Origin of the sequence: Paenibacillus nanchangensis (assembly GCF_046543445.1) — a bacterium.
Taxonomy (GTDB): Bacteria; Bacillota; Bacilli; order Paenibacillales; family Paenibacillaceae; genus Paenibacillus_AQ; species Paenibacillus_AQ nanchangensis.
The window spans coordinates 1-55168 of record NZ_JBHOFD010000034.1 but is presented as its reverse complement, the minus strand read 5'-3'; the positions used below and the strand labels follow the sequence as shown (position 1 = coordinate 55168).

The window sequence follows — 55168 nt, the reverse complement described above, 5'->3', positions numbered from 1 at the left end:
TTTGCAGCCCGGGACGGGTGCCGGAGCGGCGGAAGGGCGCATGCTGCTGATGGAACACCTAAAGGAGCCCAGCAAGCATTTTTATGCATCGGACGGGTACTCTAACGGGCCAAATTTCGGTGTGTTTTGGAAGGGAGACCATGTGGAATTCGCGGCGGACGCGATGGCGCTGCGGTTGGACACAGAGGGATGCGGGGGCTCAAGCTGCGGGGGCAAATCCTACGCGTCGGGGGAATATGTTTCCGTAGAACGCTACGGATACGGACGGTTTGAAGGACGGATTAAAGCAGCCAAAGGTGCGGGGCTGGTCACTTCCCTGTTCCTCTACTCCGGACCTAACCCGGACGGCAGCAATGATGAAATCGATATAGAGATCCTGGGAAAAGACCCGACAAAGGTGACACTGAATTACTATACCGATGGCGAAACCGGGCACAGTAAAGTAGTGAATCTGGGTTTTGATGCCTCGAAAGGCTATCACACCTATGCTTTTGAATGGACGACCGCCAGAATCACCTGGTTTGTCGACGGGAAGAAGATACACAGCGAAGACGGCCGCCGCGGCCGCCTCCCAAGTCACCCGGGTTATCTAATTGCGAACCTTTGGGCAGGCGCTGGATCTTCTGCCCGCAATTGGACGGGAACGTTCGTCTATCCGGGCAGGCCGGTAAAAGCCTATTATGACTGGATCCGCTATAGTCCGCTTTAATAGGTTCAAATAAAAAAGCTCATGAACGGTTTGACCGTCCATGAGCTTTTGTTTGGGTGCTCCCGGCATGGATGATAATTTAGCGCGGCCGGCCACTCGTATATTTCTGTCCATGGAAATCAGCCGGGAGGGGTTCGTGCTTACTGTTCCAGCAGTTCCTGAAACCACTTCAGGTTTAATTCGTGGTGCGCCCTCACATTGTTCATCATGGATTTGGCGGTATCGTAGATGACATCCCGTTTGGAATTCAGCACAAAATCAATTTCTGCAATTTTTTTCTGTGTTTTCTCAATCTGTGCAGATACGGCCGATTTAAATTGTTCCGGGTCATAATGATGAGCAAATAAAGTTGTCATGTAAAAGGCTAATGTGATGTCATCCGTTTGAAACGAAAATTTTGCCATGAGCGCATTGAAATGTTCGTTTCCTTCCGATGTAATTTCGTAGATATGTTGTTCGGGATTGTTGTTAACGCTGATGATTTCAACCAACCGGACCAATCCTTCATTGGCTAACTTCTGCAAGTTATAATACAGCGAGCCCTTCGTCATATGCACGAGATATTTATAATTCCGCTCTTTGAATACACTTAACAATTCATAAGCGCTGGATTGCCCGCAATCCTTCAATAATCCAAGTATCAATAAAGGTATGATGGCAAATTCCTCTTTCTGTATATTATTGAAATTCACTTATATGCTCGGCAATCCACTCTCTGTACGTTAAAGGTTCCCGGCCAAGAATAGCCAGAATAGTATCCGTAAGGCTGAGATCATGCTTCAAAGTGTATTCCCAGTCCTGGATTCTAAGGGTAATATATTCTTCTGCGATGTAGTTTTTCATATAGGATCGAAATTCATCGATTGTTTGCTCTTTAAATGCAATCAATTGTCCCAACTGTCTGGAGATTTCCGACAGGATGTTCCGTTGGCTAAGAATATTCGCTCCTGTAAGCGTCAGGACTTGGCCGGAAAACCTGTTAAAGTCGGTTACAACCACGCTAATCACTTCAGCAATATCCGTCTCGTGTACACTTGCCAGCTTAGCCTCCAAGGCCGGCAATTTGATCGTCCCCTTATTGTATCTAAAAAGGTCCCTCCAGTAAATGGTATTATGCATAAACGCCTCGGCTCGAATAAAAACGTAATGAAAACCAAAATCCTTGATTTGATCTTCGACCTTTTTATGTTTTTTGGCATTTTCGTTGTAATCGGAATCCGAACGATTGATGGAAGCTGAAGATAAGAACACGATGTTTCGGACACCATGTGCTTGTGCTGCATGCAAAATGTTTTCGGCATCATCTATAAGGATTAAAAATAAGGTCTCAACACCCCGCAGGCTTTCTGACCAGACAGAGCAATCCTTGATATCGCCGGCGACGACACTCATGTTATCTGCTTTGTCTGTCAACAGTTTCTCAGGCGTTCGAGTGAGGGCTTTGAATTCAACATTTTTTTGCTTAAGAAAAGTAACCACACGACGTCCGACGGTACCCGTTGATCCGGTAATGAACAACATAAAGAGGACCCCTTTTCAAGAAGATTAGTCTAATTAGACAACGTGATTTAGCATAGTCTAATTAGACTAATTTAGCAAGGGTTTTAAACACTATCCCTCTCCGTAACAAAAAAAGAGCCCGCACAGGCAGGATAGGATAACTTTCCTGCAAGGTACGAGCACCTGCGTTAATTGCACTTTGTACAGTTGAACCGCCGCCGTATACCGAATGGTAAGACAGAGGCGCGGGAGGTCGGCTACTAGCTTATGGATGGCTTCCTGCTGGATTACAGATCTTCATGTAAGGCTAGGGGGATTTCCTTGACGCCGCGGACGATCATTCCCGGCCGCCATTCCAGCTCTTCCACACCTTCCTGAAGCTGCAGATGAGGAAAACGGCGCAGCAAAGTGTTCACCGCAATCTCTCCCTCAAGCCGGGCGAGGGGCGCACCAAGGCATAAGTGGATGCCTTGGCCAAAGGCCAGGTGGCGGCTCCGCTCACGGGTGATATCGAAGACATCCGGGTTGCTGTACTGCTGTTCATCCCGGTTCGCGGAGTCCAGCGCGACGATGACGAGATCGCCTTTTTGTATCTGACGGCCGCGGAACTCCATATCTTCTCCCGCCCAGCGCGAGGTGCTGAATTCCACCGGTCCGTTGTAGCGCAGCATTTCCTCAATCGCACCGTGAATCCGTTCCGGCTGCTCCTGCAGCAGCCTGCGCTGCTCCGGATGCTCCAGCAGGGCGAGTACGCCGTTTCCGATCAGATTTACGGTCGTTTCATGGCCCGCGATAATCAGCAGGGTAACGACGCCGAACAGCTCTTGTTCGGTCAGGCGGTCGCCCGCTTCCTCGGCAGCAATGAGCTGACTGATCAGGTCATCGCCCGGATGAACCCGTACTTTCTCGAACCAGACTCTCAAATATTCAACGAATTCCTGCATATGCTGGTAGACCTCCGGTCCGGTCTCCTGATTGGAGGCGTCTATAATCGAATTGGACCAGGTCCGGAACTTATCCTGATCCTCCAGCGGGACGCCCAGGATTTCACTGATCACGATAATCGGCAGCGGGAAAGCGTAGTCGTCGATCAGTTTCATTTGCCCCGTTCCGGCTGCCTTGTCCAGCAGCCGGTCGGCAATGGACTGGATGTGATCGCGCATGCCGTTAATCATCTGCGGAGTGAACGCTTTTTGGACAAGTCCGCGCAGCCGTTTATGGTCGGGCGGATCGGAGAACAGCATATTGCTGGTGAAGGGGCTTTGGCTCTCAGGACCGTAAACTTTGGTCATATCTTTGATGAAACGGGGATCCTTTAAGACATCGACGGCATCCTCATATGTCGTAACCAGCCAGCCGTACGTACCGTCGGGAAACATTACCTTAAACAGCGGGTCGCTTTGTCTCAGCTTCTCATATACGGGGTACGGATCGCGTGTAAATGAAGGGCTAAATAATTCTTCTTTAGGACTGCGGGATGTTGTCAACGTTCCATTCTCCTCTCATTTCATCGATTTGGAGTAAAGGTAGACTTCATTCATTTTACCAGTAAATGAAACAAGATGCGATTTTACGTCCAGCCGCCCGGTTTGACGAGCTTTGTTGGGAGTGGTTTTAGCTTCCCGGGTCCCGCAAGGAACCCCTCCGCCCATAAAGAATATGATGGGTATATGCACATGAGGGCAGCTGCTGTAGAGCAGTGGCGGCTGACTATCTTCAAATAGCAAGGGGGCCGCTTCCATAAAAATCAAAATATTTCAGGGGCACACCCCCGATCTGGAGCCGGGCGGCATCGCAATCGTGATTGATGTAATCCGGGCCTTCACCTTTGCCCATTACGCGTTCCTCGGCGGAGCCCGCCGAATCCTGCTGGCGGAGTCGGAAGAGACGGCCTTTGCTTTGAAACAGCGGTATTCCGGGTATATGCTGGCTGGCGAGCGGAACGGCTTGTATATTCCCGGGTTCGACTTGGACAATTCACCGCATCACGCACGGGAGGCCGATCTGAAAGGGCGGACATTGGTGCAAAAGACGACAAACGGCGTTAGAGCCGCGCTCCACGCCGCGGGTGCGGACCGTCTCTATGTGACCGGCTTCGCCAATGCCCGGGTGACGGCTGAACATGTAAGGGCAGCGGTTCAATCCGCGGGATGGGGCGGCAGCACGACGATTCAGCTGGTCGCCTCCCATCCGGCAGGGGATGACGATCTGGCATGTGCTGAGTATATACGGGATTTGCTATCCGGCGGACGGCAGGCGTCCGATTCGGCGCTGACGCGCGAGCGAATCCGATCATGCGAAGCCGCGCGCAAATTTTATGACGCCGCCCGGCCGGAGTTTTTGGAAGAAGACATGGAGCTGTGCCTGAAAGAACGCAGTGACGGCTTTGTTATGGAGGTTAAACCCATGCAGCGGATACCTATGATAGTAAAGGTGGAGACGCGATGTACAGCGGACTGAATCTGCCGGCTCGAAACGGCAAACCCAGGGAAAACGGCATTACGGTGCTGATAGACAACGGCGTGCCGCTGCGTTTTTTCGAGGACACCGTGGACAGCTCGGGCGACTACATCGATTATGTTAAATTTGGCTGGGGAACGTCGCTGGTCACCCGCGGTCTGGAGCGGAAAATCGATTGTCTCCGCAGCCGGGGGATCGGATTTTTCTTTGGAGGGACCTTGTTTGAGAAGTTCGCCGCCCAAGGGAAAATGGACGATTATGAGCGGTTTTTGCAGACATACCATTGTGAATGCCTCGAAATTTCTAACGGTACGCTGGATATTCCGAATGACGAGAAAGCCGGATATATCAGGCGGTTTGCCGGACGGTACAAGGTGTTCAGCGAAGTCGGCGCAAAAGACGGCGTCCGGTCCATGGATCAGACCGCGGCGGAATGGGCTGCCTGGATCCGCGAGGATCTGGAAGCCGGCGCTTACAAAGTCATCACCGAAGCGAGAGAAAGCGGAACAAGCGGCCTCTGCCGTGCGGACGGACAAATGCGGCTGGATATTGTGGACGAAATCGCGGGCAGCGGGATTCCGCTGGAACGGATTTTGTTCGAAGCGCCTTCCAAAGCGCTGCAAACCCTGTTTATCCAGCTGAATGGAGCGAATGTGAATCTCGCAAATATTCCGTTTTCCGACGCGATTTCACTGGAGACACTGCGGCTTGGTTTGCGTTCCGACACGTTTTTTTTGTTTGATAAGTAGTAACCGGCGGGCGGTCTCTGCAACCTATCTTTAAACGCACGTTCTGAGTAAAACGGCAGAAGCATAGCAACATAATCCGGCCAGCCTCCAAAAGGGGGCTGGTTTGCTTTGTCCGCCTCTCCGCAGAGTTTGGGACATATGTCCTTCCCGAAAACCCCGTCTATCCTATTTAATGAATACACAGAGAATCACCGATAGGGGGAGAACCAAGTGAAAGGCATTTTATTTGCAATACTGGGCGGGGCGTTTATTACGCTGCAAGGGGTAGCCAATTCCACCATCAGCTCGGATCTCGGCACCTGGCAGGCGGCGACCTTGACGCAGGGCACCGGATTTGTGGCAGCGCTGCTGATCCTGCTGATGGTAAGGGAAGGAAACGTGAAAGGTTATGCCAAGGTGAAGCCTTGGTATCTGTTTGGCGGGGCGCTTGCGGCCATCATTATTTTCGGCAACGTCACGGCTATTCACCGGGTAGGCGTCACGATGAGCGTGGCAGTAGTGCTGATTGCGCAGCTGTGTCAGACGTTTGTGATTGACGGAAAAGGCTGGTTTGGCGTCGCTAAGCAGCGGATGGGGATCGCCCAATTCCTCGGGATTGGCCTGATGATCCTTGGCGTAGTGATTCTGAAAATGTAACAGAAGATTAGACCGCAGCAGCCGAGGAAGGAGTGCGGCGTCATGAAAATCATCCAGGATGAAGGCGGGCTTGCCGGATTTTTGAGCCAACTTGAACTGGAGACTGTACTAGCCGGACCGCTGCGGGAGCAGCTGGCGCTGGTTTCCTTTGATGTAGGCGAACGAATCTGCTCGCAGGGGGATGCAGCGGATACACTCTATATTTTTGTCGAGGGCCGGATCAAGGTATATACGACTTCCCCTTCGGGGAGCTCGCTGATCTTGTCGTGCAAAACACCGCTGGATGCCATAGGAGATATTGAGTATTTCCGGCGGGCGGAGATCATGAACACCGTAGAAGCCGTTACGCAAGTGCGGATGATTGCCGTTCCCTATCGGGCGCTTGACCGGTACGGACGGGAACACGCGCCGCTGCTGGCTTTTTTGCTGGACATTATCACACGTAAGTTCATGGTCAAATCCGATGCGCTGAGTTTTAACCTGATGCATCCGGTCGAGGTGCGGTTAGCCAAATATTTGCTGTCCATCGCCTCAAGAGGTCCGGATTCGGGTCCGGAGGAAGTACAGTTTCCGCTGAATGCGCGGGACACCGCCAACCTGATCGGCACCAGCTACCGGCATTTGAACCGGATGATTCAGAAATTTAGTGAAGACGGGCTTATTCACCGGACAAAAGGTTCGGTTCAGATCCGGGACCGGGAACGTTTGTGTAATCTGGCGGGACAATAACAGAATGCGATTAAGCGCGGCAGAAGCCGCGAGGGCGGAGGATAAATAACATGATTGCAGGACTGCTGCTGGCCTTTATGGCCGGGGCGCTCGTAAGCGTCCAGAATATTTTTAACAAAAAAGTGGAAGAACACGCCGGTTCCTGGCCCACCACCACACTGGTGCTTGGAATGGGTTTTGCGGCATCGCTGATCATTGGGCTGTTTATGGAGGGACGCGGGTTATTCGTCCTGGACAATATGCAGGGCTGGTATTGGTTCAGCGGGCTACTCGGCGTAGGAGTTGTGACCTGTATTGTTCAAGGGGTGAAGCTGCTGGGGCCGACGTTTGCGACGTCCATTATCTTAACCTCACAGCTGGCCCTTGCGCTGATCTGGGACTCGTTTGGCTGGCTCGGGATCGACAAGGTGCCGTTTACACCGAACAAGCTGCTTGGCGTATTGGTTATTGTAGCAGGTATAATGGTGTTTAAGCTGGGAGGCCGGAGCCGTCAGGCGGCGCACAGCGGCAAACCTGCACTAAAGATGAAAGAAGGGGCCTAAAATTGAGCAGTACAATCGATAAAGTGGCATGGATTTCGTTAAGCGAAGGCAAGCTGTTATGCGTTAGATCCAAAGGCAAAAATTTGTATTATCTTCCGGGCGGAAAAAGAGAACCCGGTGAGTCGGACGCCGAAACGCTGGTCCGTGAAATTGAAGAAGAGCTTTCGGTCCGCATCCGGCCCGATACGGTGCTTCCGCGCGGTGTGTTCGAGGCTGCTGCAGACGGCAAAGCGGACGGCATCACCGTACGGATGGCCTGTTATTCAGGCGAGTTCAAGGGGGAATTGTCAGCAGCGGCCGAGATTGAGGAGCTGGCCTGGCTTGGTTACGAAGACCGGGCACGTGTCTCGCTGGCGGGCCAGCTGGTCATGGACCATCTCCGGGAACACGGAGAGATGTAAAGCAGGGGATTTCTGCACGGCAGCATAACAAATACGGGTTCACCGGTGTAAGCGCGGTGAACCCGTATTTATGTGCGTTTAATCCAGCTCGCGTTGCCTCCCGGAAGTCAAAACCGCCATTCTTTATTAACCAGAAGCAGTCCGCGGCCGGTTAATCAAGTCCAATGAGCCGGATGGGTCAGCGTGTCGGGCAGCTGTGTCGCTTTGTTCCCTTTGGCAGCTTGAACCTGGGCTTGTACGAGAAAAAGAGCTCCGCGCAGATCGGCGTCCCTCAGATCCGTATCACGCAAATCCGCGCCAATCAGGTCCGCGCCGCGGAGATCAGCTCCGCGCAGGTCGGCGGCGATAAGAAACGCTCCCCGGAGGTTTGCGCCTCTAAGGTCCGCGTTCTTCAGCCTGGCGCCGATTAAGTCGGCCCCGCGTCCGATTTTTCCTTTGCCTTTGGCGGGTTTGGACGGTCCGCCGGTGGCCCGGATCACCGCTGGCCGGACAAGCTCGCTGGTCCGCTGCAGCAGCACATTGACCTCCGCCCGGTGGGCAGGGATATCCAACTGCCGGAGTTCTTCCGGCGGAAGCAGCGTCAATTGTTCGGTATGCTCCAGTGCAGCCTGCAGCTCCGGATGGATGGAGCGCGTCGCTTCGTAATTCAACGCTTCTGTCAGATACCAGAGCAGCTCATGCAGCTGGCGCATCAGGGGAAACACTTCAAACATTGATTGGGCGGTCTCCGGATAACGCCGCCAGTCGTTGCCTTTGAAGGTGATGTTGGATACTTTTTGTCCTGCACCAAAGCAGTCGTACACCGTACAGCCCCGGTACCCTTCGTCTCTCAAACGGGTATGCATCCCGCACCGGAAATCCGGCTGAAGATTGGGGCAGGGCTGTCCGGCGGCTTTATCCGCAGCAAAATCCACGGAGGCGGCAAACGGAAGCGCCACACAGCAGATACCAAAGCAGCTGGCGCAGTCCGAGCGCAGGCTGTCAAATCCGCCGCCGGGGGCGGAAGGGGATGATGGATGATGAACCGGCATATTGTTGTTCCTCCTACTTGCAGCAATTCTTTTATGGTAGCGCCGAGTCCGGTTGTACGTCAATCTTTTCTTGCTCATTGGCTGGACCGTTAGATGACTGGAAGGGGATGCGGAGGCAATTTGGAGCTGATGGAACGATATAGATCAGGTGTCGGATGTTGGATTTATGGTCCCGCTGGTGTACCATGGAACATGCCGCAAGAGCAACATCAAATCAGGCTCAATAATGAATCATACAACAGGAGAGTGGCACAAGTGAAAATACGACCGATACAGAACACGGATAACCGCGGAGTTGAAGTGATCATCCGCGCCTGCCTGATCGAATTTGGCGGCAACCGTGAAGGATTGGCCTGGGCAGATCCCGAGCTGGGACGGCTATCGGATTATTATGCGCGTGGTGAAAATCGTGCCTATTGGGTCGCCGAAGCAGACGGCAGGCTGCTCGGTGGTTGCGGCATCGCCCCTTTCGATGAGTCGTCCGGCATCTGCGAGCTGCAGAAAATGTACCTGGTCACAGAAGCAAGGGGCACCGGCGCTGCGGAGAAGCTGCTGAGCACGGCGCTTGAATTTGCCGCCCGGCATTATGAAGCCTGTTATCTGGAGACCCTTGTTACGATGCAGGCAGCTAACCGCTTTTATGAGAAAAATGGTTTCACCAAGCTGGCGGAGCCGCTGCCGGGGTCGGATCATTTCGCCTGCGATGCCTGGTACATCAAACCGCTATAAGACAAGCTGCTTACGCCTGCTTGTCTTTTTTTATGAGGCGGGCTTCAGCGTTGCCCGCCAGAACAGCAGTGCCAGCGCGCTGATACCTGCCCCCCAGGAGCATACGGCAATCCATCCAAAATGAGCGTACAGCATGGTGGACACAATAGCTCCTAAAGCGCTCCCAAAGGAATAAAACATCATATAGCCGCCGGTCAGCCGGCTGCGGGCATCGGGCTGAGTAGCCAGGATCAGCCCCTGATTGGTGACATGAACGGCTTGAACGGCGAAATCAAGCAACACGATGCCGAGGAGAAACAGCGGAAGCGAATGCTGCAGACTAGCGATGGGCAGCCAGGAAAGCAGCAGAATTACGAGCGATACCCCTGTGGTGCGTTGACCGAAACCTTTATCCGCCAGTGATCCAGCCTTGGCTGCTCCAAACGCGCCTGCTGCGCCTAACAGCCCCATTAACCCGACTTGAGCTTCGGACAAATTGAACGGCGGCGCGCTGAGCGGAAGAATCATTGATGTCCATAGCGTACTAAAGGCGGTGAAAATCAAAAACGCCAGCACTGCCCGAATACGGAACACACGCTCCGCCGCAAACAGGCGAAAAACGGAGGCGATTAAGTTCCGGTACGGCAGCTTTTGAGCGCCACGGCCTCCTTTTGGCACATCAGGCAGCATACTTGAGAGCAGATAAGCGGTGATCAGCATTAAAAGGGAAGACGCATAATAGACGGAACGCCAGCCAAACCATGCCGCCATCAGGCCGGAAAACGTCCGGGCGATCAAAATGCCGATTACGATCCCTCCGGTTACAATCCCGACCGTACGGCCGCGTTCGGCGGCTTTGGCCTGGTCCGAAGCATAGGCAACCAAGGTCTGTGTCACAACAGCCATCATCCCCACCGCGGCCGCGCCAGCTAATAATTGGGCAAGTGTAGCTGCCGAGCCTACAACCGCCAAGGCTGCTGCCGACAGCAGCATATGACCCATAATGAGCTTGCGGCGGTTAACGATGTCGCCAAGCGGAACCAGCAGCAGCAGCCCGGCGGCATACAACAGCTGGGTGGCCGTTACCACAAGACCGATAACCGATGCGTTCACTCCAAACTCCGTTCCCATGCTTCCGAGCAGCGGTTGAGCGAAATACACCGTCGATACGGCAAGACCCGCGGCAGCAGCAAACCGGTAGGGCCATCCCTTGGGAAGCGGAGTCTCTACATCGGCTGCTTCCGATGTTTTCTGATGCAAACAAGGTTCATTAAGCAAATCATAGTCTCCTCTCATTATGTACTGACCAGTACATTATTATCCTAAGTTAATTCTGCAATTAACGTCAATCCCATTGATTTAATTTATTTTAACCGGTATTATTATGTACTTACTGGTACATAAGGAGGGTTTACATGGCTAGGCCAAGAGAATTTGACCGGGAAACGGCGCTTCAAGCCGCCATGAATGTATTTTGGGAAAAAGGATATGAAGTGGTGTCGCTTAGTGACTTGACAGAGCGGATGGGGATTCAGCGGCCAAGCCTGTATGCAGCTTTTGGGGATAAAAAAGGGCTGTTTGAGGAAGCGCTGAGGATGTATAACAACCGGCATGCGGTCCACATCCGTCATAAGCTCCAGCAGGTGCCGGTGGCGGACGCGCTGGAACGATTGTTCAGGGAGACCATTTCAGAGGCGTATGACAGCTGCCCGAGCAAGGGCTGCTTCTGTATTAATACGCTGGTTGAGCTAGCGCCGCATGATGAGAAATTCGCCATCCTTACCCGGGAGCATCAGATGTACCTATCTGTCATTTTTCAAGCTGCACTTGAAGAAGGTCAAAAACGCGGAGAGCTGAAGCAAGAACTCGATGTAAAAGCTGCATCCCAGTTTCTCACTGCCGGATGGATCGGCTTAACCGTCCTGCTGAAAAGCCGCCCCGACCGGACTTATGCGGAACAAACCGCGGCTGCGCTGCTCCATATTTTAAAGTAAGCGGCTGCAGTGCGAAGTGAAATTCAGTTAGCCGGTTCTGTCGATTCTTAGACAAGGCATATTGTTCATAAATTAAAGGTGAGTATGGGTACGGAGGGGAAAAACGAATGCGGAAAGGCGAAGAGTTTACCATTTACGTGATTGAATTGTCGAAGGTTCGCACTTTTGTGCTGATGGAGATTGGGGTCGGCACCTTGGTGTACCAGCTGTGGATGGCGGTGCTGCACAATCCTTTTCTCGCAGGAACCGGGGGATGGGCTACAACGGAAACACTGAAACGGGGTTTTGCCTATTTTCGCAAATCGGGTGGTGTATCCTCGCTGGCAGGCGGTGTCTTCTCCTTGGCAAGCAGATAGATAAGGGGAAGGGCAAGACCGCCATTCCCCTTGCTTCAACGGAACGAACCCTTAAATGTACAGCGGCGTAATCACTGAATGAGACCCTCCCTCTTCAGGAAAGAGGGGGCCCGTAAATAAACTGTTCAATCCGGTCCACCGTATTGGCTTCTCCGAAATTGGAGTTATCAAAATAGCCAATAGATCCCTCCGTCAGGGGCCATGAAACCTTGCGGCCGTTCAGTGAACGGCGGAATTCCTCCCAATGCTCCAGTTTCCAGACATCCAGCGCCGAACTTCGGCCTTCAATCCGCTCGCGGTACAGCCGTTCGCTGCCAAGCGTCACCACAACCGCTTTGACATCCGCTTCTTGAAGCGTAAGGCCGGCGCGCGACAGTTCACTGCCGATCCAATCGGGATCCGCTGCCTCTTTGGTGAATGGGCCGACAACAAATACGTCGGTCAAGAGACCAAGTTGATCGAGAGCCGCGTCCATTGTGATCCGGTAGCCCAAATCCCGGCAGAGCCGTTTGTATTCGGCCGAATCTCTGTCCGCGGGATCAAGACCCTGCTGCAGCATGATGGCTTCCGCGGCCGGACGCAGGAGAATATCCATGTCCAGCACGGCGGCATGGCGCCGTGAAGCTATTGTTTTGGCCAAGGTGGTTTTGCCCGCACCTGCAGGGCCAAGAAAAAAAACGAGCTTGTTCATCGCTTACCCTCTCCATTGACCGGATAGACTAGACTGCCCAAAGTGCCAGATATCTGTGTGCAGCCTCCTGATTCATCATACTGGAGAATTGGCTGGCTGAGAAGTATGGGCGGGCGCGGGAAACAGTTTGATAAAAAGAACCCGGGTAAGAGGACCGACGATCAGCAGCTGCAGCGGCAACGCGCAGATGACGTTAAGCCCAAGCCCCTTAGCATAGGCGAGTGGAAGGTCAGGCGTAAAACCCGCATGCAGCACCGCACCATACAGCGACATAAAAATCACCATGCCCGTAACCATCAGGCAGGAGATAAGCAGCACTTTTTGCACCGGGGATGCGTTTTCCTTCAGCATTTTTTTGGCAAGCCCTTTTGCAGCCTTGCCTACAACAAACACGTCCAGCACCAGGGCGACTGCAAAGGCGGGCAGAAACCCGAAGGCGGCTTCGGCAAGAGCTTCTAAAGAGAAGCCTTGGGATAAAACGACATTATAGACGCTCATCCCAGCCACCATCAGCACACACATCATTAATGTAAACACAAAATTTTCTTTTTTATTTCTCCCCATTGCTGTACCTCTTTCCCTTGAATGTCAACCTGGTTTACATTATCATGAAAAGAAGAGATCGTCAACTGGGCTGACGAACTTGCCGCTTCGTTGACTTTCCTTTTCGGCATCCGATACAATGGTTGGTATTCATGGAGGTGTACGGATGAACGAAACCGGGAATGGAAGGAACTTGATTGATCTGTTAAGTGAGCAGCACTTGGTTCTGCGGAAGCGGGTGGCGGAGTTGGACAGGCATGGCCTGAACAAAACGGAATCGCATATTTTGTCCCTTTTGGAGAATGCTTCAGCCATGACGGCGTCCGAAATCAGCCGGATCATCGGCATTTCGCGCCAGGGTGCGCATAAGTGTCTGCAAGGCTTGGAGGAACAGGGTTTTGTTGCGCCTGTTGCAAGGGAAGAGAATGGCCGGGACCGCTATCTGGCCATCACCTCTCAAGGTAAGGCTTATACACAGGAGATGGAAGAAGTGAAGCTGCAGCTGGAGCAGACCATCGTCTGCAAGTTGGGAGCGGAAAAGGTGAACGAGATCAAACAAATTTTGACGGAAGAATGGCTGTAATTGCTGCTGTATTCCGCTAACAAGCAAGCCCGCCGCCTGGGTTAGGCAACGGGCTTTTTTTAGATTCTCGAAAGATTTCGGTATATGCCGGTTATACCGCCACACAGGCGGCGAACTGTTTGCGGAACCAGGACTCGTCCAGATTACGGCCGATCACCACGAATTCACTGAGCTGCGGATCGGAAGGGGACCAGTTCCGGTCCGGATACGAGCTGAACAGCATATGGATGCCCTGAAAGACCACCCGCTGCTTGACGCCCCGAATGTTCAAAATCCCCTTGTACCGGAACGTATCCGCACCGTGATCCACCAGCCAATCATTTAAAAAGCGCTCCACTTTTCGCAGGTCAAGCGGGCGTTCTTCCCTGAAGAACAGCGATGTCACTTCGTCATCGTGATGGTGATGATCCTCGGTCAGGAAGCCGGGTTCGATCTCCAGTTTTTTATCCAGATCAAATGCGTTTACGCCAAGAATCTGATTCCAATCCGCTTTCGACTGCTGCGTCCGGATAAGCTTGGCTGACGGATTCATATGGCGCAGACGCCGCTCCAATTGAAGCAGCTCCTCGTTGGTCACCAGATCGGTTTTATTTACGAGTAAAATATCCGCAAATCCAACCTGCTCCTGCGCTTCGTGTCCTTCATCCAGATGCTGTGGAGCGTGTTTGGCGTCGATTACCGTTACAATCGCATCCAGCCGGTACGCCTGCGCGATATCCTCATCCACAAAAAAAGTCTGTGCAACCGGCCCGGGATCCGCAAGACCGGTCGTTTCGATCAATACCCGGTCAAAATCGATGCTCCGTCCGCTGTCCTTGCCTTCACGTTTGTTCAGCAGATCGCCCAGGATTCGTATCAAATCTCCTCTTACGGTGCAGCAGATGCAGCCGTTATTCATTTCAAAAATTTCCTCGTCCGCTCCTACCACCAGTTGGTTGTCAATGCCGACCTGGCCGAATTCATTGACGATCACCGCGATTTTTTGGCCATGGTCTGACGTCAGCACATGATTTAGAAGGGTGGTTTTACCCGCCCCAAGAAATCCCGTCAAAATCGTTACGGGTATGCGGGGGTCTTTTACGAGTTTGGAAGTCATCTCATCCGCTCCTTTTTTGTCGCGATAAATAGTAATTATTACGAATAAAATGATTATCGTCTTTTCGTCCGTCTCTGTCAACATGACGCAAGAAGCTTGCAGTGAAGGGTTGACAACGGCGGTAAAGGCGAAGTATGCTGTTGTTTGTTCGTAACGATTACGAATTAATCGGAACCAAAGGAGCAGCGTAATGAGCAAAGGAAGTCCGGCCCTGCGTCTCCCTCGGGCCAAAGGAATGGATATGGTTACCTGTTATTCTCCAAAAGACTGCGCGAAAAAAGCGAAATTTCTGATCCTTCCGGAGCACAACCGGACGATCATTGAGGAATTTCTTACCGTGCTGGGGATGCGGGAAACCTTTGAGGAGCATGGCGTACCCGTTCCCAACAAAATCGTGATGTACGGACCGCCTGGAACCGGAAAGACGCTGACGGCTTTTTACATCGCAAAAAGGTTGGAGCTGCCTTTGATCTCCGTCCGGCTGGACGCGTTGATCCACAGCCATCTTGGAGAAACCGGAAGCAACATCCGCAAAGTGTTCGACTATGCCGAAGCGCAGCCGTGTGTGCTGTTTATTGATGAATTTGATGCGATTGCGCGGACACGCGAAAGCGGCGACGAAGTGAAAGAAATGGCCCGTGCGGTCAATACGCTGCTTCAAGCGCTGGACGATTTTGGCGACCGCAGTGTGTTTATGGCGGCAACGAACCTGGAGGAAGAATTGGACCGGGCGATCTGGCGGAGATTTGATACGAAAATCACCTATTCGCTGCCTGCACATGAGGCCAGAGGCGATTACATCCGGCTTCTTGTCGGAGATTTTGCAACAGAGGATAGGCTCTGGGAAGCGGCGTGCGAACGTCTGGCCGGGTGCAGCTTCGCCGAAGTGGAACAGATTGTGCTGAAAGCCAAACGGAAAGCGATTATACAAAACCGCCCGCTGGGACACAACCATATTGATCTTTCCTGCCGTGAATACCAGCCAGCCGGTTACGGAGGCTTAGACAGGGGGGGACCGGGAGGTTGACAAAAAGTCAGGGACTCACTACACTGTATAATCGTAATAATTACGATTTAAGGAGCGATTAAAATGAGAGTAATTGTTACGCTGGCATGTACGGAAACGGGAGACCGCAACTATACTACGACCAAAAATAAAAAAACGCATCCCGGCCGGCTGGAAATGAAAAAGTATTGTCCGCGGCTGAAAAGACATACGCTGCACAGAGAAACCCGTTGATGCCCAGGCAGGAATAGCGGCTGCAGAAAGGTTGAACTCGCTGCATGATTTTATATTCATTGAAAGACGTTACGTTTGGTTACGGCAATGAACCCGTAATCGAACGGCTGACGCTGGATTTGCACGCCGGACAGCTGATCGGCATTACCGGACCAAACGGAGCGGCCAAATCGACGCTGCTCAAGCTCGTCCTTGGCCTGATTAAGCCTTGGAGCGGAACGATCGAACGCTGCAGTTCTGCAGAGATAAAGGGCAGGGTTAATGTAAGTTATGTGCCCCAACAGGTTTCGTCGTTTAACAACGGGTTTCCGAGCAAAGTTATCGAACTGGTTCGCTCCGGCTGTTACTCCCGGCTGGGATTGTTCCGCAGGTTTACCCAAGAGCAGGAACAGCTGGTTGAACGAAGCTTGAAGCAAGTGGGGATGTGGGAATACCGGAACAGGAAAATCGGCGAGCTCTCTGGCGGGCAAAAGCAGCGTATCTGTATCGCTAGGGCGTTAGCGCAAGATCCGGAAATTCTTGTACTCGACGAACCGGCTTCGGGAATGGACCAGGGGAGCAGGCTGGGTCTGTATGAGCTGCTGCGCCACTATGTGGACAACCATGGGAAAACTGTTCTGATGGTGACTCACGGTTTGGAGGAAACCGGTGTTTTTCTGGATACGCTGGTCACGCTGGAACGGAAAGAAAGCGAGGGATGGCGGTGTTTGGTTACGAATTCATGCAGCGAGCATTTTGGGCGGGAGGACTGATCGGCATTATTGGCCCGCTGCTTGGGGTTTATCTGATGCTGCGGCGTCAGGCGCTGATGGCAGATACCCTGTCGCACGTATCCCTCGCCGGCGTTGCGCTGGGAAGCGTGCTGAGTTTCAGCCCTTCGCTCAGCGGATTTGCCGCAGCTGTTGCCGGATCGCTGATGATCGAACAGCTTCGCCGTTCTTACCGTACATACAGCGAGCTGCCAGTCGCCATTATTATGACCTCCGGATTGGCTTTGGCAGTTGTGCTGATGAATCTGAAACAAAGCCTCAGCCAAAGCTTCAGCTCTTATTTGTTCGGGTCAATTGTAGCCGTAAGCGATACGCAGCTTATGCTCATCGCCGCAGTAGCGGCAGCCGGACTGCTATATTTTATCGTGCTGCGCAGGCCGCTGTATAACCTGACATTTGACGAGGAAACGGCAGCGGTTTCCGGCCTACGTGTCCGGCTTCTGTCCGTCTCATTTGCTGTGCTTACCGGAATGACCGTCGCCGCGGCGATGCCGGTGGTTGGTGTCCTGCTGGTCTCGGCACTAATCGTGCTGCCTGCTTCGCTTGCGCTGCGGGTGGCGACCGGGTTCACCGCCGCGGTGCTGATCTCGGTGGGGGCCGGTCTCGCCGGTGTCTTTTCGGGACTGACCGCCAGCTATTATATGGATACTCCGCCGGGAGGGACGATTGCGCTTGTGCTGCTGCTCTTCCTCTTGACGGCAGCGGGAGCTCAGCGGCTGACACGGTTAAAAACCCGGAAGCAGCCTTATCAACAACTTAACAGGAAAGGAACGATGTAAATGAAATGGATGCGTAACCGCTCGCTGGTTGCTTTATCATTATCCGCCTTGCTGATCACGGCAGGCTGCGGCTCGAATGCTGCGACAAATCAGACAAACGGAGGGCCAGCTTCCGCATCTCCTTCGGCTCAGCCTTCGAGCGCCTCCACTGGAGACAAACTTGTGGTGAAAACGAGTTTTTATCCCATGTATGAATTTACCCGCCATGTTGCCGGAGACTTGGCTGAGGTAGAGAACCTTGTGCCTGCTGGTGTCGAACCGCATGACTGGGAACCTACGCCAAAAGATATGGCCAAAATTACGGAAGCGGATGTACTGGTATTTAACGGAGCGGGCATGGAGGCTTGGGTCGATCAAGTATTGGACAGCGTGGTCACCAGTAAGCTGAAGGTCATAGAAGCGAGTAAGGGATTGGAGATTATGGAAGGCTCGCCTGACCATCATGACCACGGCCATGTTCACAGCGATGAACATTCGCACACCGAAGGCGAGCAAGCTCACGAAGAGGAGCATACGCATGCAGAAGGCGAACACTCCCACGAAGACGAACACACACATACAGAGGGTGAGCACTCCCACGAGGAAGAGCACACGCACTCGGAGGGTGAGCACACCCACGAGGATGGGCACACGCACGCAGAGGGTGAGCACTCCCACGAGGAGGGGCACACGCACGCGGAGGGTGAGCACGCTCACGACCACGGCGGAATGGACCCGCATGTCTGGTTGTCTCCGGCACTCGCTATAAAGGAAGTAGAGAACATTGAAGCCGGTCTGTCTGAGGCTGCTCCCGAACACAAAGAGGCATTCCATGCAAACGCCGAAGCCTATATTGCTGAATTAAAGAAGCTGGATGAAGACTTCCGAAGCCAGTTAGCAGATGTAAAACGGAAGGATTTTATTACACAGCACGCCGCTTTCGGCTATTTGGCCAAGGAATACGGGTTGACTCAAGTCCCTATTGCCGGCCTCTCCCCGGATCAGGAGCCATCCGCCGAGCAGATGGCCCAAATTGTAGAGTTTGCCAAAGAACATAAAGTACAGTGGATCTTTTTTGAAACCCTCGTCTCTTCCCGGGTCGCCGACACTATCGCAAACGAAATCGGAGCGAAAACACTGGTGTTAAATCCAATCGAAGGATTGACAGAAGACGAACAGGCCAAAGGGTTGGATTACATTGGTGTGATGCGTAAAAATCTGGACTCACTGAAACAGGCGCTTACGGAGTAGGGCAAAGACCGTTAATCCATTCTCTGCACGCCATAGAAAGGAGGTTCTGCATATGGAAAAACAGGAGGGCAGTCTGGCAGAAGCTATGGCAGCCAGAGGCATCCGTATGACGGCACAGCGGAAGCTGATCGCCAAGCTTTTCGCCCGGTCAAACGGGTTCGTGCTGCCGCGTCAGGTGCATGATTTTATTGCGCAGTATTATCCAGGCGTAAGCTATGACACGGTGTATCGGAACCTCCGGCTGATGGCGGAGGTGGGGCTGATCGAACGGTTTGATTTTGCCGAAGGTGTCCGGTTCAAGCTGCGGTGCGGACCGGAACGGCACCATCACCATTTCATATGCACGGATTGTCTCACAACGTTCCCGCTTGATTTTTGTCCAGTCGAACATAAAATCACTCCGCCGGATGCATTTGAGGTTCATTCGCATAAATTCGAAGTTTATGGTTTATGCGGGGAATGCGCACGTTCCAGGCAGTAGGTTTTTCATTACAAATACACATTACGAAAGGAGTTTCCGCAATGGCTAAAAAGTCCAAAATCGTTAAACAGCTGAAAAGACAGGCAATGGTCGAGAAATATGCGGACAAACGGCGCGAGCTCAAGGCGAAAGGGGATCTGGCCGGGCTGCAAAAGCTGCCCAGAGACGCCTCGCCAACCCGGTTAAACAGCCGGTGTGCGGTCTCCGGCCGGCCCCGCAGCGTCCTGCGTAAATTCGGCGTCTCACGGATCGTGTTCCGCGAGCTGGCACACAAAGGACAAATCCCCGGTGTGAAAAAAGCGAGCTGGTAATCTCCGCTAGAGTTTTTCGTCTCCTGCTACTCATCCATCCAGTGTACTATTTCTTGATGCCAATCGGCCGCAGGAATCAGCCGCCCGGAAGAATCCGGAGGTTGTTCCAGCGGCCTTTTGTTTATCCTGACGATCAGTCAACAATCTTGTCACGCCCGCGAATATTTGCCTCACATTTTCCCGCTGCAGTTTGATAAAATCATGTAAGAAGCGTCTGCCAATCACAAGTCCTCCCAACACAGGTTGATCACCCTAAAACCTCACAACTCCGGCGGGTCACTCCCCATCATAAGATCTTCTCTAATCGCTTAATGCCGGTAAAGAACACCTGACCGTATCCACTTTTCATGAAGCTGTATAGGTATCGTTCTCCTTGTTCATGCTGGATTCAGGGAGAAAATAACTGAATTGCCATTTGGTAATTAAGCTGTTATAATAAATACGAACAGGTGTTCTTTTTTTGCGGGCGAACCGACAGCTTACCGCACAATTAAAACTTATGGAACTGGATATTTACAGACAGAGCAGTATAAATGAAGGAGATGACGATAATGGGCGGGGATAAGGAAAATGAAGATTTTTTATATGAAATGCTACTGAGAATTCAAATGGGAGACACGGAAAGTTTGGAACAGCTGTTAAGCACCTTTCAGCCAGCCGGGAAGTCCTGCGCGAACAAAGCGGTACCTTCCGAACGGGAAGATCTGGAGCAGCTTTTATGGGAAAAGCTTACGCGTGCGATTTATACCTATGACGTTAACGCGCTTTGGGATCATACCGCTTATATTCCACGAAGTAATTCCAACCCTCCTCCCCGAACTTTACCCTGATTCACCCGTTGTGGACAATAAAATGAGAACGCTTCCCTAAAACCGCTGTTAACTTGAATGTGATGAATTTGTTTGCCAGGCGGAAGTATGCGGAGATATACTGGGGGACGTGCGATTTTATTACTGTAGACGAAAGCAGAACCTGATAAGCGGGTATTTGCTGTAGCAGCGGGAGAAGGGGAAAGACAGGCATGATTTTTACACAAATGATTGTCCTGTTCGGGTTGATTGCCGTGGGATACCTGGCGAACCGGACGGGTGTAATGGATGGGGACAGCAATAAAAAGATATCCAGGCTGCTGGTGAACGTAACCATTCCGGCGCTGATTCTCAGCTCGGCTGCCGGACATGAGATGGAAGACAAAACAAAAGTGCTCGTGGTGCTGGGTGCCGCCGCGGCTATGTTTGTAGTGACACCGCTGATCAGCTTGGTGATCGTCCGGAAGCTGAAGCTGGACAATACCTATGAGCTGATGCTGAATTACAGCAATCTTGGATTTATGGGGATTCCGATTATATCGGGCATATACGGAAGCGGTTCGGTTTTTTATGTGTCGCTGTTTATGATGGTTTTTAATATCAGCTTATTTTCGCATGGTGTATATATCCTGCAGCGCGGCAGGGAGGGCGGTGGTGATACGCTCAAGAATATGCTAAATCCGGGGATTGTATCATCGCTGGCCGCTGTCGCGGTGTTCCTGTTTGAGGTGCCGATTCCGGCTCCGCTGCTGGATCTGCTGAACGCAGTTGGCGGCATTACTTCACCGCTGGCGATGATTGTCATCGGCTCCACAATGGCGGCCGTGAAGCTGTCGGATGTCATCCGTGACAAAATGATCTGCTTCTACACGATCCTGAAAATCGCCATTTACCCGGCGTTGATCTGGTTCCTGTTTCATTTTTTTATCCAGGATCCGATGGTGCTTGGCATCGCGGTGGTGCTGTCAGGTCTGCCTACGGCAGGCAACGTCTCCATGGTGTGCTCCGAATACAACGGGAACCTTCAACTGGTCACCAAAGGCACGTTTCTCACTACGCTGTGTTCGGTGTTGACCATCCCGGTATGGATGTCCATTTTTTAGGTTCTCATCCTTTTAATGAACGGCCTGTCGCCTGGGGACAGGCTTTTTTGCTTGACAATTGCAAATGAGAATCAATATCGTTTAAAATGAATAACGAAGATCATCATCGGAGGGAGCTGTTATTATGCTGGTACAAACCAGAAAGATCACCGTCAAAAAAGGGTTTAGCGATCAAGTTGTGGAACGGTTCGGACAACCCGGGGGCCCAATGAGCGAAATTCCCGGTTTTATCGACAAAACGGTTATGGTCAAAAAAAACCGGAGCCGCGATGAGGAGACGGAAGAAGTGCTGGTGATGATCCGCTGGGAGTCTGAGGAAGCCTGGAAAACCTGGGAAAAAAGCCCCGCGCATATCGAAGGACACCGCAACAGCAGAAATCAGGAAAAACCGGAATTTTTGCTGGACACCCAAGTGTCGATGTATGAAGTGAAAACGCCGTAAGCCTAATTCCGGCAAAATGACCCAACCGCCGTATACCCGGCTGAGCAGTTTAGCGGGATACGGCATTTTTGTGCGGGTGCAAACGTCTGGCCGCAGGTTTTCGCAGGCAGGTTTACGCAGGTCTGGGGTCGAATGATATACATAAGAGATAAGAAATACAGGGGGGAACTTGAATGATTCATAGACAGCCGATTCCTGTACGGGAAGCGATCGCCCGGGTAATGGAGCAGATCCGGACAACCGGCACGGAGACCGTTACATTGGAAAAAAGCTTCGGACGTTATTTGGCCGAGCCGGTCATTGCGGCACACGATGTGCCGCCGTTCAACCGCTCGCCCTACGACGGTTACGCAGTCCGTGCCGCAGATACCGCTACGGCATCAGGGGATTCCCGCCTTGCTTTTCGTGTAGTCGATGCGATTGGGGCGGGACAAGTATCGGATGCGCGGCCCGGCGAGTTTGAAGCGGTACGGATTATGACGGGAGCGCCGCTGCCGGAAGGAACGGATGCCGTTGTTATGCTGGAACAGACCGTGGAGGAAGGACAAAGCTTCACCATCCGTAAACCGTTTGCTCCGCTGGAGAATGTTTCCCTGCAGGGGGAGGATATGCGGCTGGGCGAAACGGTGATACCTGCGGGGCAACTTATTCAGCCCGGTATTGTGGCGCTGCTGGCAACCTTCGGTTATACGCAGGTGAAGACGGCCCGGCGGCCGATGGTCGGAATTTTATCCACCGGCTCCGAGCTGTTAGAAGTCAATGAACCGCTTGTGCCCGGCAAAATACGCAACAGTAATGGCCCGATGATCGCCGCCCAATTGGCGCGGATGGGAATTCCATACAAACTGTACCGCACTTCCGCGGACAGGCTGGAGGATATCGAAGCAGAAGTCAGAGAAGCGATCCAGAATACGGATGTGCTGATTACTACAGGTGGCGTTTCGGTCGGAGACTTCGACTATATGCCGGAAATTTACCGGAGACTTGGCGCGGACGTGCTGTTTAACAAGGTGGCCATGCGTCCGGGCAGCGTTACGACCGCCGCTCGGCTGGACGGGTATCCGCTCTTTGGTCTCTCCGGTAATCCTTCCGCCTGCTTTTCCGGATTTGAATTGTTTGTCCGTCCCGTGCTGGTGGCGATGATGGGCGGACATCGTCCTTATCTGCCCAGAACGACAGCCAGGCTGGCGGAAGACGCCGGCCAACCCAACCCGTTTACCCGGTTCATCCGGGCGGTGTATGACGGGGAAACGGCGGCGCCGGCGGGGTTCAACAAATCCAATGCCGTTTCATCAATCGCCCGGGGAAATGCGCTGATTGTACTGCCGGGCGGAAGCAGAGGTTATGCCGCTGGCGATGAAGTGGATGTCCTGCTGCTGGGGATGGAAGAAGGTTCGGACACATGGACCCTATAAAGATTTTACAGGTGGCCGGATTCAAAAACAGCGGGAAAACAACATTGGTCCATCGCTTGCTTCACGCCGCTAGTGACAGGGGGGCTGCCGTCTCGGTAGTTAAACATCACGGGCATGGCGGGCAGCCGGAGCTTCCTCCACCAAGTACGGACAGTATAAGTTATTTGGAGCACGGTGCCGCCGTTTCCGTTGTGGAAGGCGGAGGGATGATTCAGCTCCACCAGCGGGTGAGTTCGGAGCCGGAGATCGGGGACTTGATTCAGCTAGCCACAGCTCCCGGCACGGACCTGGTTCTAGTGGAAGGCTTTAAGCAGGCCAGTTATGAAAAAGTTGTGCTCGTCCGTACACCGGAGGACTGGGATGAGCTGAAGACGCTCCAAAACATCGTGCTTGTGGTCACGCCCCAAGGCGTAACGCTGCCGAATGTCACCTCTATCTGCCGGGAGGATGCTGACGCTTTGGAACAGTGGTTTGGCGGTTGGTTGGGAGGGCAGCATAAGTGATCATCCTGGGGGCTAAAAAGAATGTGTTGTGTTAGGCTCCGTAGATAAATGGCCCGCTAAAGCCGTCAACAGACGTTTCAGCGGGCTGTTTTGCATGCTGCTAAGGAACACGCCAGCAAGTGCATATCAATTGGCAATGTTTCGCAAGTGCATATCAATTGGCGATAACCCCAAGCGCGCATCATCAGGAGATGTTTCGCAAGCGAAGGCCAACTGGCGATATGTCGCAGGCCGTCATCAGCCGGCGGCAGCTACATCCTCTTTTTTAATAGTGAAAAAGCTGCTGAATGGTCCTCCACGCGCAATAAGATCATGGAAGCTTCCTTGTTCCTGGATCTGTCCTTCTTCCATGTAAATGATTTCATCATACTGGCTAAGCAGCTCATCATTCATGTTATGGGTGATGGTAATCAGAGTCAGCTCCGGGAGGGCTAGCAGTTTGCTCTCAATCTCATAACCTGTCTGGCGGTCAATGGCCGATGTGCCTTCATCCAGAATGAGGATTGGCTTGTTCCGGATCAGCGCCCGGGCGACCGCAATCCGCTGCCGCTGGCCGCCGGAGAGCTGCGAGCCGTTTTCTCCCGCCGGCGACTGGAGACCGTTTGGCAGATAGGAGAGAAACTTATGAATGCCGCTTGTCAGCACCGCACGGTTCAATTCCTGCTCGTCATATTCTTCATGAAGACAAATATTATAGCGGATGTCCGAATCAAACATATAGACGTTCTGGTGAATCGTGGACACCATCTGGCGCAGCAGTTCCTGGTCCAAGTCCCTCAGATCGGCCCCGTCGTAAACGATCCTTCCTTCATACCCCTCATAATATCCGGTCAGCAATTTCACAAGTGTGGATTTTCCGCAGCCGCTTGGACCAACAAGCGCATATTTGCGGCCTTTACGGAGTGTCAGGTGTACACCACGGATTACGGGGAGGTCCTGCGAATAGCCAAAACGGAGCCCTTTCGCTTGGAGCCGGTCGTTAAATTTTGGCTGAAGAATGCCGGCGGATGAGGAGGTGATTTTGGAAGACTTAGACGCCTTATTTTTTTTCGAATTATTAGGTGCCCCCGCATCACCGGCGAGTTCATCCATACGCTTGATCACCGGCTTGATTCCCTGAAGCTTCGGCAGGTTCTGCATAATGATAAGCACGGGACCAACAAAACCGCCGCTAAGCTGCACGAGGGCCACAAGGCTTCCTGCAGACAGCTTGCCTGCCAGAATCAGATAACCGGCGATAAAAACGACTGCGAATTGAGTCAAAATCGCCAGAGTGTGCGAGACGCTCTCATTTAACGCAAACAGCCGGTCCGCACGAAAACGGGAATTTGCTGCTTGACGGTTCTCCGTCTGGAACCGGTTTTCCGCGTGTCTGCCCATAGCATAAGACTTGATCACTTCGTATCCGGACAGCAGATCTTTTAGTTTGGAAGTGAAAACAGACATCTGCTCCGACACCGCGTTTTGTCTGGACTGCATCGCTTTGCCGAACAGGGAAGGGACAATAAACATCAGCAGCATACAGCCCAGAAGAATGAGGGTGACCATCGGGCTGATATACAGCAGCACCACAAGTGAAGCCGCAAATACAACCGCATTTTCGATGGTAAGGAGCAGGGGAGAGAGGTAGTTTTCCTCCACAAGCTTTGTATCATTGGTCAAGGCCGACAAATAATCCGCCGTATTGCTGGAGGCAAATGTTTCGGGATTTCGCTGCATAACGCCCCGAAATACGCTGCCCCGCAGGGAAATGGTCACATTGCGAATGAGCGCCTTGGTGCAAAGGGCGTAAAGATAGCCAAGCAGGCTGAGGAGCAGCAGGTAGCCAGCCGAAATCCATACAATTTGTATGAATTGTGCACGGTCTCCAAGCATCGCGGCGTCGATAACTTTCTGCAGAATTAGTGCGATAAATACGGATGCCGCCGACGTAATGATGCTGAATAACAGGGTGACAGCAAGCAGCCCTTTGTGCTCACGTAACGCTAATTTCATGATTCATCCACCTCATTTAGTTAGAAGTACATTTAATTTGTAAGATGAAGATAACACATTAGTTTGGTTGTAGTCAAACGAATTAGATGTTGATCATATATGGAGGCAAAAAAATTCCCGCCTTTTCAAGCGGGAATTTTCTTTTATCGCAGAGCATGCGGCTCAAATTCACAGCAAAAACTGTTCTAGATCAGACACCAGTTTACGCAGCTGCTCCGTCTCCAAATGATAGTTTACTTTTCCGCCCCGTTTGTCGATCCCGACCAATCCGCAGGCTAGCAGAACGTTCATATGGTGTGAAACCGTGGCGGCGGAAAGACCCAGCTGCTCGGCAAGCTCGAGATTATATTTTGGACTGGATTTAAGCGATGCGAGAATCTGCAGCTTACTGTTGTCGCTCAGTGCTTTAAGCCGCACAAGTAAATATTCCCTGGCGTCGGCGTCGGCCTGGCCGGTCATCGGCAGTGCATCAACATACAGACCGTAATAGCATTTCGTCCGGTACATAGCCTGTCCAAGCGGCATGACCAGAGCAGGATACACGGAAGCTTCTTTAGCGAACAGATTGACCAGCTTCATAAACTGCTCGTCTTTCCGGCTGTTCACGGACTTGACGTAATCGTTGATCAGTTTGCGAAGCGGTTTGTCTACTTCTTTTAGCGCTTTGGATGCGGCGTCCAAATTGTCATTAACGGCAGAGAGCAGCAGAGGCAGCCAGCGGTGCGGCTCTTTTAAAAACACCATCAGCTTCCACTTTACGCTATCGTCAAAAGGGAGCTGGTCGAGAAACGCGAACACATCGTTCAATGAATCAAGTGGAGGAGTTTCCTTCGACCGGCTGCCGAAGTCTTCCGCGCCCGGACTGCTGTGCAGGAGGTCAACAACTTCCGTCCGGATCTGTTCCACCGATGGGAGCTCGTCAGCTTTCAGCCAGTGTTCATTTTCACATATCAGGGTAAGTATGACCGAAAAAAAGTTGTCATTCTGGTCCTCAAAAAAGAAAGCATATTCCGGTTTGTAACTCCGGTGTTTGAGAAAAGCCTGGACATATTTGTCTATAGTCTTCAGGTGCTTGGTGTAAAAGGCTTCGCCGTCGATGCCAAACTTGTTTAGTTCATCGATTGTTTCTTGCTTGTTGCGTTCCATATTACAGCTCACATAGAGCAGGCCCAGCGTCTCAAAAATCAGGTCCGGTTCTTGATGGATTTGGATATTCATAAATCCTCCGTTAAATCGTGGTTTAGGCAGGCGTCTAACTTATTATATTGCGGTAAAATCTTGTAAGCAACCGATATGGCTCTGATTCAACCCGGCGCTGCTGTGTGAGACCGATGGCTAACTGCTGGTCTACGGGTTCTACAACGAGCGGATGCGAACGCAACCTTTCACCCCGGCGGACGTCTAATCAGCAGGAAGAAAATTCCGTTACATACATCATACGGAGGGACGACAAATGACATTTTTCAGCTTTACAACCGGAACAGGCGCCGCCGGACAAAAATATAAACTCAAGCGAGTTGCGGCCGTGGCAGCCGTACTTGCGGTAATCGCAGGCTCTCTGCCGGACAATAGTCAGGCGGCATCACAATCCGCACCTCAGTCTGCAACCCGGACGGCTTCCCAGTCCACACCTTCATTTACTACCCTTTCATTTCTCCAGCTCGCAACCTCAACAGCGACCCCGGCGGGTACCGGGAAATCATCTTCAGCCCCAGCCATCTCGCAGCCGGTTTTGATCGGAAAAGCGATTCAGGGCTGGAATGTGGGTGTAACAGTAGACGGCAGGCAGATTATATTACCGGCTTTTCTGGCCGACGATGCGCTGATCGTTCCGCTCGTTCCGCTTGTCCGGGCTATGGGTTATACGGTTCATTATAAGGCGGGTTCGGGCGAATTCACATTGACCAAGGGACACCGGACCATTGAAACGACGCTTAATCACAGTGCATACAAGGTAAACGGCTTCGTTTCCAGTGCGAAAACGCCGTTTGTTTGGGGCGAAACCACTTATGTGCCATTGCGGCAAATTGCTGACTTATCCGGTTATTCCTTAACCTCTGGGGGAAAGGACCGGTATGTATTGAAAGCGCCTGTTGAAAACGACCTGAAAGTAATGGCGTCTGAAGCCCTGACCGGCGGAAAGGAGCCTTACGCCTTCTCCATAACGTATCCAGTGGTATCGGGATGGAGCAATCAAGAAGCGATGGGACGAATAAACCGGTTTTTGAAAAATGAAGCAGAAAAGTGGGCGAATCAGGCGAACAAGGAGCTTGCCGCAGCGTGGGAGGCTTATCCCCACAAGGAAAACCTGGAGGATTACGCGCATGTGCCCCCTTATGATTTTCAGGTCGAGTGGACGATCGCTTCCAACGAAGGAGGGCGGCTCAGTCTGTATGCTGACACCAACCTTTACAAGGCAAATCAAGACCGCAGCGCCAGATACAGCTGGACGTTTGATCTTGCGACCGGTGAAGTGATGACACTGGCACAGGTGCTGGGCGGCAGTGCGGATGCGGTGGAGAAGGTTAACCAGCGGGTGCGTCTTCGAATCGCTTCCGGAGAAGTAAATCCGCCGGTAACCGCTGCATTTCAAGAAGTGGGGAAGCCGGGAACCGGATGGTACATCGAACATGGCGGGATCGTTGTCTATATTGACCAGAAGAAGCAGGGATATGGTGCGGAAGATCCATCTATTGTACGTGTTCCGCTGTACCAAATTCCAGCGCTCTAGCATAAATTCAGCTTACGCATGACGCTGAACGTTTTGCTGTTATGAAGCACAGAAACAAACATGGGCCGCCCCGCAGTTAGGTGTTTATGACTGCGGGACGGCCCATTTATATCGGATGGCCGCTGATAAGCTGTAGTTAGAAAATACGGAACAACAGATAAATCCCCGCAAAAATTCCAATAAGAACCGCCCATGTAATGAGTTCGTCATTGATGCTTGGGACGCCTCGGGTATGCAGATGTTTGGATTTATGGTCATAGTTGGCCTTGTGGCCTAAATGATCGGTAGTGGGAGCGGGAGGGGGCGTGCTGCCGTCAAACATCGGGATCACTCCTTTTTCGCTTTATATTTTAATTATATCCTCATACAGTGCAAGAATCTACCATTTTACAAGAAAATATCCAGGAAGCCTATGGGAAACATGAAATTTCGTAACCAAACGGAATCGGCCGCCGTATATGGGATAAGATTTGATAACAACGAATACGCTCTAGTACGCCTTGATCCTTTTTTTGAGAGGACTACACATGATGTACAGGGATGACTATAACGAATTGAGGGTATTGCCTATGAATACAACTTATGCGGAACAAGCGATGTCGGGCTATCAGCAAGCTGAAGAGAAGGCAGCCCGATATTTCGCAGAGCTTGGCGGACAGATTCAAGAACGCTCTTTTATCCCGGCATTAACGGCTGATTTTCAGGAGTGGAAGCGGGCGCATCTGCCGCCGCCCTGGTGGCTCAAACTGTTATCGCGAAGCAAAAGCAAGCCGGACAGCAGGGATGAACGGCTGTACATTCAATGGCTCGACCGGACGGGACGGCTGAACAATTATTTGGACCGCAGCGTGTCCTACTTTTATTTACGCGATATGGGAAAAACGCTGGATTCAGACGATACGCGGTCACGCGTTGCCCGCATGGTGTCTGACCTGAGTCAGCGGCTGATACGTTATGCCGAATCCGGAAGCGACCGGAAGACATTATCCGGCATGGATATTTGGTACCGCAGAGCGCAAAAAGAAGGCGTAGAAGATGCCGTCATCTGGCTGATCGGCAAACTGCATGCCGTTTCGAATCATCTTCCGGACGGCATGGATGCGGAACAGGCCCAGCGGAAGCTGATCAAGATTATCCTTGGGGTTGTCCTGCATGTTGTGGATGATATGGAGCCGGAACTCCCGCGGTCCGAACGGGCTGAAAGGCTTGATGCGGCCATCCGGATTGGTTACTCTTACGGCTTAACATACCCTTTTATCGACGATCTGCTGGACTCGCCGGTACTCAGTGAAACGGACAAAAACCAGTTCACCCGGATGATTCGAACTGCGCTGCTAACGGGGACCGTACCGGGGCTTGGCGAATGGAAAGGGAAACACACGGAGCTGATTGCCTATGTGCATGCAGAGCTTCGTGAAGCGTTTGAGACAATTCGTAACCGGCAGCGCCCGGAGTTGCGGCAGCTTTTTTTCGAACAGGCTTACGTGTTTTTTCAAGCCCAAGAAATCGACCGGAACAAAGACCTGTCGAACGGAACGTACACGAACGAAGAACTCTATCTGCCAGTGATCCTGAAATCCGCCTCCTCGCGGTCGATTGTCCGCTCCGTTCTGAGCGCGCCGCCGGATGAAGGATTTGAACAGCGGACGTTTTATTACGGGATCTATAACCAGCTCGCCGATGACTATGCCGATTTGTTCACTGATTTGGAAGAAGGAGCAGTTACCCCGTACACCTATTACTGGAAATACCGGAACGAGCGTACCGACCTGCTCAATCCGTTTGAAGTCTACTGGACGGTCATTTCTCATCTGATTCACCAAGTATACCGGTCTGATCCATCGACACGTGAGGTCATCCTCGACCGTGCAATCAACGGACTGAAACGCAGCCGGGAGCGGCTCGGCGATGCCAAATATAACGAGCTGATGTCAGTGCTGACCACCGGAATGCCGGATTTCAACCGGATGATTCAGCAGCTGGTCTACAAAGCGGAAGACGTCGATTTTTTCGACAAACTGCTGCGGGACCGGATGCTGACGGATTTAAGGACGGACCGGGAAGAGCAGGAGCATTTTAGAGCAACTATTGATAGGGTTCGCGTTGAAATCAATAATCTGCTGCCTTTGTCGGCTGAGGAGAATCTTCCTTCGATTCAGGCTCCGTTAATTGATGCGGCCAACTTTGCTCTCCAAGGGGATGGCAAACGAATCCGGCCGATCATGACCTGGGTTATGGCCGTGGAGCAGTATCACCTCGACCCGGCGTCCATTGCACCGCTGCTGCGGTCATTGGAATATATGCATACCGCTTCGCTTATTTTTGACGATCTGCCTTCTCAGGATAACGCCGCCAGCCGGAGGGGACGGCCGACGCTCCATCAGCTGCATGATGAAGCCACCGCGGAGCTGACAGGGTTGTTCCTCATCCAGCGGGCGGTTGGCGAGCAGGCGGCGCTTGACCGGTATGATCCCGCCGCCGTACTGAAGCTGATCCGGTATTCCGCACGCAAGACGGAAGAAATGTGCGTGGGCCAGGCGATGGATTTGGAGGGAAAAGGGAAGCCGCTTACGCTTGAGCAGCTGAACGAGCTCTGTTTTTACAAGACGGGAATCGCCTTTGAAGCTTCGCTGGTCATGCCGGCGATCCTGGCGGGAGCGGAGCAGGGGGAAATCGAAGCGCTGAAGAAATATGCGTATCACGCCGGAATCGCTTTTCAGATCAGGGATGATCTGCTGGATGTGGAAGGAGACCGGGCGCTGCTTGGCAAGCCTGTCGGTCAAGACGCGGAGAACAATCGGTCCACTTTTGTTTCGGTGCTGGGGATGAAGGCGGCGAGACGGGAGATGTGGGAGCACTACTGCCTGGCGACGGAAGCGCTGGCTGGTCTGCCGCGGCGTATTCCTTTTTTGAAGCATCTGCTGCAGTATCTTGTGCATCGGAACCGGTGATAGAAATCGCGTAACGACATAGAAATAAACGATAAAACACAGGAGGGCAGGATTGCTTTCCTGTGTTTTGTGCTGTTTTTGAACGGGCAAGCTTTCTTTAGGGAATGAACAATATAGTTGGGGCGTTTCTATCCGTGCATCACTAGAGTTCTTTTTTCATATAATAACGTGTGTTTCCAGGGAGCGGCACATTCTCCAATGTCCCAAACACTTCATAACCATTTCGCAAGTAAAACTGCGGGGCTTGGAAGTCTTGGGTATCCAAATGAATTGTTTTGCCTCCCTCTGCTCGTGCTTCTTGTTCCAAACGCTGCAGCAGCGACTGGCCGATGCCTTGGCCCCGGTGCGATTCTTCAACCCATAAAATTTCAACAAATACCCCGTCTCCAAACCGGTGTCCCAAAATCCCGCCGATGGCTACTTCATTTTGATCGCGAACCAAAAAGTTAAGCGGCTGATAGGTTGCTTCGCTTACTTTCTTTTGGTTGAATCCATATAGTTCGTTCCGAATCCGGTCAAGCGAATGGGTTGGATCTTCGGTAACTTGATGAATTGTGTACATAGCAGTATCCTCCAGCATTGATTCGACTTTATCGTTTTAGACTCGACAGCATGATGTGATTTTTCTCGTTCAGCGATCAAGTTCAAACCTATTGTATAAGCAAAAGGGATAAAATGGCAATGAAAGCGGCAGAAAGCTGTTGAGCGCATAGTTGCTGATCCATAGGCGCATCCTACAATTGATGCTTTTATGAAAGGCGGTCTGCTTGATGAACACACAACGAGCCCAAGAAATCGCCAAATCTCCGGTTATGGCTGCCGTATGGTGTGACGGCGTACAAGTGTACATTCAGCATGTAAATGAGCAGCAGGAGACGGCGCGGATTTATCCGCTTCAAAGCCCGGAGGAAGAGCGGGAAGTTCCTTTGTACACTTTGACGGAAGCTTGAATTGTTTTTTTATATTATGGAAGGAGGAACGTGCACATGAAGCCAAACGATCAGAAAGCGCGGGAAGCGGACAATCTTAACGGGAATGACCGGACAGATGATACAGTTCGGGAGGTACCGGCCACTACGGATGTGAATGATGCGGTAGCCGCCATGACTTCACATATCAATAAATATGATATACCGGAAGAAGTTGAATAAGCATTAGAGACTCACCCTCTCTGGATCGTCCGACTGAAGGAGATAGGATCCCGGGAGGGTGTGTTGGTTACCATGCAGACAAAGGATCGCTGATCTTTTTGTACAAACGACAAGATTTAAACACAGCTATCTTTGTGAAAATTAACAATAAATGCGCTTACATGTGATAGTGTGCAACTGTATGGGTAAATAGGAAGTAGAAGCCTGTAACACATCCCACCACTGTCAGGAGGTCATACCGATGAGACAGGAAGGCAGCTTTGTCAAAGGATTAGGTTGGGCAGTAGTGTGCAGTGTCCCGCTGTATGTTTCCATGTGGGGCTGGATGGAATGGGTGCATTCCTGGTTTTAATAGATGTAAGCGCGAACAATGAAGAGCCGCGGCATAATCGGATTTCTTCATCCCAATAATAAGCAGTGTCAACAAGCGCCGGTCAAATGACTGGCGCTTGTTCGTGTGGTTAGAATTCCGGAAAGTTGGGTCCGGAGTTCTCCGTTTAATCCGTACTGAACTATTAAATTACAGACTAGCGGGGATGGTACGGAGGCAATTTGGAGATGCCCGCGACAGCTCCATCCCCCTCTGTCTCTCCCGCTCACTCAATAGATCTAAATGTCACGCGAAGAAAACAGCTTAACGGACAACAGATAAGACAAGGTCAGCACAACCAGGAGACCAACGAGCCCAATCAGGATGGGCAGCGTTTCCTGCCCGTAGATGTCCAGCCACTGGCTGAGACCCGATAAGGACCCGCGAAAGGGTGCGATCAATAATCCGGATAAAAAAACCGTGGACATTACAAACACCAGATTTACTACTTGAGCTCCTCTTGGACCAAGCCAGAAAAAAATGGGGAAATAAACAGAGACCAGTAAAGGAACGGCAAGAAGACTAAGTAACAATTCAGTGAGCGGGTAGGCGTCTGACGTCAGCCCAAACAGCTTCATTCCCGCAAACATTACAGAATACAGGACCATTCCAATCAGGCAAAACGGCACAATCGACAAGTATTTGGACAAAACGACTTCACTCCGGCTAACTGGCAGACTGATCACAAACCGTTGATTGATGTTTCTTGTATCGAGCGAACATGCATTAATCAGCATCAGCATTGACGGCATTACGGCGATGACGCCGATTCCCGCCATATCGAAATAGGACATATACAGCGCGTACGGGATGAGCAGCAGCAGAAATTTACGGACCAGCAAAATGTCTTTCCGGATCAGGTACAGTGAGTTACGCACGGACACCGCTCCTCTTGACAGTAAAATAAATGATTTCTTCAAGCGTGGGTTTCTCCACAATTGCCATTTCCTTAAAATGCCGTTCCGCCATGGCGCGGTCGCTCACCAGTCCTTCAAAGCCGTGATTCGTCTCCCGCAGTCCAATAAACCAGCCGCGAATGTCCCGGTCGAGCAGGTCGCTGCCGCCTTTGATCAGCGCGTACCGTTCCAGCACTTCATCTTTCATTTCATCGAACACCAGTTTTCCCTTGTTAACAAACACGATGTAGTCCGCAATCCGGTCCAGATCCGTTGTAATATGAGTAGAAAAAAGGATCGAACGCGACTCGTCCTGGATATAATCAGCCAGCAGATCCAGCAGCTCACGGCGGAACACCGGATCAAGCCCCGCGGTCGGCTCATCCATGATCAGGAGCTCCGCCTCATGCGACATGGCGACGGCCAAGGCGAATTTCATCTGCATGCCTTTGGACAGCTTGGAAATCCTCAGGTTCTCCGGAAGCTCAAACGAATCAATGTACTGCCGGAAGACTTCATCATTCCATGCCGGATAAAAAGGGGCGAGGATCCGTTTCATCTGCCGGATCGTCAAGTGGTCGTAATAGAAGTTTTCGTCCGACACATAGCCGATCCGGCCGCGGTAATGCGGTTCCTCCTGGCCGTTCACCTGCCGGCCGAAAACCGAGATTTCCCCGCGGTCTGGGCGGACCATGCCCATGATCAGCTTGATCAGTGTACTTTTGCCCGCGCCGTTTGGTCCAATCAGTCCGGTGATATACCCCTGCCTGACCGAAAAGGACAAATCCTGCAAGAGAAACTGCCCATAGTTCTTGTGAACGCCTTTCAGTTCGACCGCCGTGTTCATTCGCTTTCCTCCTCATACAGCATCCGTATTACTTCGAGCAACTCATCGGGACCCCAGCCAAGCTGCAGGCCGTCCCGCACGGCGTCCCGCAGCTTGGCTTCCAGCAGCCGGATCCGCTGCTCGCGCAGAAAATCGGGGCTTACGCCGGACACAAACGATCCCTTGCCCACGAGGGAGTGAATCAGTCCTTCCCGTTCCAGCTCTTCGTAGGCACGTTTGGTTGTGATGACACTGATTTGCAGGTCTTTGGCCAGCTGACGGATTGACGGGAGCGGGGTGTCCGGCTTCAGCTCGCCCTGCAGGATCATCTGCCGGATTTGCCCTGTAATTTGGGCATAAATCGGCTCACCTGATGTATTCGAGATTAAAATATTCATCCGTTCACCTACAATCGTTAGTTATGGCTGTTTGCATATGGCGTAATAGACAGCCCCGAACACCGGCACGATCCCGGCGCAGGAGAGCGGAAAGGGCAGCAGGAGCGGCAGCAGCAGCGGAAGGCAGTAGGCCCAGGACCGGTATTTGGCCGGATTCGTCCACAGCTTCTGTGCGGTCGTCCAATTCAAAATCGGCCTGCGTTCGTCATTCTTCAGACGGACAGCGCAGCCGGCAAGCAGCAGTTCCCAGCTAAACAGTGTTTCCGCCGCAGGCAGCGGTTCGGCATTCAGCACATACAACCCGCCCGTATTGATAAGAAAGCCAATACTCATCAGTCCAGCATAAAACACATACTTTTGCATAAACAGACGAGCCGGCGGAACGGGAAGCGACTGGAGCAGCACCCGGTCCGTTTTATCCAGCGAATAGAGCATGGCGGCCGGTGACGAAAAAAGAAGCAGAAACGCCGCAGCCGGAAGCGCTGCATCAAGTGTAAATTGGCGTGTCTCTAACAAATTGTGACAGAAAAAACCAACAAACAGAATCGTTACGGCATAGTTCAGCACCATCGGCTTCGAACCACGAAATCTTCTCCATTCTCGTTGTAAAAAAGAGTACCCGCCACGTGCAGCCGTTCCCCGGCGGCTTCGCTCGCGAACGGGAACGGGCCGGAGCAGCGTAGGATACGGTTTGACTATGATCCATAACCCATGAGCGGTGCACCAGACCGCTCCAGCGGGCGGCGCGAGCAGGATCAGCAGCAGGGCCAGCACTGCGGCACAGAGATGGATGGCCAGGCTGGCGAAGCGTTTGGCTTGGATCAAGTTCCCGGCTAATACGCCTGCAGCAACGGAATAAAGAGTCAAAAAAAGAAAAGCTCCGATCCAGTAAAGCATTTCGATCGCCGAAAGCGCTCCAGTAATCCCCAGAAACAAAGGGAGCAGCAGAAAAAACAGCGTTCTCCGCAAGCAGGTATCCACCAGGATGAAGCCTATTTCTGCGATCCAGAAGGAGCGGGAGGAAACCGGCAGCATCACTGCCAGGCTCATAAACGGCTCACGCCACTGTGCAAGCACAAACAAAATGGTAAGGTACACATTCATCAAAATTAAGGAGCCGGTGATATAGGGCTGGTCCAAAATTCGATGATCGATGCCCGCCTGCCGGATAAGCACAATTTCAAAGCAGGCAAGCGCGGCCAGTCCGATGCTCATGCGGAGCCAATCCCGCCGCTTATGTTTTCCGTAGAATTGCCGGAACAAAAGTCCCGGCAGCAAGGTATGGTTATTCATTGTGCACCACTCCAAAAAACAGGCTGTGCAAATCCTGCTTCCGGTCTACGGGCAGAGAAGCGGCAATTTGTCCCCGGTGAAGGATAAAAATATGGCTGCAAAACCGCTGCACGATCTCCAGCAAATGGGAAGAAAACAAAACGGTTCCTCCCCCTGCACAGTATTCCTGAAGCTGCTTATAAAATGTCTCAATGGCTTCCACATCGAGACCCACAAGCGGTTCATCCAGCAAAAACAAAGGAGGGCGGAGCAGAAGGCCCGTCATCAGCACGGTTTTCTGCCGGTTGCCAAGCGATAACTCACTGATCGTCCGGTCAAGGTACTGGTCACAGCAAAAAGCTTCCGCCATGCGCAGCAGGTCCAGCCGGTCAAGCGGTACGCCATACAGATTGTGAATGAACTCCACATACTGCCGCATGGTAAGCTCGTCAAACAGCAGCGGCGCGTCGGCGGCGAAATATCGGTGTTTTTTGGCGGCAAGCCACTGCTGTTCCGATGCCTCAGGTGTAATTTCCGTATCAACAATACGAAACCCGCCTGTAAAAGAGCGGCTTACTCCGCAGAGCGTATGCAGCAGCGTTGTTTTGCCTGCGCCGTTTACGCCTAAAAGTCCGTAGACCTGGCCTGAATTAAGCTGGAGCCGGGTCCCTCTTAGCACCTGCTGTCCGCTTTCGTATTCCACGGATAAATCGCGGATCTCAAGAACCGTGTTCATTTCCGCATCCCCTTCAGTGCTTTCAATCCGTACAAGGGACCCGCCGCCAGGAAAATAATACCCGAAATCCATTCGCCCTGAAAAATAAATAAAAAACCCGCGACCACGAAAACCGCGGCAACAGCAAAACGCATGATGGTATGACGGTCCATATGCGATACGCCTCCTCAACCCAAATAATATAATGTATATATGTAATATATACATTATGCACACAAGGGTCAAGTCTGTTATTTGTTTTCCTGCGGCTGCGGGGCGGTTTCTTTTGTAATGTTCGCATATTTGACCAATTCAGCGGCGCCTTCCATCTGCAGAATCAACAGCCGGTCCAGGTTATGGAGCGCCAGCTCGAAAGACCGTTCAACTTCGCTAAAGTGCCGGCTGTCGAGTTCATCAAGCAGCACCTTCATCCGGTCGATAAAAAAGACGGTTTTTCTTAAACTGACAATCACAAAAATTTTGCGGAGCTGCTTTACGTTGTACAATCGGTAGCCATTGGCGGGGTTCCGCTCGGACACAATCAGGCCTTCGGCCTCCCAATGCCGGATGGCCGAGGGGTTGACGCCGGCAAGCGCCGCGGCTTCGCCGACCGAAAGGGACGAAGTCCCTTTAATCCCCAATATTTCAGGAAAATCGGTCTGCCGGATCAGCTGCATCACTTCTTCGGTCCGCTGCTTCTCCAGCTGCAGCAGATGCATCTGCCGGTTCAGCAGCCAGCAGGCTTTGGATAACCGGTGTTCCTTCATGTGACGCATGGCTTCGTAAGCTACCGGGATATCATAACCGCGCAGGAGGGAACGGAGGGTCGTCAACGCCTGCAGGTGCTCCGGCAGATAAATCCTTCGTCCGCTATCTGTTCTCGGAATTTCGGGGAGAAGCCCCTGGTCCTCGTATCTGCGTAAAGTAGTGGTGCTCACCTGGAGCACATCGGCCACTTGCTTTGGGGTGTACCGGGTGTGCATCGCATACCTCCTGTTTAAAGTAAGACCTTAAAGTCCGGCAACAACTTTTGCCGCTCAAATTTCTTATTGTACAAGAGTTTATTATATCAAAACCGGAAGATTGCATGAATGTAGTACGATGATCGTATCCAAGTAAAATGAAGGAGGGAACGATGTTGTCCCATTTGCAAATTAGAGGCGCTAGGGAAGGCAATCTCAAAAATATATCGCTGGATATCCCGCGAAACCGGCTTGTTGTAATCACTGGCTTGTCAGGCTCCGGTAAATCGACGCTTGCAGTCGATGTCATATACCAGGAGTGCCAGCGTCAGTATCTGGAGGCGATCGGCTATCAGGGGATACGGAAGCCCGATATCGATGCCGTCCGCAACGTGTCGCCCGCCATCCGGATTACCCAGACGGAATCGAACCGTAATCCCCGCTCCACACTGGGCACGGCAACGGATATCTATACTGATTTACGGATGGTCTACGAAAAGCTGGGACGCCGGGTTTGTCCGCACTGCGGCCGCAAGGTGGACGCGGCGGACTGCCGGGAGGAGACCGAAAAGTCGGGCGGCGAATTCAGAGTGTACATGTTCTGCGCACACTGCGGCTATCGGATGGACAAGCTGACGCGCAGCCATTTTTCGTACAATACCAGAGAAGGAGCCTGTCCGGAGTGCCAAGGAATGGGGAGCAGGCTGACGCCTAATCTTAAGCGGATTCTTCATCCGGAGCAGTCGCTGGAGAACGGCGCAGTGGATTATTGGGTCGTAAATTATAAGGAATATCAGCTTGGAGTGCTGATTAAAGCGTTCCGCCATTACGGAATTCCGTATGTTCCGGACACGCCGGTGGCTGGGTTCAGCGATATCCAAAAGTCCATTTTGTATTATGGAGTGGAGCATGAATCGATTCAAGCAGCTTATCCGGATGTTCCGCTTCCCAAATCGGCATCGGAAGGGAAATTTGAGGGTGTCCTAACAACGCTGTGGCGGCGGCTTGCGGACAAGGGCGGCGATAATACGTCGGTCCGGCCTTATTTTGATTCCTGTCCATGCAGTGCCTGCAGCGGCGAACGGCTGAACGAAACGAGCCGGAACGTTACGGTAGCGGGTGCAAGGCTGCCGGAACTCAGCGGGATTTCTTTAGAAGAACTGCTGGAGTGGATCCGGAAGCTGGAGCGGGAGCTGAGCCCGGCGCAGCGTGTATTGGTGCAGGCATACACCGGCGATTTGGCCACAAAAATCGAACGGCTGATTCAGGTCGGTCTGGGTTATCTGTCCCTCGACCGGCAAAGCGTTACGCTCTCGGGCGGGGAACGGCAGCGGGTCAAGCTGGCGGCGGCGCTGCATTCCGAGCTGACCGGCGTGCTGTATATCATGGATGAACCGACAATTGGACTTCATCCGAGGGACACCCGGGGGATGATATCCGCTCTGAAGCGGCTTCGGGACGGAGGCAACAGCCTGATCTTGATTGAACACGATATCGAGGTGATGAAAGAAGCCGATTATTTGGTTGATATCGGTCCAGCCTCCGGCAAAAACGGGGGTGAAGTGATTGGAACCGGTACGCTGGAAGAACTGACGCAGCAAGTTTCGTCGGTAACCGGCGCCTACTTACGAACCTCGCTTGAGCAAAAGCCGCGCCCGCGCCGCCAAGGGGACGGAGGAAAGCTAACGATCCGGAATGCCTCGCTCCATAATTTGAAGCAGGTTCATGCGGAAATTCCTACAGGATGTCTTGTGGCCGTGACGGGGGTATCGGGTTCTGGCAAGTCCACACTGGTGTTAGATGTGCTTGCTGCGGCGGCCGAGACTCCGGGGATGAGCGGAACGGAAACGGCTGTCGTTGAAGGGCTTGGCGCTTTTCGGCAGATCGTTACGATGGAGCAAGCCGGTGTAGCGAGAATGAAGCGGTCCAACGCAGCTACCTTTTCCGGATTGTATACGGAGATCCGGGGCATTTTTGGCGCGCTTGAACAGGCGAGGGATCTAGGGCTGGATGCCCGGCACTTTTCCTTTAATACAAAAGGGGGTCGGTGTGAAGAATGCGGCGGTCTGGGCAGCGTCACCAGCAACATGCTGTTTTTTGAAGACTTGGAGGTCATTTGTCCCTCCTGCGGCGGAAATCAATTTAATGACATGGTGCTATCGGTTAAATTCCGCGACCATTCGATAAAGGACGTGCTGAACCTGCCGGTAGATGAAGCATTGAAGCTGTTTGAAGATTATCGAAAGCTGGCTCAAGGTCTGCGGCTGATCCAGGAAGTGGGACTTGGGTATCTGGAGCTCGGCCAATCGCTTACTACGTTATCGGGCGGGGAAGCACAGCGGCTGAAACTGGCCAGGGAACTGCTTGCCAGCCGGGGAAAAAGCGGATTGTATGTAATGGACGAGCCGACAACGGGACTGCATCCGGTGGATGTGGAGCATTTTCTGCGGCTGATTCACCGGATGGTGGATGCCGGCAGCACGGTTATCATTGTCGAACACAATGAGCAGGTCATTGCCGAAGCCGACTGGATTCTGGAGATGGGACCGGAAGGCGGAAACAAAGGGGGCGAACTTGTGTATGCGGGACCGCCTGCCGGACGATAGGTTTGGATAACAGCAGTTCCGCGGACCAGCAGACCTAAGACCCGATATGCTGCTAGACATGACAAGAAGAATTAAGAGAGCAAGACCGGTCAAAAATCGCCGAGTGAACTTTATTATAATGGACGAAACGCATATTTCACCGGGAGGTTAAACCATGTTTACGTTCATTAAAGAATTGATCGGGACAGGCACAGAGCTGCTCAGCTTGTTTTTCTCCGGCCTGCTTCCTGCACCTTATTATTACTGGTTTGCGGGGATCGCGGCGCTTGGCGTCGTCCAGTTGGTCCGTGAGCACCGTGCCGGTCTGACCGAAACGAATTATCCAAAACGAACGCTGCTCGAACTCCTTGTGTTCTTCGGGGGTTGGGTAGCGGCTGTGATCCTGATCCGCTTTTTGGCGGAAACGGTCAAGGGCGGAATGACGCACCAGACCCCGGACACTTATTATGAATGCGGAGCCATACTGCTGACCGCGCTTTATTGCACTTATTTTGTTGTGTTCAGCGTCCAGCGAAGCATGGACCGGCTCGATGTGAAGCAGATGGTTAGTTTTATATCCGGGTTCGCTGTCACTTACGTGCTGTATTTTGCGGCCGAACATTATTTTTCCCCGGAATGGCATCTCTCGGGGGCTTTTCAAATTCTGCTGTCCGCTGTGATGGGCGCGGCAGGGGTGGGGCTTAGAGCGATTTGGGAAATTCAACTGGAGGAGCGGGAAGCGGAGGCTGCTTGATGAATCGCAGCCGCCGGACCTAAGCGAATTGGCGCAGCTCTTTTGTCAGCAGCACATGGGGAATTCCATCTTCCATAAACACTTCCGAATCCGTATGGTAACCCAGCTTGTGATAAAAGCCCTCGGCCTGGGTTTGGCCGTGCAGCAGCACCCGTCCCCGCCCTTCCTTCACAGCGATCTCCTCAAGCGTGCTTATGATTACCCGCCCCAGGCCGTATTGACGGTAAGGGGCAAGCACGCAAATCCGTTCCAGCTTGCCGGCATTCCCGTAGGGTCTGATTCTTCCTGTTCCGGCAGGCTCCCCATTATAAAACACCAAAATATGCTTGCACTCCGCATCCGGCAGATCATATTCATCAAATTCGTCCTCCAACGGGACATGCTGCTCCTTCACAAACACTTCGGTCCGGATATGACGGGCATGCTGCCATTCTTCCTCGTTATTGATAAATTGCACTTGCATTCCATATGCCCCTTTCTTATTCTTTAATTGAAGATACCCGTGCAGGCGCGGGCGGCGATTAGACAAAAGTTGCTGGATTGATTATATCGCGAGGTCTAATTGTTGTAAATACAACATAGTGCGAGGTAGAGTATGTCGGATATATTGAGAGAAATCGGAATGATCGCCAGAGCGCTCGATTCCATCAGCAACATCGAATTCAAGGGACTTGACCTCACTAAGGGCCAATATTTGTACCTGGTGCGGGTGTGCGAGCATCCTGGAATCATCCAGGAAAAACTGGCCGAAATGCTCAAAGTGGACCGGACAACGGCAGCAAGAGCGGTGCAAAAACTGGAGCTGCAAGGGTTCGTAACACGGCGGGGCGATGCGGACAACAAAAAAATCAAACGGATTTATCCGACGGAGCGGGGGGAGCAGGCGTATCCTTTTTTGAAAAGAGAGGGGGAGCATTCCTGTGCCGTTGCTTTGTCGGGGATCGCGGATGAGGAGGCCGAACGTTTATTGGCACTGCTGAAACAAGTCCGGCGCAACGTTGAAGCGGATTGGGAGTTTGTAAAAAAGGGAGGCAAGCGGAATTATTAACGCCTGGCGCAAACCATTTTTGGAGGAGGCGGCGTTCATGAAGTCAAGCGTTGGGAGTGTCCTTTTGCTGCTGCTGGTCATTTTATCAGGCTGTAGCGGGTCAACCCAAGGAAATCCTGAGTCGGGCGGCAGTGAGACTGGGCAATGAATTTTGTCGTTTGGGACGGGAAAGCTTACGAAATCGTTGACGAGGAAGTGCCGCAGGACGCCATTTCTGACAAAATTGGTGAGGTCACGTTATATTCGGATCAAGAAGGCGTATATTCGGACGGGTTCTCCAACAAGCTGCCGGAAGGTACCGTGTTATATGCTGTAAAAGACACGGATACATCCGAATACATCGCCGTCTCTCTGGCGGACGGACGTTATGGCAAAGCAATCAGCCGGGGCAAATACAGCGGATAACTGTTATTAGGAGGTAGTGATGAACATTCATTTGGTGCTTGTGCTCCCGTCGGGGGAAGGGATGCAAAAAACATACCGGTCTACGATTCGGCCGGTGGCGGGTGACGTCATTGACGATCCGGGGTTTGACCCTGCTTTTCATAACGGGTATGAAGTGGTAAAAGTCACGCTAAATTACGCTTCGGAGGAATGTTGGGTTTCGCTTGCCCCGCTGGCGATAGAAGTGCAGTATCTGGGGTTGGAGGCGTATGTGGAGAAGCTTCGCGCACACGGCTGGAAGGCGGTTAGCAGGGAAGTTTGAGCAGGCGGGAAGCATACTTGTCTGAAAGCGTAGGTGAACAGTCTGAAGACGCAGGTGCTGCGTCAGCCTGCAGCTATCGTTTAAAAGTGAGGCTGGAATATGTACACGGGGCCTTTTTCCTAAAATCCAGGTGAAATCTATAACTTTGTTACTCTTTTGCGCAAACGGCCAATAAGCTTCCGGTTGGTTGACTATCGTGCTCCAGATGGTAAGATAATCGCGTTCCGCTGTGGTCCATTCATCGCAGCCCTTATTAAATCTTACGATATGGAGGCGGTAAGCTTGAGTAACGAAAATGAGATCCTGGTGCAAAGCTGGTCGCCTGTAAGCAACATTCAAGCGTTTGCCGAAGCCGCGGAAGACAACGTCTATTTCTACCTGTGGATTCACCCGGGAAGCGAATACGCTTCCGTCCGCAGCTGCTGGGTATGCAATACCCGTAAAGCGCCGGCTGAACTTGACATGCAGGCAATGGAAGAAGGGCGTGCGCCGATGATGCCCGCCGAATTTTGCACCCATCCTGAAGGCGTTGCACCGCCAAGCGAAGAGTCGCTCGAAATCGTCTGGTTCGAAGAAGGGGATGCGGCTGCGCTGGTGCAGGACGGCAGCCTGCTGGCAGTGATTCCCGGCTGGTCGGGCGAAGGTTTCTATGGTTATTCCCGTTACTGTGCCAAAGAAGGTCCGTTCGCCTGGCCGCTTCGTGAAGCTGAGCCGGTGCTGGCGGCAAGGACGGAGGCCAGCCGCCGTTTTTGGGCATCGTTTGACGAGAACACTTGGCCGGAGGTCCAGCAGGGGCAGCTGCAAGCCTTGGAATCCTATCTAGGCGTCCCGCATGAGAAGTATTTTGCCATTGATGGGGGAGAGTGGCCGCCAAAAGCGTTGATTACCGCCCGGTCGGGAGATGTGCAGTATGCCTTCACAATTGGAGTAGGTTTGATCCCGCAGCCGGGAGTGGAGGAGCAGCATCAGGAGGAAGCGCCGCTATTCCGCCGGATTGAACTGGCGTTCGCCAAAAAAGAGCAGGCACCGGGAGACTGGATGTCTATGCTCAGTTATTTGTCGGGCCAGGCCGGGCTGCCCTGGGGCCAGCTGACTTGGCTTGGGCATGGACACACGCTGCCGTGCGACCTGATTCCCGGGTTTGAAGCACTTTTGTTCGTTAATGCTAATGTAATACCGGGCCTGCCGTCTCCCGAGCTGCAGCCCATTCGCGGCGAACGAATCAACCTTTTGTGGGCTATTCCGCTCACTGCCGAAGAATATGCAGCAGCCAGGGAAAAGGGCAGCCAAACGCTGATTGAACAGTATAAAGGCGATCTGCGCCTGCTGCCGGTTTTTTCAGGGAAAGCCAAATTTATCGGAAACTAAATCGTAGCGCGGTAGACGTTGACGGGGGCTGCAGTCCGCCAAATGATGCCTGTTAGCTCGGCTGTGCACTTCAGCCCGTTCTGTCACAAAATCCTTCAAGTGCCGTATGCTTTGGCCCTTTGTTATCCTCTATAATAGAATACGGCACTTGAAGGACAAGTCCTTAACAGTGATCTGTCCTTAACGAGAATCGAGTTTCGGTGAAAGGCAGGGAGCGGCATTGAATAAAAAAATGGGATGGACCGCAGCCGCGGCGGCGGTGATTTTGGCAGGGGGACTTGGTATCTGGAGTCTTGCCGGCAATAAGGAATCTACGGAATTGTCCAAGCAGGAGATCAAGCAGATGGTGAGAGGCTACAGCGCCCGCACGCTCCAGGCGGAGTCGGCGTCGATTTCTTCGCATCAGCTGACGGTGGTCTCACAGGACCGCAAAGAGTCGGTGATTGATTTGCCCAAAGACGAGTTTTTTGTATCCATTGCGCCATATATCGAGCAGACGCATCCTTGCGCAATCCACAGCTTGACCGGCTGTCAGGGTGAACTGGGGAATCAGCCGTTTGAAGTGACGGTTACGGACGAAGACGGCCAGACCGTGGTTGAAGATACCATGCAGTCCTACGATAACGGATTTATTGATCTGTGGCTGCCCCGCAACGGGACTTATGAAGTCACGATCAAGCATGATGGCAAAAGCAGTACGGCGAAGATCACCACCAACGAAGGCGACAACACCTGTGTTACTACTATGCAGTTGACTTGATGTCGGGAACATGTGGACAATTCAAACGAAAAAGCCGGACCCTTGCGAGAAATGTCCATCATTCACTCGTCAATGAGATCGGCTTTTTGGTTTGGCGCAAAACTGCCTGAGAACGAACGATCGATCGATCGATGGCCGTCAGCGCAGGCTTTTAAGCAGATTGTATTTGTAGAGCAGCGTAATTCCGATATTCATGACCACATGAACGATAATCGGGACGAGCAGATTGTCCGCGGCAAAATAAATCCAGCCAAATAGAAGGCCCGGGATGGTTATAGTTGCCAGCATCAGCGGTTTTTTGAAATACTGGACATGGAAGACGATGAACAGAACGGAAGCTAAAATAATGGCCGCCCATTCAGAGCCGGTGAACTTTAGCAGCACATTTTGAACGATCCCCCGGAAGAGCATTTCCTCAAATATCCCTGCGAGCATCATAAAGCCAATAATATAGGGAACCGTCATTTTGGTATATGCCTTGTTTCCTTCGTCGATCTGCCGGTCGGGAACGAGAAAAGCGAACAGGATGCCAAGCAGCAGCAAACCTACGGAACCAGCCAAAGTGTATCCGAGCAGTTGAGCCGGCTGGCGGAAGCTGAACAGCTGCTGCAGCGTCAACACCTCAGACCATACCAGCACGAACAGAATCGTAGCCGAAAGGAAACTAAGCGACAGAAACCCAATCAAGGTATCTTTTGACTGTGGGGCATGCGGCTCAGCCGTGGATCGGTTCATTGCAATACATCCCTCTTTCTGCGTCTGAAATTCAATAAAGAAGCACAAGCAGCCTGCCCTTGGCAGTAAAGTTTACCAGTACTCACTCGGCATAACTGGATTGTTTAAACGCCCGGGCTTACGAATTCCAGAATCATTTTCACAAAACGTTCCCCCATCTGTGTGTCCGACGCTAGATTCGGAGTAGTGGCGACTGGGCGGAGACTGCGTTTTTGAAGTACGGCCATCATCGCCGTAAAAATAAACCGGCTGGTTTCCAGCGGTTCCAGTCCGGGAGCCAGCGATCCGTCCGCAATCCCGGCTTCGAGCGGGTCGACGAGGAAATTCCGTTCAATTTTGGTGCGCACAAATTCACTGTACCGGGAGTGAAGCGCGGAATCGGAGGCGGCTGCATCAAAGTGCACATCAAACAGCAAAATAAACTTCATATCGTCAGGCTGCCTGCCGGCATAATCAACCCAGGCTTCAAGCATGTCCTTCAGCCGTTCCCGCCCGCTGCGTTCCTTCCCATCTGCGGCTCCAACCTGGGCGGTCATCCGCTCCAGTATATCAATCTGCAGTTCGAGAATCAGTTCATCCATAGACTGAAAGTTCTTGTAAAAGGTGACCCGGCTGACACCAGCAGCCGCGCATAATTCGGTTATTTTGACATTCAGCATGCCACGGCGGACCAGCACGTCTTTGGCTGCAGCAAGCAGGTCTTCCCGGTGTTTGCTCCGCTGCCGCTGATGCCATGTATTGGTATGAGTCATGATTTTGTCATCCGTTTCTCTCCGTTTGCCGGAAGTTGTAAGGTTAGGACAAGAGACGCCACTAGAATAAAAGCACCCAAAATATAGGGCAAATTCAGGTGGATGTCAAATAAATAACCTGCAAATACAGGGCCGATGACGTTGCCAAGACTCGTATAGGTCGTATTCAAACCGGAAGCATAACCCTGACGGTCACCTGCCGCATTGGAGATCAGCGTGCTGACGGTTGGGCGCAGCATGGCGTTAAACGCAAAAAACAATGCGGACACGCCCAGCAAAAATACCCAGTTTACCGGAACCAGCATCAGCAGCAGGGCGGCGGCCGACATTACAAGCGAAGTCCGGATGACTTTTTGTTCGCCGAACCGGTGAACCACCCGGGCGAGCAGACCTACCTGCATAACCATACCGACGACAGCGCCAATCGTAATGATGATTGAAATTTCCCGGGCGCCAAGCGCATACTTTTGTTCCGCAAAAAGGGCATAGACAGTCTCGTAATTAACGAGGCCGAAGGTCATAACCAATATGAGGACCAAGTAGCGGAAATAAGGCGTCCGGAACGATTCGGTCACTTGTTTCCAGAGCGGTGTTTTGGGTGCGGGACGACTTACTTGAGGAGCCGCAGCTTGTCTGGAAGTTTGCTTGCTCTCGGGGAGCAGCAGGGTAAGGGCTGCAGCAGCCAAACTCAAACACGCGGCAAAATAATAAGGGACTCGGATTCCATACTCTGCAATAAGCCCGCCGATTCCCGGTCCGAGTACCATGCCGAGATTCATCGACGCGCTGAAATAGCCCATACCGGCTGCACGTGTTTCGGGTGTTGTCCGGTCAGCGACATAAGCCAGATTGGCCGGAACCATTAGTCCAAGGCCGATCCCGCCGATAAATCGCGCGGCATAAAGCAGGGACAGCGACGAAGCGACAGCGAACAGTAAATCGGACAGAAAGGTCAGGATCAGGCCGGCAAAAATCAGTTTTTTGCGGCCCAGCTTATCGGACAGCTGACCGCCGATCGGCGAAAACAGGAACTGGGCCGCGCCAAAAGCGGCTACCAGGTAACCGGCGGCCGTACCGGCGGCGCCGAACTCTTTTAAATAATCAGGCAGAATCGGGATAACCATCCCTTGGCCCAGCAGAGCGATAAACATGTTAAGCATCAGGATGTGCAGGGCGAATTTCGGGTTAGACAGACGTACTTTCATGATCACGGACTCCTTATTCATAAAGGTTTACAGTATGTAAAGTTTACAATATGTAAGTGATTATAAGCGCAGAGTTCAGGAATGTAAACCATCTCCAGCGAATCGATTACTCGCTTGTGTGCTGATGGATGGACTGGCTGGAGGAGGACGGCGGTGACGGGATCGGAAGGAGCAGGAGGAACGGGAGGACCAGGAAAATCAGGAGAATCAGGAGAATCAGGAGGAGTAGGAGGAGCAGGAGGAACGGGCGGTTCGCGAAGCTTCTGTTATGATTAAAAGTGTTGACTTATCCAAAGAAAATAACTATATTATAGTTAGTAAATGATTAATAAACAGAAGCGGAAGACAAACCCCTAGGGAAGAATTAAATTATAACTATTTTTCAGAACCTTTATCTTTAATTTAAGATAAATTCCCGGCGGTTTGACTTTGATTTGTTTATGCCCTGCGGTGATCCATACATAGGAGAGGAAGAATATAGTTTTCAGAAGGCCGCAGAGCTCCCCAACCATCGAGGGTAAGGGACATGCGGTCTTTTTATCATTAAATGGGAGAAATGTAACTGCTTATCACCCTAAGCTCGCTTATACTCTGTTTGGCGAAGAGTCCGAATGAAAATGAAACTGGGAGTGACCAGGTTGAGCAGAGCGGCGCTCGAAATCACAGAGCTGGATAAAAGCTTTGGCAGTACCAAGGTATTGGACGGGTTATCGTTCTCCGTTCATCAAGGAGAAATCTTCAGTCTGCTCGGCCCGAATGGAGCGGGAAAAACCACAACCATCCAGTTAATTTCAGGCATGATGGAAGCGGACAGGGGAACCATCGCGATTAACGGCGAGTATATACAGCCGGAGTCCAACGGCAGCGGCCGAATCGGAGTTTGTACACAGGAAATCCAGCTGTGGCCACTGTTAACCTGTGAAGAACAACTTTATTTTGCAGGCAATTTGTACCGGATGAACCCGGGTGTCATTAAAAAACGCGCAGCCATGTTGCTGGAACAGGTAGGATTATCGGATAAACGCAAAGTGCTTGCAAAAAACTTATCCGGCGGCATGCAGCGGCGTCTTCATCTTATCATGTCGGTGATGCATGATCCTGAATTGGTGATTTTGGACGAACCGGAGGCAGGGCTGGATCCGCAGAGCCGGGTACTCGTCAGAGAGTTCATCCAATCCTTATCCGGTACCGCAACGGTGCTGCTGACTACGCATAACATGGATGAAGCCGAAAGAATGTCCTCAAGAGTTGCTGTTATGGATAAAGGAAAAGTTCTAGTGTGTGATACGCCGGACGAACTGCGCCGCAGCTTCGCGCCTGAAGAAACACTTGAGGTCCTGTTCCCGGAACCGGTTAAGCCGTTCCCCGAGCTGAACTCGGCTGTTTATACAATCCGTTATGAAGCGAACCGCGTAACCATCAGAGGCAGCCGATTAACCGAAGCCGTCCCGGGTCTGCTGCGCAAGCTGTCTTCCTTGTATGGGAATCCGGTAACGTTTAGTCTAAGACAAAGCACACTGGAGGACGTGTTCATCAAGCTGACAGGAAGGAGCTTGAGAGAATGAGATGGCGGGCGGTTTTCCGGAAAGGCCTGGTGGAGCAGTTTCGCGATTACAAAGCCACGGCTTTGACTGTTTTGTCTCCGATTGTGTTTATCCTTATTTTTGGACTGGCCTTTGGTCAAGGATTCTATACATATACTCTGGCCATTTCCAATGATGATTCAGGCATGCTCGGCCAAGGATTGGTCCGTGAGATGGAGAGCAGCCGTTACCCGAACGGGAACAAGCTGTTTAAAGTCGCAGCCGTCGATTATAATCATGAACAGCTGAAAGAACAGGTTCGTAAGGGCATCTATGAAGCGCATCTGTATATCCCGCCCGGCTTCAGTGAATCGCTGCAAAAGGATGCGGGTACAAGCCCCGCTGCGGTTTCGATCATGGGGAATCCATCGAAGCTAACCTACAATTTTATCAGCAGTTTTGTTGAGAACTATATCCACAATTTCGTCTGGGCTCACGGAATCCATGGAAGCCCAGTTCAAATTCAATATGATGAAACAAGCGAAGCCAAGGTGAAATCCGAATTTGAGAATATGGCCCCGGGACTTATGATTTTTTCGGTGTTTTTTCTGCTGATTCTCAGTTCCATGGCAATCACTAAGGAAGTGGAGAACCGCACCATTCAGCGCATAGTACGGTCAAAAGTCAGCGCGTTTGAGTACTGCACGGGGATCTGCCTGTCACAACTGGTGCTTGCGGCGATTATGCTGCCGCTAGTTTTTGCTTCTGCTGTCTTGCTTGGTTTTTCCTCCTCCGGCTCCTATCTTCTGGCGTATCTAGTCAGTCTCGTAGCGACGTTCTCGGCGATTGGGATCGGTCTTATCATCGCGGCGTTCTGCAAAACCTCCCTTGAAGCCTTTATAATCGGCAATGTTGTCGTAACCCCGATGATGTTTCTGGCTGGGATCTTCTTTAAAATTCCGCCGGTCCGCTTATTTTCGGTAATGGGGAAAGAAATAGAGCTGCTTACCTTTGTGCCCACTCTGGATGCGGTTAGCGCCATGAATAAAATTTTGCTCGGGAATGCCGGTTTCACTGGAATCCTGCCGGAATTTATTGTTCTTGTTTTGTTGTCCTCGGGTTATTTTACACTCGGCGTTTACCTCTTTAGCCGGCGTTATATGCGCAGAACTGGTGTTTAACATAATATCCAAGGCGGCTGATGTTGTAAGCTGGCGGCGGTTAAGAGTGAGGACATGCCATTCCCCCTGGAGGCTGTTGGCGGGTTATAATGGAAGGGGGTATCCCTTTAAATAGACTGACAGGATATAGACGGAAGGAGTTTTACAGTGGCAGAGCAAATTTTGCTGGATGAACAATTTGTAGGTGAGAACATGAACCAGCGGCTGAAGTGGTTTTGTCCGCCGCAAGATTGGAGGTTGAATGCTTCGCCTGCAGGACTGGCCGTAATTACGGCGCGTAACACGGATTTTTGGCAAAATACGCACTACGGATTTCAGCCGGATAACGGACACTTATTATACATGGACGTATCGGGGGATTTCCGGGTCACGGCCAAAGTCCGTTCCCAGCCGGCGAACCGTTATGACCAGGCGGGAGTGATGATCCGCTATTCCAGCAGCACCTGGGTCAAAAGCTCCGTGGAGTATATCCCGGACGCCAGCAGCAAGCTGGGCGCGGTTGTGACGAACCGCGGTTATTCCGACTGGTCGATCCAAGCGTATACGGAGGAGGAGCATTCTCTTTATCACCGGATCACAAAGCAAAAAAGCACTTTTTATGTAGAATACTCCCTGGATGGAGACGTGTGGAATCTGATCCGGATGGCGCATCTTGAGGATGCCGCTGGTACGGCCCAGGCGGGTATCTATGCATGCAGTCCGCAGGGCGAAGGGTATGAACCGGTGTTTGAGCTGCTCCGCATTGAACAAATCGACGAGCAAACCAAGGTGTATTAATTTAATCAGCCTACCCGGCCAGTTCGGCAGCTGAGGCTTAGACTTTATGAAGACTCCGGAATTGACCGGGTGACATCCCTTCCTGCCGCCGAAAGCAGGTTACAAAATAGCTGCTCTGCGCGAAACCTGTATCGGCGGCGATTTGTTTGATGGACAGGTTGGTTGCGATCAGGAGCTGTTTGGCATTTAGCAGCCTTGACTCTGCCAGGAAATCCGGGAAAGACATCCCGAACGTATGACTGAATTTCCGGCTGAAGTAATGCGGAGAATAACCGGCAAGGGCGGCTGCCTGTTTCAGCGTGAACGGCTCGCTGCTGTGGGAACGAATGTAGTTGGCGGCTGCACGAATTTTATCGGCGGCTTGACTGACCGGCACATTGAGCTGGTCCGCTGTAGTCTGCAGCCGGGTCAAAAATTCATATAATACCGCGGCGGCCTGACATTCATCATCCACTTGATAAGACCTCCCTAACTGCAGCAGGCGTTCCATCAAACGCTCCAGGGAGGGGAGGTCGGACACGCTGAACAGCCAAGGTTCATCCAGTCCTCTGCTGTTTAATAATTCCTCCAGATGTACACCAAAAAAATGAATCCACCGGACATCCCAGGGATCTGCCGAATCCGAACGGTACGTCTGCCTCAGACCGGGGCCGTATATAAAGCCCTGTCCCCGCGTTAATTCATAGGTTTTACCCTCCGTGTACAAAAAGCCTTTCCCGCCCAAAACGAGATGCAGATTATAATTGCGGTCCAGGTCGTTTTCCTTGGTCCGGTATTCCCGGTTTACGGTGTGTTCCGGGTAATGGCTGTACCCTCCAATAAAATCAGGAAAGCAGACATGTCTTTGAAACAGCGGCTTGGGAAAAAAGATGTGTTCCCTCATGCGGCACCTCATAGATCAGCAAGATTTTAATACATTATATCTTGATAATCTCCGCTGTAAAGATCTCTTACCAAAACGAAAAGACAAGATTTTAAAACAATTCGCATGATTTTGGGATTCGAATCCGCCCGTCAGTCTTCTACAATGAAGGTGAGATTATCGGGCAGGAGGCAGATGTAATGACAAAATCCATACAAACCGACCAGCTGCGGCTGGGCGTGTGCTACTATCCGGAGCATTGGCAGGAGGAGCTGTGGGCCGACGATTTTCGGCGGATGCGGGAAATGAATATTTCGGTGGTCCGGATGGCCGAATTTGCATGGTCTATTTTTGAACCGGAAGAAGGGCGATTTGATTTTACCTTTTTTAGACGTGTGATGGATCTTGCGCACAGCTTTGGCATTCAGGTGATTTTGGGCACGCCGACGGCGACGCCGCCCGCCTGGTTGACGCATAAGTATCCCGAAGTGCTGAATGCCAGCGTGGAAGGGGTCTTATACCGGCACGGCATGCGGCGCCACTACAATTACAGCAGCCCGAAATACAGGGAGCTGAGCGCGCGAATCGTGCGGAATATGGCCGAAGCTTATAAAGACCATCCCGCGGTGATTGGCTGGCAGATGGATAACGAGCTTAACTGTGAAATCAATGTGTTTTATGCCGAAGCTGATCATGCTGCATTCCGGGAATGGCTGAAAGGAAAGTACGGAACGCTAGAGAATTTGAACCAGGCATGGGGCACGGTGTTTTGGAACCAGACGTACACCAGCTGGGAACAGGTGTATCTCACCCGGCCTATGGTAAATCAATCGCCGAATCCGCATCTGGCATTGGACGAAAAACGGTTCATCTCCGCCAACACGATTGCTTTTGCCAAACTGCAGGCAGATATCATCCGGGAGCTGGCTCCCCGTCATTGGATTACGACCAACGGAACGTTTGGTCATCTTGACAGTCATGAGTTGACGGACAGCGTACTGGATTTCTTTTCCTATGATTCCTATCCGCAGTTCTCAACGTTATCTGCCGATGAAGAGGAACACCCGCTCAGGGACCGTGCCTGGAGCATGAACTTATCCAATGTCCGTTCCATTTCGCCGAACTTTTGCGTGATGGAGCAGCAGTCGGGCCCCGGCGGCTGGGTGGACCGGATTGGAATGGGTACGCCGAAACCAGGCCAAATCCGTTTGTGGTCTTATCAGTCGGTTTTGCACGGAACAGATCTGCTGGTTTATTTCCGCTGGCGTACGGCAACATTCGGTACGGAAATCTATTGGCACGGGATTAACGATTACCATAACCGTCCGAACCGCCGGGTGAAGGAGGTGGCACAGGTCGGCCGGGAGTTTGAACAAATGGGCTCCATTATCGCAGGCACTACCTACGCTGCCGACGTAGCCATCATGCAGGACTATGATAATACCTGGGACGGGGAATTGGACACCTGGCATGGGCCGCTGCAATGGCAGAGCAGACGAGCCTGGTTCAAACAGCTTCAGTACCGCCACATTCCGGTTGATGTGATCACGCTGCGATCTTCGACTACCCTGGAGGATTTAGCAAAATATAAGCTAATCGTCTATCCGCACCCGGCGATTATGACAGATGAGACTGCCGGGCTGCTGCGGGCGTACGTGGAGCAGGGCGGCAAGCTGTTTTTTGGCGCCCGTACAGGCTATAAAAATCCGAACGGGCACTGCTATATGCGTCCATTCCCGGGACCGGCTGCGGAGCTGTGCGGAATCACGGTCGAAGATTTTACGCTGATCAAGGGGACGATTCGTCCGGCAGAGCTGGAATGGGAGAATGGTGTTGGCCAAACATCAGGCGGAACCCAAACCGTGGGCTTTAATGAGGTGCTGAAAATCGAACATGCGGACACGGAAGTGATCGCCAGATACAGCACCGAATATTACGCAGGAGAACCGGCGCTAACAAGACGTAACGTAGGCAGCGGACAGGTCTGGTATTACGGGGCCGCTTACAGCGAACCTGTTGTGGATGCGCTAATTAATGAAGCCGGACTGAAATCTCCAGTGCAGGATTGGCTTGAACTTCCGGCCGAGGTAGAGCTGGGGATACGTGCTGTAGGGGACCGGAGTTTTATATTTTTGTTAAATTATGCGGAGAAGCCGGCGCACCTTCGGCTAAAGAAAGCTGCTTATGACCTGCTTACAGGAACAGACCTCGGAGTTGAAACGGAGCTGGCTCCTTACGGTGTGATGATCCTGGAAGTAAGAGGATGACTGCCTGAACGGCAAACAGGTGGATCAGACAAACAGGTGGATTAGCAAACAGGTGGATTAGCAGACAAGTTGGCCAACAGACTGGCTGGCCTGAGCAGACTAGCTGATCTAAGCACACTAGCTGATCTAAGCAGACTGGCTGATCTAAGCAGGCTGGCTGGCCTAAGCAGGCTAGCTGATCTAAGCAGACTAGCTGATCTAAGCAGACTAGCTGATCTAAGCAGACTGGCTGATCTAAGAGACTAGCTGATCTAAGCAGATAGGCTGACCTAAGCAGACAGAAGGATCGCTGAAATACGCAACTTTTGCGGCAGCGGCGGTCCATAGGCGAACCGGCCTTTTAACATGAACCAAGCTCTTGCCTCCGCTAACGAGGCAAGAGCTTGTGTTGTTTATAAGCAGAACTAGGGGGGGAAGCAAACTGTAAATTAAGGAAACCATCTGGTGAAATATGAGCTATTAGACGAAGATACGAGATAACAGACCGTGAGTGGGAAGTCGTTCAGATGTTTTTACCGCCAGCATGAAAATCACAAGGAGGTGGAACACCTAAAGACTGTCGCCAGT

At 52.0% G+C, this 55168-nt stretch carries 62 protein-coding genes (1 of these 62 cut by a window edge); 38 read left to right on the top strand and 24 right to left on the bottom strand.

Annotation, left to right across the window (positions count from 1 at the left end):
• Positions 1 to 709: the 3' portion of a family 16 glycosylhydrolase gene (locus tag ACE6ED_RS23315; protein WP_410829826.1), read on the top strand. 80 nt of this gene lie to the left of the window's left edge; 709 of the gene's 789 nt are visible here — the last part of the coding sequence; its start codon lies off the left edge, out of view; it ends in the stop codon at positions 707 to 709.
• A 140-nt stretch (positions 710 to 849) separates the two neighbouring features.
• On the opposite strand, the gene ACE6ED_RS23310 is transcribed toward ACE6ED_RS23315, so the two are convergent.
• The 3 genes from ACE6ED_RS23310 to ACE6ED_RS23300 form a co-directional block, all read right to left on the bottom strand.
• Positions 850 to 1401, bottom strand: coding sequence for a PadR family transcriptional regulator (locus ACE6ED_RS23310; RefSeq protein WP_410829825.1), 552 nt, complete (start codon positions 1399 to 1401; stop codon positions 850 to 852).
• The gene (locus ACE6ED_RS23305; RefSeq protein ID WP_410829824.1) at positions 1388 to 2230 is read right to left on the bottom strand and encodes an NmrA family NAD(P)-binding protein; all 843 of its coding nucleotides are present in this window, start codon (positions 2228 to 2230) and stop codon (positions 1388 to 1390) included. The genes ACE6ED_RS23310 and ACE6ED_RS23305 overlap by 14 nt, the downstream gene beginning before the upstream one ends.
• A gap of 266 nt (positions 2231 to 2496) precedes the next feature.
• Positions 2497 to 3696, bottom strand: coding sequence for a cytochrome P450 family protein (locus ACE6ED_RS23300; RefSeq protein WP_410829823.1), 1200 nt, complete (start codon positions 3694 to 3696; stop codon positions 2497 to 2499).
• Positions 3697 to 3949: 253 nt separating this feature from the next.
• On the opposite strand from ACE6ED_RS23300, the gene ACE6ED_RS23295 reads away from it, so the two are divergent.
• From ACE6ED_RS23295 to ACE6ED_RS23270, 6 genes are all read left to right on the top strand, one after another.
• Positions 3950 to 4669 carry a 2-phosphosulfolactate phosphatase gene (locus ACE6ED_RS23295; protein WP_410829842.1) on the top strand — a complete coding sequence of 240 codons (720 nt, stop codon included), beginning with the start codon at positions 3950 to 3952 and terminating at the stop codon, positions 4667 to 4669.
• Entirely contained in the window at positions 4654 to 5418 is a 765-nt protein-coding gene (locus ACE6ED_RS23290; RefSeq protein ID WP_410829822.1) for a phosphosulfolactate synthase, read from the top strand. The genes ACE6ED_RS23295 and ACE6ED_RS23290 overlap by 16 nt, the downstream gene beginning before the upstream one ends.
• 210 nt (positions 5419 to 5628) lie before the next feature.
• Entirely contained in the window at positions 5629 to 6054 is a 426-nt protein-coding gene (locus ACE6ED_RS23285; protein WP_410829821.1) for a DMT family transporter, read from the top strand.
• A 42-nt stretch (positions 6055 to 6096) separates the two neighbouring features.
• A complete protein-coding gene (locus ACE6ED_RS23280) occupies positions 6097 to 6783 on the top strand; it encodes a Crp/Fnr family transcriptional regulator (RefSeq protein ID WP_410829820.1) in 687 nt (228 codons plus the stop codon).
• A 50-nt stretch (positions 6784 to 6833) separates the two neighbouring features.
• Positions 6834 to 7325 (top strand): DMT family transporter, encoded by a 492-nt coding sequence (locus ACE6ED_RS23275; protein ID WP_410829819.1) that lies wholly within the window; start codon positions 6834 to 6836, stop codon positions 7323 to 7325.
• A 2-nt stretch (positions 7326 to 7327) separates the two neighbouring features.
• Positions 7328 to 7726 carry an NUDIX hydrolase gene (locus ACE6ED_RS23270; RefSeq protein WP_410829818.1) on the top strand — a complete coding sequence of 133 codons (399 nt, stop codon included), beginning with the start codon at positions 7328 to 7330 and terminating at the stop codon, positions 7724 to 7726.
• 155 nt (positions 7727 to 7881) lie between these two features.
• Here the strand turns inward: ACE6ED_RS23270 and ACE6ED_RS23265 are convergent, their stop codons facing one another.
• The gene (locus tag ACE6ED_RS23265) at positions 7882 to 8757 is read right to left on the bottom strand and encodes a pentapeptide repeat-containing protein (RefSeq protein WP_410829817.1); all 876 of its coding nucleotides are present in this window, start codon (positions 8755 to 8757) and stop codon (positions 7882 to 7884) included.
• Between the two features lie 255 nt (positions 8758 to 9012).
• On the opposite strand from ACE6ED_RS23265, the gene ACE6ED_RS23260 reads away from it, so the two are divergent.
• Positions 9013 to 9486, top strand: a complete 474-nt coding sequence (locus ACE6ED_RS23260) for a GNAT family N-acetyltransferase (RefSeq protein ID WP_410829816.1) — start codon at positions 9013 to 9015, stop codon at positions 9484 to 9486.
• 30 nt (positions 9487 to 9516) lie between these two features.
• Here the strand turns inward: ACE6ED_RS23260 and ACE6ED_RS23255 are convergent, their stop codons facing one another.
• Positions 9517 to 10743: an MFS transporter gene (locus tag ACE6ED_RS23255; protein WP_410829815.1), complete on the bottom strand. Its 1227-nt coding sequence runs from the start codon at positions 10741 to 10743 to the stop codon at positions 9517 to 9519.
• Positions 10744 to 10880: 137 nt separating this feature from the next.
• Here ACE6ED_RS23255 and ACE6ED_RS23250 point away from each other — a divergent pair, with 137 nt between their 5' ends.
• Together ACE6ED_RS23250 and ACE6ED_RS23245 are read left to right on the top strand one after the other, a co-directional pair.
• The gene (locus ACE6ED_RS23250; protein WP_410829814.1) at positions 10881 to 11459 is read left to right on the top strand and encodes a TetR/AcrR family transcriptional regulator; all 579 of its coding nucleotides are present in this window, start codon (positions 10881 to 10883) and stop codon (positions 11457 to 11459) included.
• 107 nt (positions 11460 to 11566) lie between these two features.
• A complete protein-coding gene (locus tag ACE6ED_RS23245; RefSeq protein ID WP_410829813.1) occupies positions 11567 to 11815 on the top strand; it encodes a hypothetical protein in 249 nt (82 codons plus the stop codon).
• Between the two features lie 94 nt (positions 11816 to 11909).
• Here ACE6ED_RS23245 and ACE6ED_RS23240 read toward each other — a convergent pair whose 3' ends face one another.
• Positions 11910 to 12506 carry an AAA family ATPase gene (locus ACE6ED_RS23240; protein ID WP_410829812.1) on the bottom strand — a complete coding sequence of 199 codons (597 nt, stop codon included), beginning with the start codon at positions 12504 to 12506 and terminating at the stop codon, positions 11910 to 11912.
• A 75-nt stretch (positions 12507 to 12581) separates the two neighbouring features.
• Positions 12582 to 13070 (bottom strand): DUF2798 domain-containing protein, encoded by a 489-nt coding sequence (locus ACE6ED_RS23235; protein WP_410829811.1) that lies wholly within the window; start codon positions 13068 to 13070, stop codon positions 12582 to 12584.
• Positions 13071 to 13215: 145 nt separating this feature from the next.
• Here ACE6ED_RS23235 and ACE6ED_RS23230 point away from each other — a divergent pair, with 145 nt between their 5' ends.
• Complete coding sequence (locus ACE6ED_RS23230) at positions 13216 to 13632, top strand: MarR family winged helix-turn-helix transcriptional regulator (protein ID WP_410829810.1); 417 nt, start codon at positions 13216 to 13218, stop codon at positions 13630 to 13632.
• A 91-nt stretch (positions 13633 to 13723) separates the two neighbouring features.
• On the opposite strand, the gene ACE6ED_RS23225 is transcribed toward ACE6ED_RS23230, so the two are convergent.
• Positions 13724 to 14728, bottom strand: coding sequence for a CobW family GTP-binding protein (locus ACE6ED_RS23225; RefSeq protein WP_410829809.1), 1005 nt, complete (start codon positions 14726 to 14728; stop codon positions 13724 to 13726).
• A gap of 190 nt (positions 14729 to 14918) precedes the next feature.
• On the opposite strand from ACE6ED_RS23225, the gene ACE6ED_RS23220 reads away from it, so the two are divergent.
• From ACE6ED_RS23220 to mobB, 12 genes are all read left to right on the top strand, one after another.
• Positions 14919 to 15755, top strand: coding sequence for an AAA family ATPase (locus ACE6ED_RS23220; RefSeq protein ID WP_410829808.1), 837 nt, complete (start codon positions 14919 to 14921; stop codon positions 15753 to 15755).
• A 63-nt stretch (positions 15756 to 15818) separates the two neighbouring features.
• Positions 15819 to 15968 (top strand): 50S ribosomal protein L33, encoded by a 150-nt coding sequence (gene rpmG, locus ACE6ED_RS23215; protein WP_410829807.1) that lies wholly within the window; start codon positions 15819 to 15821, stop codon positions 15966 to 15968.
• Between the two features lie 44 nt (positions 15969 to 16012).
• Positions 16013 to 16720: a metal ABC transporter ATP-binding protein gene (locus tag ACE6ED_RS23210; RefSeq protein WP_410829806.1), complete on the top strand. Its 708-nt coding sequence runs from the start codon at positions 16013 to 16015 to the stop codon at positions 16718 to 16720.
• Entirely contained in the window at positions 16666 to 17517 is an 852-nt protein-coding gene (locus ACE6ED_RS23205) for a metal ABC transporter permease (RefSeq protein WP_410829805.1), read from the top strand. Before ACE6ED_RS23210 ends, ACE6ED_RS23205 begins: the two co-directional genes overlap by 55 nt.
• Positions 17518 to 18747 (top strand): metal ABC transporter substrate-binding protein, encoded by a 1230-nt coding sequence (locus ACE6ED_RS23200; protein ID WP_410829804.1) that lies wholly within the window; start codon positions 17518 to 17520, stop codon positions 18745 to 18747.
• A gap of 52 nt (positions 18748 to 18799) precedes the next feature.
• A complete protein-coding gene (locus tag ACE6ED_RS23195) occupies positions 18800 to 19228 on the top strand; it encodes a Fur family transcriptional regulator (protein ID WP_410829803.1) in 429 nt (142 codons plus the stop codon).
• A 41-nt stretch (positions 19229 to 19269) separates the two neighbouring features.
• A complete protein-coding gene (gene rpsN / locus ACE6ED_RS23190) occupies positions 19270 to 19539 on the top strand; it encodes a 30S ribosomal protein S14 (protein ID WP_410829802.1) in 270 nt (89 codons plus the stop codon).
• A gap of 551 nt (positions 19540 to 20090) precedes the next feature.
• Positions 20091 to 20369 carry a hypothetical protein gene (locus ACE6ED_RS23185; RefSeq protein WP_410829801.1) on the top strand — a complete coding sequence of 93 codons (279 nt, stop codon included), beginning with the start codon at positions 20091 to 20093 and terminating at the stop codon, positions 20367 to 20369.
• 191 nt (positions 20370 to 20560) lie between these two features.
• A complete protein-coding gene (locus ACE6ED_RS23180) occupies positions 20561 to 21451 on the top strand; it encodes an AEC family transporter (protein ID WP_410829800.1) in 891 nt (296 codons plus the stop codon).
• 124 nt (positions 21452 to 21575) lie between these two features.
• Positions 21576 to 21893: an antibiotic biosynthesis monooxygenase family protein gene (locus ACE6ED_RS23175; protein WP_410829799.1), complete on the top strand. Its 318-nt coding sequence runs from the start codon at positions 21576 to 21578 to the stop codon at positions 21891 to 21893.
• Between the two features lie 173 nt (positions 21894 to 22066).
• Positions 22067 to 23308 (top strand): molybdopterin molybdotransferase MoeA, encoded by a 1242-nt coding sequence (locus tag ACE6ED_RS23170; protein ID WP_410829798.1) that lies wholly within the window; start codon positions 22067 to 22069, stop codon positions 23306 to 23308.
• A complete protein-coding gene (mobB, locus tag ACE6ED_RS23165) occupies positions 23296 to 23811 on the top strand; it encodes a molybdopterin-guanine dinucleotide biosynthesis protein B (protein ID WP_410829797.1) in 516 nt (171 codons plus the stop codon). Before ACE6ED_RS23170 ends, mobB begins: the two co-directional genes overlap by 13 nt.
• A 237-nt stretch (positions 23812 to 24048) precedes the next feature.
• Here mobB and ACE6ED_RS23160 read toward each other — a convergent pair whose 3' ends face one another.
• Complete coding sequence (locus tag ACE6ED_RS23160; protein WP_410829796.1) at positions 24049 to 25806, bottom strand: ABC transporter ATP-binding protein; 1758 nt, start codon at positions 25804 to 25806, stop codon at positions 24049 to 24051.
• A gap of 168 nt (positions 25807 to 25974) precedes the next feature.
• Positions 25975 to 27024, bottom strand: coding sequence for an ArsR/SmtB family transcription factor (locus tag ACE6ED_RS23155; protein WP_410829795.1), 1050 nt, complete (start codon positions 27022 to 27024; stop codon positions 25975 to 25977).
• A gap of 235 nt (positions 27025 to 27259) precedes the next feature.
• On the opposite strand from ACE6ED_RS23155, the gene ACE6ED_RS23150 reads away from it, so the two are divergent.
• Positions 27260 to 28537, top strand: coding sequence for a stalk domain-containing protein (locus tag ACE6ED_RS23150; protein ID WP_410829794.1), 1278 nt, complete (start codon positions 27260 to 27262; stop codon positions 28535 to 28537).
• Positions 28538 to 28673: 136 nt separating this feature from the next.
• Here the strand turns inward: ACE6ED_RS23150 and ACE6ED_RS23145 are convergent, their stop codons facing one another.
• Positions 28674 to 28859 carry a hypothetical protein gene (locus ACE6ED_RS23145; protein ID WP_410829793.1) on the bottom strand — a complete coding sequence of 62 codons (186 nt, stop codon included), beginning with the start codon at positions 28857 to 28859 and terminating at the stop codon, positions 28674 to 28676.
• 247 nt (positions 28860 to 29106) lie between these two features.
• Between ACE6ED_RS23145 and ACE6ED_RS23140 the strand changes: the two genes are divergently transcribed.
• Positions 29107 to 31488 (top strand): polyprenyl synthetase family protein, encoded by a 2382-nt coding sequence (locus ACE6ED_RS23140; protein ID WP_410829841.1) that lies wholly within the window; start codon positions 29107 to 29109, stop codon positions 31486 to 31488.
• A 142-nt stretch (positions 31489 to 31630) separates the two neighbouring features.
• On the opposite strand, the gene ACE6ED_RS23135 is transcribed toward ACE6ED_RS23140, so the two are convergent.
• Entirely contained in the window at positions 31631 to 32050 is a 420-nt protein-coding gene (locus ACE6ED_RS23135) for a GNAT family N-acetyltransferase (protein WP_410829792.1), read from the bottom strand.
• Between the two features lie 208 nt (positions 32051 to 32258).
• On the opposite strand from ACE6ED_RS23135, the gene ACE6ED_RS23130 reads away from it, so the two are divergent.
• The gene (locus tag ACE6ED_RS23130) at positions 32259 to 32438 is read left to right on the top strand and encodes an H-type small acid-soluble spore protein (RefSeq protein ID WP_410829791.1); all 180 of its coding nucleotides are present in this window, start codon (positions 32259 to 32261) and stop codon (positions 32436 to 32438) included.
• Positions 32439 to 32474: 36 nt separating this feature from the next.
• On the top strand, positions 32475 to 32639 hold the full coding sequence (locus tag ACE6ED_RS23125) for a hypothetical protein (RefSeq protein ID WP_410829790.1): 165 nt from the start codon (positions 32475 to 32477) through the stop codon (positions 32637 to 32639).
• Positions 32640 to 33248: 609 nt separating this feature from the next.
• Here ACE6ED_RS23125 and ACE6ED_RS23120 read toward each other — a convergent pair.
• The 7 genes from ACE6ED_RS23120 to ACE6ED_RS23090 all read right to left on the bottom strand — a co-directional run bounded on the left by ACE6ED_RS23120 (position 33249) and on the right by ACE6ED_RS23090 (position 38099).
• Complete coding sequence (locus tag ACE6ED_RS23120; RefSeq protein WP_410829789.1) at positions 33249 to 33887, bottom strand: ABC-2 transporter permease; 639 nt, start codon at positions 33885 to 33887, stop codon at positions 33249 to 33251.
• On the bottom strand, positions 33880 to 34752 hold the full coding sequence (locus ACE6ED_RS23115) for an ABC transporter ATP-binding protein (protein ID WP_410829788.1): 873 nt from the start codon (positions 34750 to 34752) through the stop codon (positions 33880 to 33882). The genes ACE6ED_RS23120 and ACE6ED_RS23115 overlap by 8 nt, the downstream gene beginning before the upstream one ends.
• The gene (locus ACE6ED_RS23110; RefSeq protein ID WP_410829787.1) at positions 34749 to 35129 is read right to left on the bottom strand and encodes a GntR family transcriptional regulator; all 381 of its coding nucleotides are present in this window, start codon (positions 35127 to 35129) and stop codon (positions 34749 to 34751) included. The genes ACE6ED_RS23115 and ACE6ED_RS23110 overlap by 4 nt, the downstream gene beginning before the upstream one ends.
• 21 nt (positions 35130 to 35150) lie before the next feature.
• On the bottom strand, positions 35151 to 36422 hold the full coding sequence (locus ACE6ED_RS23105) for a bacteriocin biosynthesis protein AlbD (protein WP_410829786.1): 1272 nt from the start codon (positions 36420 to 36422) through the stop codon (positions 35151 to 35153).
• Positions 36415 to 37137 (bottom strand): ATP-binding cassette domain-containing protein, encoded by a 723-nt coding sequence (locus ACE6ED_RS23100; RefSeq protein ID WP_410829785.1) that lies wholly within the window; start codon positions 37135 to 37137, stop codon positions 36415 to 36417. Before ACE6ED_RS23100 ends, ACE6ED_RS23105 begins: the two co-directional genes overlap by 8 nt.
• Entirely contained in the window at positions 37134 to 37289 is a 156-nt protein-coding gene (locus tag ACE6ED_RS23095) for a hypothetical protein (RefSeq protein ID WP_410829784.1), read from the bottom strand. Before ACE6ED_RS23095 ends, ACE6ED_RS23100 begins: the two co-directional genes overlap by 4 nt.
• Positions 37290 to 37367: 78 nt before the next feature.
• Positions 37368 to 38099, bottom strand: coding sequence for a MerR family DNA-binding transcriptional regulator (locus ACE6ED_RS23090; protein ID WP_410829783.1), 732 nt, complete (start codon positions 38097 to 38099; stop codon positions 37368 to 37370).
• 152 nt (positions 38100 to 38251) lie between these two features.
• Here ACE6ED_RS23090 and ACE6ED_RS23085 point away from each other — a divergent pair, with 152 nt between their 5' ends.
• The gene (locus tag ACE6ED_RS23085; protein ID WP_410829782.1) at positions 38252 to 40684 is read left to right on the top strand and encodes an ATP-binding cassette domain-containing protein; all 2433 of its coding nucleotides are present in this window, start codon (positions 38252 to 38254) and stop codon (positions 40682 to 40684) included.
• A gap of 154 nt (positions 40685 to 40838) precedes the next feature.
• Complete coding sequence (locus tag ACE6ED_RS23080) at positions 40839 to 41417, top strand: DUF5823 family protein (protein WP_410829781.1); 579 nt, start codon at positions 40839 to 40841, stop codon at positions 41415 to 41417.
• Positions 41418 to 41436: 19 nt separating this feature from the next.
• Here the strand turns inward: ACE6ED_RS23080 and ACE6ED_RS23075 are convergent, their stop codons facing one another.
• The gene (locus tag ACE6ED_RS23075) at positions 41437 to 41880 is read right to left on the bottom strand and encodes a GNAT family N-acetyltransferase (protein WP_410829780.1); all 444 of its coding nucleotides are present in this window, start codon (positions 41878 to 41880) and stop codon (positions 41437 to 41439) included.
• A 132-nt stretch (positions 41881 to 42012) separates the two neighbouring features.
• Between ACE6ED_RS23075 and ACE6ED_RS23070 the strand changes: the two genes are divergently transcribed.
• From ACE6ED_RS23070 to ACE6ED_RS23050, 5 genes are all read left to right on the top strand, one after another.
• Positions 42013 to 42465, top strand: a complete 453-nt coding sequence (locus ACE6ED_RS23070) for a MarR family winged helix-turn-helix transcriptional regulator (RefSeq protein ID WP_410829779.1) — start codon at positions 42013 to 42015, stop codon at positions 42463 to 42465.
• A 144-nt stretch (positions 42466 to 42609) separates the two neighbouring features.
• Positions 42610 to 42870 (top strand): hypothetical protein, encoded by a 261-nt coding sequence (locus ACE6ED_RS23065; protein ID WP_410829778.1) that lies wholly within the window; start codon positions 42610 to 42612, stop codon positions 42868 to 42870.
• A 19-nt stretch (positions 42871 to 42889) separates the two neighbouring features.
• Entirely contained in the window at positions 42890 to 43171 is a 282-nt protein-coding gene (locus ACE6ED_RS23060; protein WP_410829777.1) for a hypothetical protein, read from the top strand.
• A gap of 282 nt (positions 43172 to 43453) precedes the next feature.
• Entirely contained in the window at positions 43454 to 44539 is a 1086-nt protein-coding gene (locus ACE6ED_RS23055; protein WP_410829776.1) for a suppressor of fused domain protein, read from the top strand.
• Between the two features lie 232 nt (positions 44540 to 44771).
• Positions 44772 to 45299 carry a CueP family metal-binding protein gene (locus ACE6ED_RS23050; RefSeq protein ID WP_410829840.1) on the top strand — a complete coding sequence of 176 codons (528 nt, stop codon included), beginning with the start codon at positions 44772 to 44774 and terminating at the stop codon, positions 45297 to 45299.
• 138 nt (positions 45300 to 45437) lie between these two features.
• On the opposite strand, the gene ACE6ED_RS23045 is transcribed toward ACE6ED_RS23050, so the two are convergent.
• The 3 genes from ACE6ED_RS23045 to ACE6ED_RS23035 form a co-directional block, all read right to left on the bottom strand.
• Positions 45438 to 46034, bottom strand: coding sequence for a CPBP family intramembrane glutamic endopeptidase (locus ACE6ED_RS23045; protein ID WP_410829775.1), 597 nt, complete (start codon positions 46032 to 46034; stop codon positions 45438 to 45440).
• A 104-nt stretch (positions 46035 to 46138) separates the two neighbouring features.
• The gene (locus tag ACE6ED_RS23040; protein ID WP_410829774.1) at positions 46139 to 46786 is read right to left on the bottom strand and encodes a TetR/AcrR family transcriptional regulator; all 648 of its coding nucleotides are present in this window, start codon (positions 46784 to 46786) and stop codon (positions 46139 to 46141) included.
• Positions 46783 to 47991: an MFS transporter gene (locus tag ACE6ED_RS23035; RefSeq protein ID WP_410829773.1), complete on the bottom strand. Its 1209-nt coding sequence runs from the start codon at positions 47989 to 47991 to the stop codon at positions 46783 to 46785. The genes ACE6ED_RS23040 and ACE6ED_RS23035 overlap by 4 nt, the downstream gene beginning before the upstream one ends.
• Before the next feature lie 638 nt (positions 47992 to 48629).
• Between ACE6ED_RS23035 and ACE6ED_RS23030 the strand changes: the two genes are divergently transcribed.
• From ACE6ED_RS23030 to ACE6ED_RS23020, 3 genes are all read left to right on the top strand, one after another.
• Positions 48630 to 49556: an ABC transporter ATP-binding protein gene (locus tag ACE6ED_RS23030; RefSeq protein WP_410829772.1), complete on the top strand. Its 927-nt coding sequence runs from the start codon at positions 48630 to 48632 to the stop codon at positions 49554 to 49556.
• On the top strand, positions 49553 to 50695 hold the full coding sequence (locus tag ACE6ED_RS23025; protein WP_410829771.1) for an ABC transporter permease: 1143 nt from the start codon (positions 49553 to 49555) through the stop codon (positions 50693 to 50695). Before ACE6ED_RS23030 ends, ACE6ED_RS23025 begins: the two co-directional genes overlap by 4 nt.
• Positions 50696 to 50842: 147 nt before the next feature.
• Positions 50843 to 51472 carry a DUF1349 domain-containing protein gene (locus tag ACE6ED_RS23020; protein WP_410829770.1) on the top strand — a complete coding sequence of 210 codons (630 nt, stop codon included), beginning with the start codon at positions 50843 to 50845 and terminating at the stop codon, positions 51470 to 51472.
• A 37-nt stretch (positions 51473 to 51509) separates the two neighbouring features.
• Here the strand turns inward: ACE6ED_RS23020 and ACE6ED_RS23015 are convergent, their stop codons facing one another.
• A complete protein-coding gene (locus tag ACE6ED_RS23015) occupies positions 51510 to 52355 on the bottom strand; it encodes a helix-turn-helix transcriptional regulator (protein ID WP_410829769.1) in 846 nt (281 codons plus the stop codon).
• 179 nt (positions 52356 to 52534) lie between these two features.
• Here ACE6ED_RS23015 and ACE6ED_RS23010 point away from each other — a divergent pair, with 179 nt between their 5' ends.
• A complete protein-coding gene (locus ACE6ED_RS23010) occupies positions 52535 to 54601 on the top strand; it encodes a beta-galactosidase (protein WP_410829768.1) in 2067 nt (688 codons plus the stop codon).
• Positions 54602 to 55168: the final 567 nt, after the last annotated feature.

Excerpts from the sequence above, each read along its gene's own strand:
- ACE6ED_RS23305 (WP_410829824.1), bottom strand. The coding sequence starts at position 2,230 with ATGTTGTTCATTACCGGATCAACGGGTACCGTCGGACGTCGTGTGGTT.
- ACE6ED_RS23290 (WP_410829822.1), top strand. The coding sequence starts at position 4,654 with ATGTACAGCGGACTGAATCTGCCGGCTCGAAACGGCAAACCCAGGGAA.
- ACE6ED_RS23280 (WP_410829820.1), top strand. The coding sequence starts at position 6,097 with ATGAAAATCATCCAGGATGAAGGCGGGCTTGCCGGATTTTTGAGCCAA.
- ACE6ED_RS23275 (WP_410829819.1), top strand. The coding sequence starts at position 6,834 with ATGATTGCAGGACTGCTGCTGGCCTTTATGGCCGGGGCGCTCGTAAGC.
- ACE6ED_RS23265 (WP_410829817.1), bottom strand. The coding sequence starts at position 8,757 with ATGCCGGTTCATCATCCATCATCCCCTTCCGCCCCCGGCGGCGGATTT.
- ACE6ED_RS23250 (WP_410829814.1), top strand. The coding sequence starts at position 10,881 with ATGGCTAGGCCAAGAGAATTTGACCGGGAAACGGCGCTTCAAGCCGCC.
- ACE6ED_RS23245 (WP_410829813.1), top strand. The coding sequence starts at position 11,567 with ATGCGGAAAGGCGAAGAGTTTACCATTTACGTGATTGAATTGTCGAAG.
- ACE6ED_RS23240 (WP_410829812.1), bottom strand. The coding sequence starts at position 12,506 with ATGAACAAGCTCGTTTTTTTTCTTGGCCCTGCAGGTGCGGGCAAAACC.
- ACE6ED_RS23235 (WP_410829811.1), bottom strand. The coding sequence starts at position 13,070 with ATGGGGAGAAATAAAAAAGAAAATTTTGTGTTTACATTAATGATGTGT.
- ACE6ED_RS23230 (WP_410829810.1), top strand. The coding sequence starts at position 13,216 with ATGAACGAAACCGGGAATGGAAGGAACTTGATTGATCTGTTAAGTGAG.
- ACE6ED_RS23225 (WP_410829809.1), bottom strand. The coding sequence starts at position 14,728 with ATGACTTCCAAACTCGTAAAAGACCCCCGCATACCCGTAACGATTTTG.
- ACE6ED_RS23220 (WP_410829808.1), top strand. The coding sequence starts at position 14,919 with ATGAGCAAAGGAAGTCCGGCCCTGCGTCTCCCTCGGGCCAAAGGAATG.
- rpmG (WP_410829807.1), top strand. The coding sequence starts at position 15,819 with ATGAGAGTAATTGTTACGCTGGCATGTACGGAAACGGGAGACCGCAAC.
- ACE6ED_RS23210 (WP_410829806.1), top strand. The coding sequence starts at position 16,013 with ATGATTTTATATTCATTGAAAGACGTTACGTTTGGTTACGGCAATGAA.
- ACE6ED_RS23205 (WP_410829805.1), top strand. The coding sequence starts at position 16,666 with ATGGCGGTGTTTGGTTACGAATTCATGCAGCGAGCATTTTGGGCGGGA.
- ACE6ED_RS23200 (WP_410829804.1), top strand. The coding sequence starts at position 17,518 with ATGAAATGGATGCGTAACCGCTCGCTGGTTGCTTTATCATTATCCGCC.
- ACE6ED_RS23195 (WP_410829803.1), top strand. The coding sequence starts at position 18,800 with ATGGAAAAACAGGAGGGCAGTCTGGCAGAAGCTATGGCAGCCAGAGGC.
- rpsN (WP_410829802.1), top strand. The coding sequence starts at position 19,270 with ATGGCTAAAAAGTCCAAAATCGTTAAACAGCTGAAAAGACAGGCAATG.
- ACE6ED_RS23185 (WP_410829801.1), top strand. The coding sequence starts at position 20,091 with ATGGGCGGGGATAAGGAAAATGAAGATTTTTTATATGAAATGCTACTG.
- ACE6ED_RS23180 (WP_410829800.1), top strand. The coding sequence starts at position 20,561 with ATGATTTTTACACAAATGATTGTCCTGTTCGGGTTGATTGCCGTGGGA.
- ACE6ED_RS23175 (WP_410829799.1), top strand. The coding sequence starts at position 21,576 with ATGCTGGTACAAACCAGAAAGATCACCGTCAAAAAAGGGTTTAGCGAT.
- ACE6ED_RS23170 (WP_410829798.1), top strand. The coding sequence starts at position 22,067 with ATGATTCATAGACAGCCGATTCCTGTACGGGAAGCGATCGCCCGGGTA.
- mobB (WP_410829797.1), top strand. The coding sequence starts at position 23,296 with ATGGACCCTATAAAGATTTTACAGGTGGCCGGATTCAAAAACAGCGGG.
- ACE6ED_RS23160 (WP_410829796.1), bottom strand. The coding sequence starts at position 25,806 with ATGAAATTAGCGTTACGTGAGCACAAAGGGCTGCTTGCTGTCACCCTG.
- ACE6ED_RS23155 (WP_410829795.1), bottom strand. The coding sequence starts at position 27,024 with ATGAATATCCAAATCCATCAAGAACCGGACCTGATTTTTGAGACGCTG.
- ACE6ED_RS23150 (WP_410829794.1), top strand. The coding sequence starts at position 27,260 with ATGACATTTTTCAGCTTTACAACCGGAACAGGCGCCGCCGGACAAAAA.
- ACE6ED_RS23145 (WP_410829793.1), bottom strand. The coding sequence starts at position 28,859 with ATGTTTGACGGCAGCACGCCCCCTCCCGCTCCCACTACCGATCATTTA.
- ACE6ED_RS23140 (WP_410829841.1), top strand. The coding sequence starts at position 29,107 with ATGAATACAACTTATGCGGAACAAGCGATGTCGGGCTATCAGCAAGCT.
- ACE6ED_RS23135 (WP_410829792.1), bottom strand. The coding sequence starts at position 32,050 with ATGTACACAATTCATCAAGTTACCGAAGATCCAACCCATTCGCTTGAC.
- ACE6ED_RS23130 (WP_410829791.1), top strand. The coding sequence starts at position 32,259 with ATGAACACACAACGAGCCCAAGAAATCGCCAAATCTCCGGTTATGGCT.
- ACE6ED_RS23125 (WP_410829790.1), top strand. The coding sequence starts at position 32,475 with ATGAAGCCAAACGATCAGAAAGCGCGGGAAGCGGACAATCTTAACGGG.
- ACE6ED_RS23115 (WP_410829788.1), bottom strand. The coding sequence starts at position 34,752 with ATGAACACGGCGGTCGAACTGAAAGGCGTTCACAAGAACTATGGGCAG.
- ACE6ED_RS23110 (WP_410829787.1), bottom strand. The coding sequence starts at position 35,129 with ATGAATATTTTAATCTCGAATACATCAGGTGAGCCGATTTATGCCCAA.
- ACE6ED_RS23105 (WP_410829786.1), bottom strand. The coding sequence starts at position 36,422 with ATGAATAACCATACCTTGCTGCCGGGACTTTTGTTCCGGCAATTCTAC.
- ACE6ED_RS23100 (WP_410829785.1), bottom strand. The coding sequence starts at position 37,137 with ATGAACACGGTTCTTGAGATCCGCGATTTATCCGTGGAATACGAAAGC.
- ACE6ED_RS23095 (WP_410829784.1), bottom strand. The coding sequence starts at position 37,289 with ATGGACCGTCATACCATCATGCGTTTTGCTGTTGCCGCGGTTTTCGTG.
- ACE6ED_RS23090 (WP_410829783.1), bottom strand. The coding sequence starts at position 38,099 with ATGCACACCCGGTACACCCCAAAGCAAGTGGCCGATGTGCTCCAGGTG.
- ACE6ED_RS23085 (WP_410829782.1), top strand. The coding sequence starts at position 38,252 with ATGTTGTCCCATTTGCAAATTAGAGGCGCTAGGGAAGGCAATCTCAAA.
- ACE6ED_RS23080 (WP_410829781.1), top strand. The coding sequence starts at position 40,839 with ATGTTTACGTTCATTAAAGAATTGATCGGGACAGGCACAGAGCTGCTC.
- ACE6ED_RS23075 (WP_410829780.1), bottom strand. The coding sequence starts at position 41,880 with ATGCAAGTGCAATTTATCAATAACGAGGAAGAATGGCAGCATGCCCGT.
- ACE6ED_RS23070 (WP_410829779.1), top strand. The coding sequence starts at position 42,013 with ATGTCGGATATATTGAGAGAAATCGGAATGATCGCCAGAGCGCTCGAT.
- ACE6ED_RS23065 (WP_410829778.1), top strand. The coding sequence starts at position 42,610 with ATGAATTTTGTCGTTTGGGACGGGAAAGCTTACGAAATCGTTGACGAG.
- ACE6ED_RS23060 (WP_410829777.1), top strand. The coding sequence starts at position 42,890 with ATGAACATTCATTTGGTGCTTGTGCTCCCGTCGGGGGAAGGGATGCAA.
- ACE6ED_RS23050 (WP_410829840.1), top strand. The coding sequence starts at position 44,772 with ATGGGATGGACCGCAGCCGCGGCGGCGGTGATTTTGGCAGGGGGACTT.
- ACE6ED_RS23045 (WP_410829775.1), bottom strand. The coding sequence starts at position 46,034 with ATGAACCGATCCACGGCTGAGCCGCATGCCCCACAGTCAAAAGATACC.
- ACE6ED_RS23040 (WP_410829774.1), bottom strand. The coding sequence starts at position 46,786 with ATGACTCATACCAATACATGGCATCAGCGGCAGCGGAGCAAACACCGG.
- ACE6ED_RS23035 (WP_410829773.1), bottom strand. The coding sequence starts at position 47,991 with ATGAAAGTACGTCTGTCTAACCCGAAATTCGCCCTGCACATCCTGATG.
- ACE6ED_RS23025 (WP_410829771.1), top strand. The coding sequence starts at position 49,553 with ATGAGATGGCGGGCGGTTTTCCGGAAAGGCCTGGTGGAGCAGTTTCGC.
- ACE6ED_RS23015 (WP_410829769.1), bottom strand. The coding sequence starts at position 52,355 with ATGAGGGAACACATCTTTTTTCCCAAGCCGCTGTTTCAAAGACATGTC.
- ACE6ED_RS23010 (WP_410829768.1), top strand. The coding sequence starts at position 52,535 with ATGACAAAATCCATACAAACCGACCAGCTGCGGCTGGGCGTGTGCTAC.